Below are 55,981 nucleotides of genomic sequence, written 5' to 3' on the forward strand. Positions count from 1 at the left end.
ATCCCCGAACGCGTCCAGGAGCTTGGCCGCCGTCTTCTCGCCGATGCCGGGGACGCCGGGCAGGCCGTCGCTCGGGTCGCCGCGCAGCAGGGCCAGGTCGACATAGCCCGAGCCGTCCACGCCGTACTTCTCGCGGAGCCAGGCCTCGTCGGTGAGCTGGAGGGAGCCGACGCCCTTGAGGGGGTAGAGGACGCGGATGCCCCGCTCGTCGTCGACCAGCTGATAGAGGTCGCGGTCGCCGGTGACGATGTCGACCGGGCCCGTGGCGCGGCCGGCGTAGGTGCCGATCACGTCGTCCGCCTCGTACGACGGCACGCCCACGCGGGCGATGCCGAGCGCGTCCAGGACGTCCTCGATGATCGGGACCTGCGGCGCGAGCGTGTCCGGGGTCTCCTCGGCGTCCGGTCCCTGCTCGACCTCCTCGGCGACGCGATGCGCCTTGTACGAGGGGATCAGCTCGACCCGCCAGTGCGGACGCCAGTCCGCGTCCATGCAGGCGACCAGGTCGTCCGGGCGGTGGTCCTGCACGAGCCGGGCGATGAAGTCGAGCAGACCGCGCACCGCGTTCACCGGTGTGCCGTCCGGGGCCTTCACGGAATCGGGGACCCCGAAATAGGCCCGGTAGTACAGGGACGCCGTGTCGAGCAGCATGAGCCGTCGCGTTCGCTGAGTCACCTTCGCATCATGCCGCACGGCACTGACACCGCACCGTCTGCCGAGGAGTGCTTCTCGGCCACCTGAAGTGAATGGAATGTGAACTGGAACACTCTTGCGTTTGTTCTGTGTAAGTCGGGGCAGGCGCCGGGCCGGAGCGCCTCCGGTCGAGATTTCAACTATTTCACCGGGCAAGCAGCGGGCAGAACCCGCGTCGCTCCACGGCCCGCCGGCGGGGGAGGCGGGCCGTCTTGGTTCAACCCGAGAGGTGTATGTGTCCAGGCTGCAAGCCGAACACCTGTACAAGGTATTCGGCAGACGACCCGCTGACGCGGTGGAGAAACTCCGCCAAGGAACCGACCGAGAGGAGCTGCGCGCCGAAGGCACCACTGCCGCGGTGATCGACGCCTCCTTCACGGTCGAGCCGGGCCAGATCTTCGTCGTCATGGGTCTCTCCGGATCCGGCAAGTCCACGTTGTTGCGCATGCTCAACGGGCTGTCGGAGCCAACGGCCGGACAGGTGCTGTTCGACGGTCAGGACCTGACGGGTCTGAGCGCCCGTGAGCTGCGCGAGGTGCGCTCCAAGAAGATCAGCATGGTCTTCCAGCACTTCGCGCTCTTCCCGCACCGCAGTGTCCTCGAGAACGCCGGTTACGGCCTCGAGGTGCAGGGCGTGCCGCGCGCCGAGCGCGAGGAACGCGCCACGGTCGCGCTCGAACTCGCCGGGCTCAAGGGCTGGGAGAAGTCCTGGCCCGACGAGCTCTCCGGCGGCATGCAGCAGCGCGTGGGCCTGGCCCGCGCGCTCGCGACCGACGCGGACCTGCTCCTCATGGACGAGTCGTTCAGCGCGCTCGACCCGCTGATCCGCCGCGACATGCAGGACCAGCTCCTGGAGCTCCAGAAGCGGCTGAAGAAGACGATCGTCTTCATCACCCACGACCTGAACGAGGCCATGCGCCTGGGCGACCAGATCGCCGTCATGCGCGACGGCGAGATCGTCCAGATCGGCACCGCCGAGGACATCCTCGTCACGCCGGCCAACGACTACGTCGCCGCGTTCACGCAGGACGTCGACCGCTCCCGTGTCCTCACGGCGGGCGCGATCATGGCCGAGCCCGAGACCGCGTTCGGCACGCGGACGGCCGAGGGCAAGGAGCTGAAGACCGCACAGGACGTGCTGTCCGCCGCCCCCGCCACGGTCAGGGCCGAGACCCCCATCATCGAGCTGTTCACGCCGTGCTCCACCAGTGATGTGGCCGTCGCCGTGACCGACGACGAGGGCGCGCTCATCGGCGTCGTGCCGCGGGCGCGACTGCTCGCGGTCCTCGGCGAGCCGATGACCCCCGAGGACGAGCCGCAGGACACCGCCGTCCCGCTCGACAAGACGCGGGACGAGACGCAGGACAACGGCGGACAGGCTGTGGGCAAGGTGGTCAGCGGTGCCTAGGATTCCCTTCGGCGAGTGGGTCAACGACGGCGTCGACTGGCTGCTCAGCCACATGGCGTGGTTGTTCGACTTCTTCCAGACCGTCTTCCAGGGCGCGTACGACGGCATATCCGACCTGCTCCAGGCGCCCGAGCCGCTGCTCCTCGCGGGCATCTTCGCGGTCATCGCGTTCTGGCTGCGCGGCGTGGTCGCCGGTGTCCTGACCTTCGCGGGCTTCGCCTTCATCGTCTCGATGGAGCTGTGGGACCACGCGATGATGACGCTGTCCCTGGTGCTCGTCTCCACGATCATCGCGCTGATCATCTCGGTGCCCGTGGGCATCTGGGCGGCGCGCTCCAGCACCGTCAGCGGCATCGTCCGCCCGGTGCTCGACTTCATGCAGACGCTGCCGGCGATGATCTACCTCATCCCCGCCATCCTCTTCTTCGGGATGGGTGCCCCCGCGGGCATCGTCGCCACCCTGATCTTCGCCCTGGCCCCCGGTGTCCGCATGACGGAGCTGGGCATTCGCCAGGTCGACAAGGAACTGGTCGAGGCCGCGGACGCGTTCGGCACCACGCCGCGCAACATCCTGCTGCGCGTCCAGCTCCCCCTCGCGCTTCCCACGATCATGGCCGGTGTCAACCAGGTCATCATGCTGGGCCTGTCCATGGCCGCCATCGCGGGCATGGTCGGCACCGAGGGCCTGGGCGCCGACGTCAACGAGGCCATCGGCCAGCTGAACGTCGGCCTCGGCTCCGAGGCGGGCGTCGCCATCGTCATCCTGGCGATCTACCTGGACCGCATGACCAGCTCGCTCGGCACCCAGGTCTCGCCGCTCGGCCGCCGCGCCATGGCGAAGGTGCGTGCCGCGCAGGGCCTGAACATCTGGACCTACCGCCCGCAGGCCGCCGTCGCGGTCGTCGGCGTGGTCGTGCTCGCGCTCGTCGCGGGCGGCATGGGCGCCTTCGGCGGCTCGAAGACCGAGGACGTCGCGACCGACGGCAAGAACGTCGGTCAGGGCAAGGAAATCAACATCGGCTACATCCCCTGGGACGAGGGCGTGGCCTCCACCTTCCTCTGGAAGGAGATCCTGGAGCAGCGCGGCTTCAAGCCGCAGACCAAGCAGCTCGAGGCGGGCCCGCTGTACACCTCGCTCTCGCAGGGCAGCATCGACTTCCAGACCGACTCCTGGCTGCCGACGACGCACGCCTCGTACTGGAAGAAGTACGGCAAGGAGCTCGAGGACATGGGCTCGTGGTTCGGCCCGACCTCGCTCGAGCTCTCCGTGCCCTCGTACGTCAAGGGCGTGAAGTCGCTCGAGGACCTCAAGGGCAAGAGCGGCAAGTTCAAGGGCAAGATCGTCGGCATCGAGCCGAGCGCCGGAATGATGGGCCTGCTCAAGGACAAGGTCCTCAAGGAGTACGGCCTCGACAAGGAGTACAAGGTCGTCGACGGCTCCACCCCGGCGATGCTGGCCGAGCTGAAGCGCGCGTACGCCAAGAAGGAACCGATCGTCACCACGCTCTGGTCGCCGCACTGGGCCTACAGCGACTTCAAGCTGAAGAAGCTCGACGACCCGAAGGGCGCCTGGGGCAAGGGCGACGGCGTGCACACGCTCGCTCGCAAGGGCTTCTCGCAGGAGAACCCGCAGGTCGCCAAGTGGCTCAAGGACTTCAAGATGAGCGAGAAGCAGCTCACGAGTCTTGAGGCGGAGATCAACAAGGCGGGCAAGGGCAAGCAGCAGGAAGCCGTCCGTGTCTGGCTGAAGAAGAACCCCGGTGTCGTCAACAAGCTGGCGCCGCTGCCGAAGAACACCACCCCCGCCGAGGCGAAGCGTCCGCTGAACGCCGCGTACTTCGCGTGGGACGAGAACATCGCCGTCACCAATCTCTGGAAGCGTGTCCTGGAGAAGCGCGGCTACAAGATGAAGCTGACGCCCTCGGACGTCGGCCCGGTCTACACCGCTCTCGCACAGGGTGACCTCGACCTGGACCTCGACGCCTGGCTGCCGACGGCCCAGAAGCAGTACTGGGACAAGAACAAGGCGAACCTCAAGGACCTGGGCTCCTGGTACAGCCCGACGTCCCTGGAGATCGCCGTCCCGTCCTACGTCAAGGGCGTGAAGTCGCTCGAGGACCTCAAGGGCAAGGGCGACAAGTTCAAGGGCAAGATCATCGGCATCGAGCCCGGCACGGGCGTGATGACGGCGCTCAAGAACAAGGTCCTGCCCGGCTACGGCCTGGACAAGGAGTACAAGATCGTCTCCGGTTCGACGCCCGCGATGCTCTCCGAGCTGAAGTCGGCGTACGCCAAGAAGGAGCCGGTCGCGGTGCTGCTCTGGTCGCCGCACTGGGCGTACAACGAGTACAAGCTCACCAAGCTGAAGGACCCCAAGCTGGGCTTCGGCAAGGGCGACACGATCCGCACGATCTCCAGCAAGGAGTTCCCCAAGCAGTACCCGCAGCTCACGAAGTGGCTCAAGAACTTCAAGATGAGCGAGCCGGAACTGGCCAGCCTGGAGAACGAGATCAACAAGGCGGGCAAGGGCAACGAGCCCAAGGCCGTCGACGAGTGGCTGAAGAAGAACCCGGGCTTCGAGCAGAAGATGACTCCGCAGTCGTAACTCTGCGCAGTCCTGGGTCCGCGCGCTGACGCACCCCCGAGGGGTGGGCCTCGTCCTTGTGGCGAAGCCCACCCCTCTCGGCGTTCCCGGGGGCACCCCCGCTCCCTAGGCTGGGCAGCCTCCCCGCCGCTCGAACGTAAGTGCCCCTACGTGACCGTCCGCATCTCCCGCACCGTCCTCGGCCTCGCCATGGCCCTGGCCCTCGCCGCCGCCCTGCTGCTCGCGCATGTGGCGGGGGCGAGCTCCGCACCCGCCTCCGCGGGCACCGCGCGCCTGGCCGCCCTCGCCGAGGACGTCACCGCCGCCGACGGCCACCGCTACGACGCGCGTGACCACACCGGCCGCACCATGGACGCCGCGCAGATCACGCAGGGCACCGAGGGCACCTATCTCGCCGTCTACCACTCCCTCCTGGACGACGGCCGCTTCCATGCCGCCGTCGCCACCTCCACCGATCTGCGGCACTGGCAACGCCGCCACGACTTCGGTGCAGGCACCCATCAGGCAGCGCTCGCCGCCGATGGACGCGGCGGCTACGTCCTCGCCTACGAGAAGGACCCCAGGAACCACATCGCCGTACGCGCCTACGCCGACGAGGAGGCGCTGCTCGACGGGCGCGCGGCACGGGCCTTCGACGCCCCGCGCACCCTCTCCCGGTGCGCCGAGGGCACGCCCGCCATCACCGCCGTACGCGGCGACACCATCGAACTCACCGGCCACTACCGCGCCGACTGCGACACCGACCGCCAGCTGCGCGCCACCCTCACCGGGTTCCGCGACTGGCACGCGACGCCCGACCGGCGGCTCGACCGGGCGCTGCAGACGTGGGGCAACGGCGGGAACCTCGGGGACCGGGCGCCCGTCGAGCTCGGCGGCCGGCGCGTCCTCCTCGTGGAGGGGCAGCGGTGGCGGGGCGACTTCGGGAGCTGGCGGACCTACGCCTACGACCCCGCGAGCGGCCGCGCCGACCGCCTCGCCATCTCCACCCATGGCGGAAGCCGCGCCTTCGCAAATCCCTCGGCTACCCTCCTCACGGACCCGCAGGGCAGACCTGCGTTGCTGGTCAGCCTGTTCATACCGGCAGAAGGGGCGGCTCCCGGCGAGGCGGGTCAGCTTGTCTACTGGCACAAGCTGTAGAAGGCGGTCCTCGCAACGGGGCAAAACCGTTTGGCGAACATGCGTAGGGTGCAGAAAACCCAACAGGGTTGAGAGTGGACCGATGCGCAGAAGGGAGCCGAGGCGATGGACGAGCAGAAGGAAACCCTCCGGGTGGGCTCGGCCGTGCGGCGCCGCCGCCGGCAGCTGGAGCTCACCCTCGCCGTGGTGGCCGAGCGCAGCGGTCTCTCGGTGCCCTTCCTGAGCCAGGTCGAGAACGAGCGGGCGCGGCCCAGCAGGCGCTCCCTGCAGCGTGTCGCCGACGCGCTCCTGACGACCGACGTCGAACTGCTGGCCGCCGCGGATCCCGCGTGCACGGTCGACCTGATGCGCGCCGATGAGGGCGACGGCGAGGCTTCGTCACCCGACGTCCGTGTCCGCAATCTGGTGCGCGGCCACCATCAGCTGCACGCCGTCGAGTTCACCGGCGACCACGACGAGGGCCGCGAGTTCCAGCACCGCAACGACGAGTTGATGTACGTGGTGGGCGGCGCCGTCGAGGTCGAGGCGGAGGGCAGGGCCTACCGCCTCGGGCGCGGCGACAGCCTTTATCTGACCGGCGGGGTGCGCCACCGGTGGCGGGCGACCGTGCCGGACAGCCAGGTGCTCGTCGTGGCCGTCGCCGACCACATCGAGGCCGTGGACGGCTCGCGGCGCTGAGGGCGGGATCTCGCTGTGGCTGGAGTACGGGTCGTCTCGCTGGTGCCCTCGCTGACCGAGGCGGTCGCGGTGAGCGTGCCGGGCGTGCTGGTGGGGGCCACGGAGTGGTGCAGCCATCCGGAGGACCTGGACGACCTCGGTGTCGTCCGCGTCGGCGGCACCAAGAATCCCGACGTGCGCCGGATCATCGCCCTCGCCCCGGACCTGGTGATCGCCAACGAGGAGGAGAACCGCGCACCCGACCTCGCGGCGCTGCGGGCGGCGGGGCTCCAGGTGCTCGTGACGGAGGTACGCGATCTGCCGGGCGCCTTCCGTGAGCTGACCCGGGTGCTGGCCGCCTGCGGGGCGGGCCGGCCCGGGTGGCTGGCCGAAGCCGAGCGCGCATGGGCCCAACTCCCGGACCCCGCCGCCCGGTTGAAGGCGGTGATCCCCATCTGGCGGCGTCCCTGGATGGTCCTGGGGCGCGACACGTTCGCCGGGGACCTGCTGCGGCGCCTCGGTGTCGACAACGCGTACGCGACGCACGCCGAGCGCTATCCACGCGTCCCGATCGAGGAGCTGCGGGCCGTGGACCCGGACGTGGTGATCCTGCCCGACGAGCCCTACCGCTTCAGCCCCGAGGACGGCCCCGAGTCGTTCACCGCGCCAACGGCCCTGACCAGCGGCCGCCACCTCACGTGGTACGGCCCGTCGCTGGCCGAGGCCCCGGCGGTGCTCAGCGCGGCGCTGCGAGAAGCCTGCCGGTGAGGAGCCCGCGGAGGGTCTGGGTGAGGGCCACTGCCCAGGCGGTGAGCAGCAGGGCGTACAGGGCGAGCGCCAGCCAGTCGTAGAACGCGAGGCCCGTGTGCTTGCCCAGGCCCTCGGCGCCCGTGACGCACGTGCCGACGGGGAACGTGAACGCCCACCAGGTCATCGCGAAGCGCATGCCCTTGCGCCGCGCCCGCACCACCATCGCGCCCGCGAGCGCCAGCCACAGCAGGGCGAAGCCCATCACCGGGACGCCGTAGAGCACGGCGAAGACGGTGAAGCCCTGGTCGTACGGGGCCGGGACGACGCCTGTCGCGGCGGTGTCGGCGAACTTGTTCACGGCGGTCGTCGACTGGCCGAGCGGGCCGAGGACCAGGAACAGCGCGGGGGTGAGCGCGAGGGGGTACGGGCCGCCGGTCAGCAGGCGGGCGAAGATCATCGGGAGCATCACCAGGGTGGCGAGCAGGCTCAGGCCGAACATCGCGAAGCAGGCGTAGAGAAGCGTCTGTTGGGCCTGCCCCGCCGGGAGGTGCGGTACGAGGAGCGGGCCGAGGGCGGCCGACACCATGGGTGCCACCAGGGGCAGCAGCCAGACGGGCGATGCCTGGCCCGGCTCGATGCGGTGCTTCATCACCATCAGGTACGGGATCGCGACGGCCGCAGCGAGGCCGATGACCGTGCCCAGGGTGAAGAGGACGGCGTCCAGCGCGACCGCCGCGCTCGTCCCGATCCAGTCCTCGCCCACGAGGAGGGCGCCGCCGCCGACGGCGAGCAGGGCCATGGAGAGGCACCCGTAGAACGGGGCGACGGCCGGGTCCAGGAGGTGGGCGCGGGCCTGGTCGCGGTGGTGGATCCAGTGCAGGGTCCGGGCGGCGAGCAGCGCGGCCAGCATCAGCAGGGAGAGCGCCCAGACCGCGGTGCAGACGGTCCGCAGGCCGGGGATGTGGACGGGCAGGGTCGCGCCGGCGCCGGCGATGATCGCCGTGCCCATGACGGCGGCGTACCAGTTCGGGCCGAGGTGACGGGTGGCGCGGGTGATGCCGGTGGTTGCGGCGGCGTTCGTGGGTGCCTGCGGGTGGGCGACGGTGACCATGCGTCCACGGTCGCCGTTCGGCGGGCCCCCCACCAGGAGGCATCTTCGTATGAGGGCATAACCTGGGCTTATGGGTACGTCTTCTGGTTCCTCCGGTGTGTCCGATGGTGGGTTCGGTACGCCGCAGGGGGCGCCACAGCTCGCGCATCGAGTGCCGGACCTCGGGGCGCTCGAACTGCTGCTCGCCGTGGCGCGGCTCGGCAGCCTGGGGCGGGCCGCGAAGGAGCTCGGCATCACGCAGCCCGCCGCGAGCAGCCGCGTCCGGTCGATGGAGCGGCAGCTCGGGGTCGCGCTCGTCGACAGGTCGCCGCGGGGTTCACGGCTCACGGACGCGGGGGCGCTGGTCACCGACTGGGCGCGGCGGATCGTGGAGGCGGCCGAGGCGTTCGACGCGGGTGCGCAGGCCCTGCGGGACCGGCGGGACTCGCGGCTGCGGGTCGCGGCCAGCATGACGATCGCCGAGTATCTGCTGCCGGGCTGGCTGATCGCGCTGCGGACGCAGCGGCCGGACACGGCGGTGTCCTTGACGGCGGGCAACTCGACCGCGGTCGCGGAGCGGCTGCTGGCGGGAGAGGCGGACCTCGGCTTCGTCGAGGGGCTCGCGGTGCCGACCGGCCTGGACTCGGCGGTCATCGCCCACGACAGCCTGGTCGTCGTCACGGCGCCAGGCCACGCCTGGGCGCGGCGCCGAAAGCCGCTGGGGGCCGCGGAGTTGGCGGCCACGCCGTTGATTCTCCGGGAGGAGGGTTCGGGGACGCGGCAGGTCCTCGACGCGGCACTGGGGGGTCTCGCGCGGCCACTGATCGAGCTGTCGTCCACCACGGCGGTGAAGGCGTCCGCGGTGAGCGGGGCGGGGCCCGCGGTACTGAGCGAGCTCGCGGTGGGCGAGGAGTTGTCGGCTCGGCGCCTGGTGGCCGTCCCCTTGGAGGGGGTCCAGCTGCGCCGCGCCCTCCGAGCGGTGTGGCCGACGGGCCACCGTCCCACGGGACCGGCAAGGGACCTGCTGTCGCTCACCCGGGCGGGGAGCCCGGCTTCGCCTGGGGGGTGAGTTCCGCTTCGCCGCCAACCGATTACTCCGGGGCAACGGGTGGGCGGGAACGTTCTGCCGGTGGCGCTCGCCATGCCAACCGGGTGATCGGGCTGGTGGGCGGGAGAGGTCCTGCCGAGGGGCAGCCCGACGGTGCAGGTCCAGGCGGGTGCAAGCGTGCCCTGCCGGAGGGCGTATCCCGCCCGCCGGAGGGCGTGCCCCCGGAACCGTGCCTCCGAGGCTCCACGCACCTACCTTCCCGCCGCTCCCACCAACGCCGACATCACCCGGAGATCCGCGCCCATCTCCGGGTGCCACTGCACCCCCAGTACCCAGTCCGCGGACGGCAGTTCCACCGCCTCCACCGTGCCGTCCTCCGCGTGGGCCGACGCGATCAGATCGCGGCCCAGGCGGTCCACCGCCTGGTGGTGGTACGTGGGGACGTCCGTCGCGGCCGGCGCGATGGACGCGTAGAGCGTGCCCGGCACCGGCTTGACCTCATGCGTGCCGAAGACGCCCACCCTCTCCACGTGACCGTCCAGATGCTGCACCAGCGTCCCGCCAAGGGCCACGTTCAGGAGCTGCATCCCCCGGCAGATGCCCAGCAGCGGCGTCCCGGACGCCAACGCCGCCCCGATCAGCGCGAGTTCCCACGCGTCCCGCTCCGGCGCGGGCGGGCCCGTACGCTCCTCACGCTCCGAGCCGTAACACGACGGGTCGACATCGGGGCCACCCGCGATGACCACGCCGTCCAGCCTGGCGACCACAGCATCGGCGTACGAAGGATCATCCGGCGGAAGCATGGCGATGAGTCCGCCCGTCGCCTGCACCAGCCCCTGGTAGCCGGCGGGGAGCAGGGCCGCGGGCAGCTCCCACACGCCCCACCTCGCCTTCGCCTCCAGGTACGTGCTGACACCGATCAGCGGCCTGCCGGCGGTCTCGCTCACCCTCGTCTCCCTCATGCTCAGTCGCGCTCGCGTTCATGCTCAGTCGCGTTGCAGTTCCGCCTCCGCGGCGGCCAGCGCCGCGAACTCCTCCTCGGGCGCCCGCGCCACGAGCCGCTTGCGGCTGTAGAGGCCGAAGTAGGCGATCGCCACCACGTATACCGCGAGCGCGATCAGCGCCGCCGTCACGTCCACCAGGAACGTCGCGACCAGCGCCGAGCAGGCGAGGACCAGCGCCACCGACGACGTCAGCATGCCGCCCGGCGTGCGGTACGGCCGCTCAAGACCCGGCTCCCTGCGGCGCAGCACGATGTGCGAGAGCGACATCAGGGCGTACGAGATGGTCGCGCCGAACACCGCCACGTTCAGCATCCGCGCGCCGTCCCCGGTCGCCGCGGCCAGGCCGAAGCCGATCGCCCCGGGGACCAGGAGGCCCAGGTAGGGGGCCTTGCGGCTGCTCGTGAGCGACAGGAACCTCGGCAGGTAGCCCGCCCTGGACAGGGCGAACAGCTGGCGCGAGCCCGCGTAGATCAGCGAGAAGAAGGATGCCACCAGGCCCGCCAGACCCGCGTAGTTCACGATCCGGCTCAGTACCGTCGCGTCGCCGCCCGGCTGCAACGCCTCCACCAGCGGATTGCCCGCCTCCTGGATCGCGTTCGCGCCGCGCGCGCCCGCCGAAGCGAAGAACGTGAGGAGTGCGAGCACGATGAGGATGGCCATCGACCAGCGGATCGCGCGCGGCAACGTACGCGCGGGGTCCTTCGTCTCCTCCGCCGCCAGCGGGACGCCTTCCACTCCGAGGAAGAACCACATGCCGAAGGGGAACGCCGCCCAGATGCCCAGCAATCCCATCGGCAGCCAGGAGTTGGAGCCGAACGCGTCCGCCTCCACGGGGATGTCGTTCAGCTTCGACGCGTCGAAGTCCATGAACGCGCCGACCGCGAAGACGAGCAGCGCCGCCACCGCGATGCCCGTGACGACGAAACTGAACCGCAGCGCCTCGCCGACCCCCCACAGGTGGATGCCGATGAAGATCACGAAGCAGGCCAGGTACACCGGCCAGCCGGAGGTGAGTCCGAAGAGGCCGAGCGACTCGACGTAGTCGCCGATGAAGATGGAGATCGCGGCGGGCGCCAGGATGTACTCGATGAGGATCGCCGTGCCGGTGAGGAAGCCTCCCCACGGGCCGAGCGCCCGGCGCGCGAAGCCGTAGCCGCCGCCCGCCGTCGGCAGGACCGACGACAGTTCCGCCAGTGAGAACACCATGCAGGCGTACATGACGCCCATCAGCGCCATGGCGATCCCGAGGCCGCCGAATCCGCCCTCCGCCAGGCCGAAGTTCCAGCCCGAGTAGTCGCCGGACACCACGTACGCGACACCGAGGCCGGTGAGCAGCAGCCAGCCCGCGCTGCCCCGGCGCAGCGTTCTCCGTTCCAGATAGTCGTCCGCCGGTTCGGCGGTGCTGTTCGTCCTGGGGGACTCCACGGTCATGGCACGGCTCCTATGCGACTGCGCGGCGGCGGCGCTGCAACGAGGTGGCACTGCAACGGGGTGACTCAATGGAACGGATCCATACCTTTGCCGTGCGACCCGCGAGAAATCAAGACCCCTGCGTTACGTCGCCGTTAATCGCCCCCCACCCCGCCCCTTATGTCAGGAAGCCCCGCAGCAAGGCGGCCGTACCGGCGCAGTGCTCGCGCATCATCTCCCGCGCCCCGTCCGCGTCCCCGTCGAGCACGGCCTCCACCAGGGCGGTGTGCTGGCGCTGCGAATGCTCCAGGTTCCGGACCAGGAGCGGGATGCAGTCCAGGAGGTCGTTGACGGTCGCGCGGACCGCCGCGTACTGCGCGGTGAGCGAGGGGGAGCCGCACAGCTCGGCGAGCGTCAGGTGCAGCAGCGTGTCCAGGCGGCGGTACTCGGAGAGGGGTGCCTCGTGCGTCTGTGCGAGCGCCGCGCGCAGCCGCTCCCGCTGCTCCTCGCTCAGCCCGTGCGCCGCGCAGAGCCCTGCCGCGCCGACCTCGAGGACCTCGCGGAACCGCAGCGCGTCCTCGACGTCGACATCCGCCACCCGCCGCCGCAGCTCGTCCTCGCCGGCCGCCTCGGGGCGCGGACGCACGAAGGTGCCGCCGTACCTGCCCCGCCGCGACTCGACGAGGCCCTGGTCCTGGAGCACCTTGAGGACCTCGCGCAACGTGACCCGGCTGATGCCGAGGCGGTCGGCCAACTCCCGCTCGGACGGCAGGCGTTCGCCGCCGGGCACCAGGCCGAGGCGTACGACCTGGAGGATCTGTTCCAGGGCCTCCTCGAAGCCGTTGCCTGCCCGTACGGGGCGAAGGACCGGTGTGAGCCGGTCGTCGGCGGGCGCGGCGGAGCCGTCGGGGCCCGCATCGGCGGCCGCGCCCGCATCCGTGTGCGACATCTGGCCGTACCCCCTTCCCAATCAATGGTTCTCGGCAATACCTTATGGCTCTCGGCTGACCCAAGGAGGCTTTTCCCGTGGCAGACCGCACACCCCCGCTCGGGATCGAGGAGCTGCGTGCTCTCGTCACGAGCGGCGAGATCGACACTGTCGTCCTGGCCTTCCCCGATATGCAAGGGCGGCTCCAGGGCAAGCGGTTCGCCGCCCGCTTCTTCCTCGACGACGTCCTGGAGCACGGCACGGAGGGCTGCAACTACCTCCTGGCCGTCGACGCGGAGATGAACACCGTCGAGGGCTACGCGATGTCCTCCTGGGACCGCGGCTACGGCGACTTCGCCATGCACCCCGACCTCAGCACCCTGCGCCGCGTCCCCTGGAACGAAGGCACCGCGATGCTCGTCGCGGACCTCGCCTGGAACGACTCCTCGCCCGTCGTGGCCGCGCCGCGCCAGATCCTGCGCCGCCAGCTCGACCGGCTCGCCGAGCTCGGCTACTCCGCCAACGTCGGCACCGAGCTCGAGTTCATCGTCTTCAAGGACACCTACGAGCAGGCCTGGGACGCGGGTTACAAGGCCCTGACCCCGGCCAACCAGTACAACATCGACTACTCGGTGCTGGGCACGGGCCGCATCGAGCCGCTCCTGCGCCGCATCCGCAACGAGATGGCGGCCGCCGGGCTCGTCGTCGAGTCGGCCAAGGGCGAGTGCAACCCCGGCCAGCACGAGATCGTGTTCCGCTACGACGACGCCCTCGTCACCTGCGACCAGCACGCCATCTACAAGACCGGCGCCAAGGAGATCGCGTCCCAGGAAGGTGTCTCGCTCACCTTCATGGCCAAGTACAACGAGGCCGAGGGCAACTCCTGTCACATCCACCTCTCGCTCGCCGACGCGGACGGCACCAACGCCATGGCCGGCGACGGACCCGGCGGCATGTCGCCCGTCATGCGGCACTTCCTGGCCGGGCAGCTCGCGGCGCTCAGGGAGTTCTCCCTGCTCTACGCGCCGAACATCAACTCGTACAAGCGGTTCAGGCCGGGATCGTTCGCGCCGACCGCCGCCGCCTGGGGATACGACAACCGCACCTGCGCCCTGCGCGTCGTCGGCCACGGCCGCTCGATGCGCTTCGAGAACCGCCTGCCGGGCGGGGACGTCAACCCGCACCTCGCGGTCGCCGGACTCGTGGCCGCCGGTCTGCACGGCATGGAGCAGAAGCTCGAACTGCCCGAGGAGTGCACGGGCAACGCCTACACCGGTGACTACGCGCACGTTCCCACCACCCTGCGCGAGGCCGCCGAGCTCTGGGAGAACAGTGCCATCGCCAAGGCCGCCTTCGGCGACGAGGTGGTCGCGCACTACAGCAACATGGCCCGGGTCGAGCTGGACGCCTTCGACTCCGCGGTGACCGACTGGGAGCTCCGCCGCTCCTTCGAACGCATGTGAGGCACCCTTGCTCAAGGTATTGAATCCGGCGACGGAGGAATTGGTCGCGACCGTCCCCGCCGCCACCGCGCAGGATGTCGACGCCGCTGTAGTGCGTGCGGCCGCCGCGCAGGTCAAGTGGGCCACCACCGCCCCCGCCGACCGTGCCCGCCTGCTCCGCCGCTTCGCGGTCGTCGTCGACGAACACCTCGAAGAGCTGGCCCAGTTGGAGGTACGCGAAGCCGGTCACGTCATCGGCAACGCCCGCTGGGAAGCGGGCAACGTCCGCGACCTCCTGGACTTCGCGGCAGGGGGAGTCGAGCGGCTGAGCGGCCGTCAGATCCCGGTGTCCGGCGGCCTGAACGTCACGCTCCTCGAACCCCTCGGGGTCGTCGGCGTCATCGCGCCCTGGAACTTCCCGATGCCGATCGCCGCCTGGGGCACCGCCCCGGCGCTCGCGGCCGGCAACGCGGTCATCCTGAAGCCCGCCGAGACGACCCCGCTCACCGCCCTGCGCCTCGCCGAACTCGCCCTGGAGGCCGGTCTCCCCGAAGGCCTCTTCCAGGTGCTGCCCGGCGTCGGCGGCGTCGCGGGCAACGCCCTGGTCGAACACCCCGGCGTCGCCAAGATCGTGTTCACCGGCTCCACCGGTGTCGGCAAGCAGATCATGGCAAAGTGCGCCGATCGCGTGAAGCGCGTGACGCTCGAACTCGGCGGCAAGAGCCCGAACATCGTGTTCGCCGACGCGGACGTGGAGGCCGCCGCCCTCGCCACCCCCATGTCGTACCTCGACAACTCCGGCCAGGACTGCTGCGCCCGCACCCGCATCCTCGTCCAGCGCTCGGTCTACGACCGCTTTCTGGAGATCGTGCGCCCCGCAATCGAGTCGGTCGTCGTCGGTGACCCGGTGGACGAGAAGACCGAGATGGGCCCGCTGATCTCCAGGTCCCAGCTGGAACGCGTGCGCTCGTACGTCCCCTCCGGCGCCGGAATCCACGGCACGGCCCCCGAAGGCCCCGGCTTCTGGTTCCCGCCGACGCTCCTCACCGACGTCGACCCCACCTCGCCGGTGGCGACGGAGGAGGTCTTCGGCCCGGTCGCCGTGGTCATCCCCTTCGACGACGAGGCCGACGCGATCCGCCTCGCCAACGCCACCGAGTACGGCCTTTCCGGCTCCATCTGGACGCGTGACGTGGGCCGTGCGCTGCGGGTATCGGCAGCCGTCCAGGCCGGGAACCTGTCCGTCAACTCGCACTCCAGCGTGCGCTATTGGACCCCGTTCGGGGGTTACAAGCAGTCCGGGCTCGGCCGTGAGCTCGGCCCGGACGCGCTCGCCGCCTTCACGGAAACCAAGAACGTCTTCATCAGCACGGAAAGCACGGAGGCCTGAGCCCTATGTCAGACCAGATGTCAGACCAGAACATCTGCCGCCGCCTGGTGGGCCGCACCGCCGTCATCACCGGCGCCGGCAGCGGCATCGGCCTCGCCACCGCGCGCCGCCTCGCGTCCGAGGGTGCGCATGTCGTCTGCGGCGACATCGACGAGAGGGCGGGCAAGGCCGCGGCCGACGAGGTGGGCGGGACCTTCGTCAAGGTCGACGTGACCGATGCCGAGCAGGTCGAGGCGCTCTTCAAGACCGCGTACGACACCTATGGCTCCGTCGACATCGCCTTCAACAACGCGGGCATCTCGCCGCCCGACGACGACTCCATCCTGGACACCGGCCTGGAGGCATGGAAGCGCGTCCAGGAGGTCAACCTCACCTCCGTCTACCTGTGCTGCAAGGCCGCCATCCCCTACATGCGGCGCCAGGGCAAGGGCTCGATCATCAACACCGCCTCCTTCGTGGCGAAGATGGGCGCCGCGACGTCGCAGATCTCGTACACGGCCTCCAAGGGCGGCGTCCTCGCCATGTCCCGCGAGCTCGGCGTTCAGTTCGCCCGCGAAGGCATCCGCGTGAACGCGCTGTGCCCGGGCCCGGTCAACACCCCGCTCCTCCAGGAGCTCTTCGCCAAGGACCCCGAGCGGGCCGCGCGCCGCCTCGTCCACATCCCCGTGGGCCGCTTCGCCGAGGCCGACGAGCTCGCCGCCGCCGTGGCGTTCCTGGCCAGCGACGACTCCTCCTTCGTGAACGCCACCGACTTCCTGGTCGACGGCGGCATCTCGGGCGCGTACGTCACGCCCATGTAGTGCGCGTAGTTCATCCTCCAGCAACCACCCCGTCAGCCGGGCGTCGCACGACGCCCGGCTGACCTGCGTAAACACGGGAGTGTGTTCGTGAACTTCAAGCGCCGCGCCGCCGCGGCAGCAGCAGTGATCGCCGTCGCCGGAGCCGGTCTCGTCACCGTCCAGGCCACCGCGGAAGCCACTCAGCCGGTGCGGTCCCAGCCGAAGAAATGCCCCTCGCTCACGGTCTCCAAGGGGTGGTACGGCGAGAACAAGGCGCGGCTCCAGCGGATGATCGACGCGTACGGCCGCTGCGGCGACGGCGGGAACAAGGGCCACCAGGGCCACAACAGCCACCAGGGCCATAAGGGCGCAGCCAAGCCCGTCGCCACCTTCGACTGGGACAACACGGTCATCAAGAACGACGTCGGCGACGCCACCATGTTCTGGCTCCTGCGCAACAGCAAGATACGTACGCCGAGGAACGCCGACTGGCACACCACCAGCCGCTACCTCACCGACCCCGCCGCCAAGGCCCTCGCCAAGGCCTGCCCCGCCACCGGCGCCACCCTCCCCACGCGCCGCGACACGGACTGCGCCGACGAGATCGCCGCCGTCTACAGCGAGGGCACCACCACCGCCGGCGACGCGGCCTTCGCCGGCTTCGACCACCGCCGCATGGAACCCCAGTACGCCTGGCTCGCCCAGCTCACCCGCGGCTGGTCCACCCAGCAGGTCAAGGACTTCGCCGCCGCTGCCCGGAAGGAGAACCTCGCCGCGCCCGTCGGCACCGAACAGCGCGTGGGCACGGGCAAGTTCACCGGCTGGGTCCGCTACTACGACCAGCAGCGCGACCTGATCCGTACGCTCAAGAAGGCCGGATTCGACGTCTACGTGGTCTCCGCTTCGCCCGAGCCGGTCGCCGAGGTCTGGGCCAAGGGCGTCGGCGTCGACGCCCGGCACACCATCGGCATCCGCAACGTCGCCGCACACGGGAAGCTGACGGCCCATCTGAAAGGGTGCGGCACCGTCAAGGACGGCGACGACTCGATGATCACGTACATCGACGGCAAGCGCTGCTGGATCAACCAGGAGATCTACGGGGTCCGGGGAGCGGCCGCCGAGAAGGTGCAACCGGCCTCCCGGCGCCAGGTGTTCGCGGCCGGAGACTCCGACACCGACATCTCCTTCCTGCGTGATGCCACGGCCCTGCGCCTCGTCCTGAACCGCAACAAGAACGAGGTGATGTGCCGCGCCTACGACAACGGCGACGGCCGCTGGCTGGTGAACCCCATGTTCATCCAGCCCAAGGGCAAGTCGGCGCAGCCGTACCCGTGCGCCAGCACCGGCTACACCGAACGGAACGGCGATCAGGGCCCCGTGCGCCGCTCCGACGGGTCCGTCATCCCCGACCAGAAGGACACGGTGCACGGGGCCTGACCTGGCCCGGGAGATTGATGTACGGTCCATGCGCATGCGCAACAGACATGCCTTGGCGTTGACGTTGGCCACGGCCGCCACTCTGGCCGCCGTGCCCGCGTCGCTCCCCGCGGCCGCCGCCACGCCCGCGAACTCCCCTGCTGCGAAGGCCCATTGCCCGCAGCTGTCCAAGAAGCTGACCTGGTTCGGCGACAACCGCGACCGGCTCCAGCAGATGATCGACGAGCGCGGACGCTGCGGCTCCCACCGGGGCCACGACGAGAAGCGTCCCGTCGCCGCCTTCGACTGGGACAACACCGTCGTCAAGAACGACATCACCGACGCGACGATCGCCTGGTCCCTCCACCACGACAAGATCCTGCGCCCCGCCTCCTGGAAGTCCACCAGCAAGTGGATGACGGACGAGGCCGACCAGGCGCTCACCAAGGCCTGCGGCACCAAGGTGCCGGTCGGCAAGCCGCTGCCCACCTCCACCGACACCGACTGCGCCGACGAGATCTTCGAGGTCCGCGAGGACGGCAGGACGATGAGCGGCGCCGCCGCCTTCGCGGGGGAGTGGGACCACCGGCACACCGTCCCGCAGTACGCCTGGGTGCCCCAGCTCTTCGCGGGACACACCGTCCCCGAACTCGAGTCGTACGCCGCGAAGGCCCGCAAGCAGGTGCTCGCCGCCCCCGTGGGCGCCACCCAGACAGTCGGCACGCACGAGATCCCCGGCTACGCCCGCTACTACGACCAGCAGCGTGACCTCATTCGCACGCTCAAGCAGGCCGGGTTCGACGTCTATATCGTCTCCGCCGGTTCGGAACCGGTGACCGAGGTCTGGTCCAAGGGCGTCGGGATCGACCGGAAGCACACCATCGCCATCCGTTCCGTCCTCGACCGCAAGGGGCGCATCACCACCTGGAACCAGGGCTGCGGCGACGTACCGGTGAACAAGGGCGCGGCCATCCCCTACATCGACGGCAAGCGCTGCTGGATCAACCAGGAGATCTTCGGCGTCAAGGGCAAGTCGGCCTGGGACCGGCAGGATCCGTCCCACCGCATCGCGCTCGGCGGCGGTGACGCCGACACGGACGTCACCTTCGTCGGCGACGCCACGGGCGCCCACCTCGTCCTGAACCGCAACAAGAACGAGTTCATGTGCCGTGCGTACGACAACGCCGACGGCCGCTGGGTCGTGAACCCCATGTTCATCGAGCCCATGAAACAGAAGCCCGACCCCTACCCGTGCTCGACGGCCGCGTACAACGTGCCCGACGGAAGCAAGGGTCCGGTCCTGCGCGAGGACGGCTCGGTGGTGCCCGATCAGGCGGACGCGGTGTACTGACTGTCCTGATCTTCACGGCACGTCCTAGAGTGCCGGGATGAGCATGTCGCCCCCTCCCGGCTGGTACTCCGACCCGTCGGCGCCGCCGACGCAGCACGTCGAGCGCTGGTGGGACGGGTCGGCGTGGACCGAGCACCGGCGTGCGTCCGAGACGCCCCCCATGGGCCCGGCGCAGCCGGGGTTCGGCCCGCCGCAGCCACAGACCCAGGTCCAGCCGCTCGCGGGCACCAGTGCCGGAGGCGGCCGGGCCAAGGTGGTGGCGCTGACCACCGCCGGGGTCGTCCTTGTCGCGTCGATCGTCACCGGCGTGGTGCTCCTGGGCGAGGACGACGGAGGCGACCCGCAGGCCGAAGGGCCCCTACCGGGCGCGTCGGAGCCGGCGGACCCGCCGTCGCCGACCTCGCCCTCGCCGACCACCTCGGCGCCGGACCCCGACCCCTCCACCCTCGTCGACCAGCTCAACGGCATCACGATCCCCGTCCCCGACGGCTGGGAGAAGGCCGACAGCACCGTCGGGGGCGACCCGACCGTCCGCACCCCGGACGTCTACGACTGCCCGGGCGAGGGCAGCCTCTGCCGCCACGGCACGGTGTACTCGCGCACGTCGACGGCGACCGACGAACGCTCGCCCAAGGCGCTCGCGCTCGGGGACGTCAAGGACGCGGCCGACCGGGCGTACGACGAGGACAAGGTCGGCATGGAGCCGTTCGGCGGGATCGTCCGGCATCAGAAGGTCAAGGAGGGGACCGTGGCGGTCGCGGGCCGCTCCGGCTACCTCGTGCGCTGGCGCGTCCACACGGAGAAGGGCTCCGGCGGATACGTCCAGTCGCTCGCCTTCCCCTCCAGCGTCGGATCCGAGGCGATGGTGATCGTCCGCTTCGCGATCGATGCCGGCACCGGGGCGCCGCCCCTCTCCGACATGGACGAGATCACCAAGGGCATCCGGGCGGTCGGCGATTCGGCGACGAGCGGCGGCGTGGGCAACAGTGTGGGCGCGACGCCCTGAGGGGTCCCGCGCGCTACAGGAACGTGTGGCCTTCCCCGCGATACGTCGGGACGGTCGCCGTCACGCGGTCGCCCTCGACCAGGTGCAGTGCGTCGAACCGCTCGCACATCTCCCCGGCCTTGGCGTGCCGGAACCACACCTTGTCGCCGAGTCGCAGATCGTCGGCGGGCCCGCCCAGCAGCGGGGTCTGCACCTCGCCCGCGCCCTCCTGCGGGTCGTAGCGCAGCCCCTCCGGGAGATACGGCACCGGGGAGCGGTCGGCGCCCGCCGCACCCGACGCGGGGTAGCCGCCGCCGAGCACGGTCACGGTGCCCACGCCGGGACGGCGCACGACGGGCTGGGCGAAGAGCGCGGCCGGACGTCCGCTGAACGACGTGTAGTTGTCGAAGAGCCGCGGCAGGTAAAGGCCCGAGCCCGCCGCGATCTCGGTCACCGCCCGCTCGGCCGCGGTGTGCTGCACGCTGCCCGTGCCGCCGCCGTTGACGAACTCCAGGTCCGGCGCGACCGAGCGCACCGCGCGGATCGCCTCGGCGCGGCGCGCCGCCAGCTCCTTGCGGGCCGCGGCCTGCATCAGCCGGATCGCCCGCGAGCGCGCGGGACGGCCGGCGATCGCGTCACCGACCCCCGCCACATGGCCCTCGTACGCCATCACGCCCACGAGCCTGAAGCCCGGCCGGCGGACCACGGCGCGGGCCAGCGCAGCGACTTGGGCGGGCGAGTGCAGGGGCGAGCGCAGCGCACCGATCCGCACCCGCCCGCCGAGGATCTTGTAGGAGGTGTCCAACTCCAGGCAGACCCGCACCTCTTCCCGTCCGCCGTCCCTGGCCTCGTCGATGAGCCGCAGCTGCGCGGGGTCGTCGATCATCACGGTCACCGAGGAAGCGAGCTTCGGGTCGGCGGCGAGCTCGGCGAAGGCGGCCCGGTCGGCCGTCGGGTAGGCGAGCAGGACGTCGTCGAACCCGGACCGCGCGAGCCACAGCGACTCGGCGAGCGTGAAGGACATGACCCCGGCGAAGCCGTCGCGGGCCAGGACGCGTTCGAGCAGCGCCCGGCAGCGCACGGACTTGCTCGCGACCCGGATCGGCTTGCCGCCGGCCCGGCGCACGAGGTCGTCGGCATTGGCGTCGAATGCCTCCAGGTCGACGATCGCGACGGGGGCGTCGAGGTGTGCGGTGGCCCGGTCGTAGCGGGCCCGGTCTGCTGCACGGGAGGTCATGGCCGAAGCCTGCCAGACGGGATTACCCGAGGGTAGGGGGATGATCCGGGCAGATCGCCCGGGGCCCCGGACTGGTTCCCGCACGACCGGAATCTGCCCTTAGAGTTACGCGCAGAAGAGCGAGGAAACGGGGGGTGCATGAGCACGGAAGCGCGACGGGCCCCAGTCCCGCCACGTCCCACGACTCCACCCCCGCCGCCGGGCCCGCCCCCGTCGACGCCGCCGCCCGCTCCTTCGGCCCGCTTCCCCGACGCGAGCCCGCCCCCGGCGGATCCCGAGCCGTCCGACGACGACCAGGACTCCCTTCTCGGAGACCTGCTCGCGCCCTTCGACCGGGTGCGGTTGCCGCGGCCGTCGGCGGCGCCGGACGACGCGCGGACCGCGGGCGACATGGATGATCCGGACAACCTGCACGGCGCGGACAGCCCCGACGACGCTCCTGATGTGGCGCAGCGGGGCGCCGACGAGGCTGAGGCACAGCACTCCCCGCCCCCGCCGCCCGCGTCGGCACGCTTCCCCGACGCACCGCCGCCGTCGGCGACGACACGAACACCCCCGCACACCGCCGACCCTGCCCCGGACCCCGCCAAGACCCCGCCACCCCCTGCCGCCCCACCGCGCGTCAGCGCCCCAGACACGGGGGAGGCGCGGCACACCGTGGAGTACCGGCTCCGTCCACCGATGCCTCCGGTGCCCCCGCCGGACGCGGCGACGGCGGGCATACCCGGGCAACCGCCGCGACCGGCAGGCGAACCCGTGGCCGGCCCCGCGGATCCAGCCGCCGCATCACCCCCTTCGGCGCCCCCGTCCGCCCGCGAGGCAAGGAGCCCCGTGGCCCCGCCCGCCCCCACACATCCCCACACCTCAGAACCCATATCCCCACCCCCACCCCCACCCACTCCCTCCCCCCGAACGGCCGCCGCCCGCCGCGCGGTCGGTGCCGTCGATCTGACGCCCGGCCCCGGAGCGGGGCGGCCCTTCGTGTCGTTCGCCCGGCCCGCGCTGTACGACGACAGCACCACGCGGCTGCGTCCGGTCCGCACCTGGGCGCAGCCCCGCGTGACCGCCGCCGCTGCCTGCGTCGTGCTCGGCCTCGGCCTCATCGGTGGCGCGGCGACCGGGAGTTGGCTGACCGGGGGCTCCGAGGGAACGGCCACCACGCGCAACACCTACGCCGCGGCGGGCGAACTCTGGCACAGCGTCCCCGTCGACCAGCTCTTCCCGGTCACCATCAAGGGAGAGGGCGCCGGCCCCGGCGGAGCCGACCGCACCTGGACCCGCGTCGCCGTGGCCCCCGACTCGCACTGCAAGAGCGCCTTCGACCCGCTCCTGCGCAAGGCCCTGGCCCCCGCGGGCTGCCTCCGGCTGCTGCGCGCCACGTACACGGACGCGACCCGCAGCCATGTCACCACCGTGGGCCTGCTGTTCACCAAGGCGGACGCCGACGCGATGCGCTCGCTGCGCACCCGCTTCACGGAGGAGGGCCTCGACCGGCGCCCTGACCTGATGCCACGGCCGTACGCCGCCAAGGGCACCCCGGCCGCGGACTTCGGCGACGCCCAGCGCGCTTCCTGGACCGTCTCCGTGCTCCCGGACGCCCCCGTCGTCGCCTTCTCCGTCTCCGGCTTCGCCGACGGCCGCACGGTCACCGAACCCGAGCCCGCCGACGAGGCCATGAAGACCTCCGCCACCTCCGCCCCCGCCCAGTCGGGCCTCGGGCAGGAGGCGCGGGGCATCGCCGACCGCGTGGAGCGGCGCCTGCGCAAGACCATCGCGGCCACGGAGGAGTCCTCATGAGAATCCGCCGTCCGGTCGTCGCCGCCCTGGCCGCCTCGCTCGCCCTCCTGCCCACCACCGCCCACGCGGACGACGGCATACGAGCCCAGCAGTGGGCCCTCGACGCCATGCACACCAGCCAGGCCTGGCAGACGACCAAGGGCAAGGGCATCACCGTCGCGGTCCTGGACACCGGCATAGACGGCGACCACCCCGACCTGGCAGGCGCCGTCCTCGAAGGGAAGGACATGGTCGGCTTCGGGGCCAAGAAGGGCGACCGCCCCTGGGCCCGGCACGGCACCGCCATGGCCGGCATCATCGCGGGCCACGGACACGGCGCGGGCCGCGAGGACGGCGTGGTCGGCATCGCGCCGGAGGCGAAGATCCTGCCCATCCGCGTGATCCTCGAGGACGGGGACCCCGACCGCTCGAAGGCCCGCAACACCCGGGGCAACGCCCTCGCCGACGGCATCCGCTGGGCCGCCGATCACGGCGCCGACGTCATCAACCTCTCCCTGGGCGACGACTCCAAGTCCGCGCACCCGGAGCCCGCCGAGGACGCCGCCGTCCAGTACGCCCTGAAGAAAGGCATCGTCGTCGTCGCGTCGGCGGGCAACGGCGGCGAGCGCGGCGACCACATCTCGTACCCCGCGGCCTACCCCGGCGTCATCGCCGCCACCGCCGTCGACGAGAGCGGCGACCGCGCCTCCTTCTCCACCCGCCGCTGGTACGCAACGGTCAGCGCCCCCGGCAAGGACATCGTCATCGCCGACCCCGACCGGGAGTACTACGAGGGCTGGGGCACCAGCGCCGCATCGGCGTTCGTGTCCGGCGCCGTCGCCCTCATCCGCGCCGCCCACCCCGGCCTGACCCCGCCCCAGATCAAGCAGCTCCTGGAGGACACCGCCCGCGACGTGCCGAGCGGCGGCCGCGACGACTCACGCGGCTTCGGCTTCATCGACCCGGCGGCCGCGATCGCCGAGGGCGGCAAGAAGAAGCCCGAGGGGCTGAAGTCGGCGACGTACGCAAAGAAGTACTTCGGCCCCGGCCCGGACACGGACCAGGGCGACGACGGTCCCGCCGGCTGGGTCGGCCCGGTCGCGGGCGGCCTCGGCGTCGTCCTGCTGGGCGCGGCCGTGTATCTGTGGCGCGGCCGCAGGGGAGCCCGCCCCGGCACCGCCCGATAGGGCCGGGCCCGCGGTCGATAGGCTCGTGACCGTGGCGAACAAGAACATCCCGGACCCCGGCTTCTCCGACGACGACGGCTCCGCCGACCCCCGGCTCACCGCGGCCCTGACCGCGTGGGCCGAGGACCGCACGGCCCACGGCCCGGTCCTGGAGGCGCTCACCGGCGCCCGGCTGCTGGTCCCCGTGGTCGCCGTACTGGGCGAGGTCGAGGAGGACGAGAACGGCCTGCGCCGCGAGAAGACCAGCGACATGGCGGTGCCCACCCTCAAGGCGGGCGACCGCAAGGCCCTGCCGGCGTTCACGTCGACCGAGGCCCTCGCGCTGTGGGACCCGCAGGCCCGGCCCGTCGCCGTCCCCCTGCACCAGGCGCTCCAGGCCGCCGCGCACGAGCAGGCCGACACGATCATCCTCGACCTCGCGGGGCCCGTGGCCTACGAGATCAACCGGCCCGCCCTGATCGCCCTCTCCGAGGGCCGCCACACCGCGAACCCGCTCTCCGATCCCGCCGTCACGGCTGCCGTGCGGACGTCCGTCGCCGCCGAGCCCGCCGTCCTGCGCGCCTACCTCGGCGCGGGCACCGCGGACGGCACCCTCGCGCTCGTCCTGGACCCGTCGGCGGACCCCGCCGAAGCCGCCCAGCGCGTCGCCGGGCACATCGCGGCCGACGAAACACTGAGGGCCCGCCTGGTGAGCGGCCTCGACCTGGCACTGCTGCCGGCCGGGGCGACGCCACCGGGCGAGCCCTTCTACGTACGCGAAGGCTGAGGGGTCAGCCGAAGACCGGGCCCGTGTACTTCTCGCCCGGGCCCTGGCCCGGCTCGTCCGGGACCTCGGACGCCTCGCGGAAGGCCAGCTGCAGCGACTTCAGGCCGTCGCGCAGCGGGGCCGCGTGGAACGAGGAGATCTCCGTGGCGCTCGCGTCCATCAGGCCGGCGAGCGAGTGGATCAGCTTGCGGGCCTCGTCGAGGTCCTTGTGGCCCTCGCCGCCCTCGGCGAGACCGAGGTTCACGGCCGCCGCGCTCATCAGGTGGACGGCGACCGTGGTGATCACCTCGACCGCGGGGACGTCCGCGATGTCACGGGTCAGGGTGTCGAAGTCGGGGGAGTCGGAGGCCGGGCCGGTGGCCGACTCGGGGGTGGGGGTCGCGTCGCTCATGTCCCACACGATAAGCGGAGCCCCGCCCGGAGCGGTCCGCGGGAGCCCGCGGCGGCCCGTGGGCGCCGTTGGTTAGCCCCACCCTCGCGGAGCTGCTAACCTTGTGTAACGACCGGCCGGACACTCGCGTGCCACGCAGAGACCCGGCCCACAAGTGGAGGCTCCGCTTCCCACCTGGCCGCTCCCAGAGCGGCGGGTCACCGGTCAGGCGGCCGCAGTCCCCGAGACTACGGCAGGCCCGAGATGCGCCCCGCGATCATCGCGGAGGTGCTCCGGTAGTAATGGAGCCCCTTCCTGTGATCGGTTGGGGCATTTTTTGTGTACTCACTCGGTTGGTCGAGATAACAGACGTAACGCGGCTGTCCGCCAGACCGCCGCGTGGTGCTACCGAGGAGGATCCATCAGCGCCGAGCCCCGCATCAACGACCGGATTCGCGTTCCCGAGGTGCGACTTGTCGGTCCCAGCGGCGAGCAGGTCGGGATTGTTCCGCTTGCCAAGGCCCTTGAGCTGGCACAGGAGTACGACCTCGACCTGGTCGAGGTGGCGGCGACCGCCCGTCCGCCCGTGTGCAAGCTCATGGACTACGGGAAGTTCAAGTACGAGTCGGCCATGAAGGCCCGTGAGGCGCGCAAGAACCAGGCGCACACGGTCATCAAGGAGATGAAGCTCCGGCCGAAGATCGACCCGCACGACTATGACACCAAGAAGGGTCACGTCGTCCGGTTCCTCAAGCAGGGCGACAAGGTCAAGATCACGATCATGTTCCGTGGTCGCGAGCAGTCCAGGCCGGAACTCGGCTACCGACTGCTGCAGCGTCTCGCGAACGACGTCGAAGACCTCGGGTTCATCGAGTCGAACCCGAAGCAGGACGGCCGAAACATGATCATGGTCCTCGGTCCGCACAAGAAGAAGACCGAAGCCATGGCCGAGGCTCGCGAGGCCCAGGCGGTCCGCAAGGCGGACGCGAAGGCCAACCCGGGCCGCTCGCAGAACTCCGCCGAGGGGGAGGAGCCCGCAGAGGCTCCTGCCGAGGCCGCCGCCGAAGCTCCTGCCGAGGCCCCGGCCGAGGCTCCCGCCGAGGCCTGATCCCAGGACGCGAGTCCGGGGATCGCCAACTGACACATACGGTTCCCGGATGCCCGGTTTCACGACCGGGCATCCGAGTGCCACTGACGAGGAGAGAACGGCGCTATGCCGAAGAACAAGACGCACAGCGGTGCCAGCAAGCGCTTCAAGATCACCGGCTCCGGCAAGGTGCTCCGCGAGCGCGCCGGCAAGCGCCACCTGCTCGAGCACAAGTCGTCCCGTCTGACGCGTCGCCTCTCCGGCAACGCCGAGATGGCCCCGGGCGACGCCAAGAAGATCAAGAAGCTTCTCGGCAAGTGAGTCCGGGCGCACACCGCGCCTGAACTCTGACCGGGACCCAATCGATACCGGGTCGTGTGAGTCCAACCACGGCCCCGCTACAAGGAGTTAACAAGTGGCACGCGTCAAGCGGGCAGTCAACGCCCACAAGAAGCGTCGGGCGATCCTCGAAGCGGCCAGCGGCTACCGCGGCCAGCGTTCGCGCCTGTACCGCAAGGCCAAGGAGCAGGTCACCCACTCCCTGGTCTACAACTACAACGACCGCAAGAAGCGCAAGGGCGACTTCCGTCAGCTGTGGATCCAGCGCATCAACGCCGCTGCCCGCCAGAACGGCATGACGTACAACCGCCTCATCCAGGGTCTGAAGGCCGCCAACATCGAGGTGGACCGCAAGATCCTCGCGGAGCTGGCCGTCAACGACGCGAACGCGTTCGCCGCGCTCGTCGAGGTTGCGCAGAAGGCGCTGCCGAGCGACGTCAACGCCCCCAAGGCGGCCTGACGCCTGCGCCGGCCCAGCGTGACGTTCGGACCCGTGAGCCCTTCGGCTTGCGGGTCCGATTCTGTTGGGGCTCTCGTCTGCCCTCTGCTGTTCTCTGCCGTCCGCGGGTCTTTTGTGGCTGGTCGCGCAGTTCCCCGCGCCCCTTTCGGGGGCGCTGCACCCAAGGTGAGTATTGATGGTTGCCGCCCCTGAGCTGATCTCTCCCAAGTCGTCCCGTGTCAGTGCCGCGCGGCGGCTCGCCAAGCGGAACTTCCGGGGGAAGGAGCGGCTGTTTCTCGCCGAGGGACCGCAGGCCGTGCGGGAGGCCGCCGCGCACGCCGACACCCTCGTCGAGCTGTTCGCCACCGTCGAGGCCGCCGACCGCTACGCCGACATCGTCGGTGAGGCCCGGACCGCCGGTGCCCGGGTGCATCTGGCGGACGAGGACGTCATCGCCGACATCTCCACGACCGTGACGCCGCAGGGGCTCGTCGGTGTCTGCCGGTTCCTGGACACCCCCTTCGACAGCATCCTGGCCGCCAGGCCCAAGCTGGTCGCCGTCCTCGCGCACGTCCGTGACCCCGGGAACGCCGGCACCGTACTGCGGTGCGCCGACGCCGCGGGGGCCGACGCCGTCGTCCTGACGGACGCCTCCGTGGATCTCTACAACCCCAAGTGCGTGCGTGCGTCGGTCGGTTCGCTGTTCCATCTGCCCGTCGCCGTCGGCGTACCCGTCGAGCGGGCCGTGCAGGGGCTGAAGGACGCGGGCGTACGCATCCTCGCCGCCGACGGAGCGGGCCAGGACGACCTCGACGACGAGCTCGACAAGGGCACCATGGGCACGCCGTCCGCCTGGGTCTTCGGCAACGAGGCCTGGGGGCTCCCGGAGGAGACCCGCGCACTCGCCGACGCCGTGGTGCGCGTTCCGATCCACGGCAGAGCCGAAAGCCTCAACCTCGCGACGGCCGCGGCCGTGTGCCTCTATGCGTCCGCCCGTGCACAGCGTGCGGCTGGAGGGTGCCGTTCCGTCACTCCCAGCTAGTAGGGTGACGGGCTCGGAGGCCTCCTGCGCCGGTCCGAGAGGTGGGGTACGGGGAATGAGCATCGGCACGAGCAGATCACCGGGAGTACAGGACATCCTGTCCACTCGCGCGGACCATGGCGCCCTCGGTGACCTCGGCGGCCTCGGTGTCGACCCGGACGACCTTCCCGACGGCCTCGTGGTCGCGGACGAGACGGGCCACGTCATCTGCTTCAACGCCGCGGCCGTACGGATCACCGCGGTGGACGCCGACGACGCCTTGGGCGCACCGCTGGACCGAGCTCTTCCTTTAGAGGACCTCGAAGGCCGCCGCTGGTGGCAGCTGACCGACCCGTACGGCGGCCTGGCCACCCGCTTCGCCCAGCCCGAGCGCAATCTGCTGCTCCCCGGCGGGCGTGAGGTCCTCGTCTCCGCGCGCTACGTGCGCACCGCGCCCACCGGCCCCGTCCGCCGTGTCGTCGTCTGCATCCGCGACACCGAGGCCCGCCGCCGCACCGAGCGCAGCCACGCGGAGCTGATCGCCACCGTCGCCCACGAGCTCCGCTCGCCCCTCACCTCCGTGAAGGGCTTCACCGCGACGCTGCTCGCCAAATGGGAGCGCTTCACCGACGACCAGAAGAAGCTGATGCTGGAGACGGTGGACGCCGACGCCAACCGCGTCACGCGGCTCATCGCCGAGCTCCTCGACATCTCCCGCATCGACTCCGGACGGCTCGAACTGCGCCGTCAGCCCGTCGACGTCGCAGCCGCCGTGGGACGCCACATCCAGGCCCACGTCGCCTCCGGACAGGACGCGGAACGCTTCCTCGTCCGCATCCAGCAGCCGCTGCCCGACTGCTGGGCCGACCCCGACAAGATCGACCAGGTGCTCAGCAACCTGCTGGAAAATGCCGTGCGGCACGGCGAGGGAACCGTCACCATCGACGTGGCACCTTCGTCGTCCCCGCGCGAGCGGGGCGGGTCCGAGACCGCCGTGACGGTGAGCGACGAGGGAACCGGCATTCCGGAGGAATCGATGGGCCGCGTCTTCACCCGCTTCTGGCGGGGCAGCAAGCGTGGCGGGACGGGACTGGGCTTGTACATCGTGAAGGGCATCGTGGAAGCGCACGGCGGGACGATCACCGTCGGCCGCGCGCCCGGCGGCGGCGCCCAGTTCCGATTTACGTTGCCCGTGGGCACTCCGGCGTATCTCCTCTGATCCGCCCGAGCACCGCCCGCGGGCTCATTCACCCGCGTCACCCCCGTTAGACTCGATCCTTGGCACGTTTGCGTCCCTGATCTGTGGACGATTCGTCTCCGAGTCGTAGACGGGGACCATCACCAGCCAACCGGAAGCACGGGAAGAGATGTCGGCACCGAACAAGTCGTACGACCCTGTTGAGGTCGAGGCACTGAAACCTGAAGAGATCGAGCGCATGCGGGACGAGGCGCTCGCCGCCTTCGCCGCCGCCGGCGACCTCGAAAAGCTCCAGGAGGCCAAGGTCGCGCACACCGGCGGCACCTCGCCGCTGTCCCTCGCCAACCGCGAGATCGGCGCGCTGCCCCCGCAGGCCAAGGCCGAGGCCGGCAAGCGCGTCGGCATGGCGCGCGGCGCGGTCAGCAAGGCGCTCGCCGCCCGCCAGACCGAACTCGAGGCCGAGCGCGACGCCCGGGTGCTCGTCGAGGAGGCAGTGGACGTCACGCTGCCGTACGACCGCGTCCCGGCCGGTGCGAGGCACCCGCTGACCACGTTCATGGAGCGCGTCGCGGACGTCTTCGTCGCGATGGGCTACGAGATCGCGGAGGGCCCCGAGGTCGAGGCGGAGTGGTTCAACTTCGACGCCCTGAACTTCACCCCGGACCACCCGGCCCGGCAGATGCAGGACACCTTCTTCGTCCAGGGCCCCAAGGGGACGGATGGCGACGAGTCGGGTGTCGTGCTGCGCACGCACACCTCGCCCGTGCAGGCCCGCGCGCTTCTCGAGCGCCGCGAGCCGCCCGTCTACATCGTCTGCCCCGGCCGCGTGTACCGCACGGACGAGCTGGACGCGACGCACACCCCGGTCTTCCACCAGATCGAGCTGCTCGCCGTGGACGAGGGCCTGACCATGGCCGACCTCAAGGGCACTCTGGACCACATGGTCCAGTCGCTCTTCGGCGCGGACATGAAGACCCGCCTGCGCCCGAACTACTTCCCGTTCACCGAGCCGTCCGCCGAGATGGACATGGTCTGCTACGTCTGCCGTGGCGAGTCCGTGGGCAACCCCGACCGCCCCTGCCGCACCTGCGGCAGCGAGGGCTGGATCGAGCTGGGCGGCTGCGGCATGGTCAACCCGAAGGTGCTCACCGCCTGCGGCGTCGACCCCCAGAAGTACAGCGGATTCGCCTTCGGGTTCGGCATCGAACGGATGCTGATGTTCCGCCACAACGTCGAAGACATGCGAGACATGGTCGAGGGTGACGTCCGGTTCACCCGGCCCTTCGGGATGGAGATCTGATGCGGGTCCCGCTTTCCTGGCTGCGGGAGTACGTCGATCTCCCCGCCACCGAGACCGGCCGTGACGTACAGGCCAAGCTGATCGAGGTCGGCCTCGAGGTCGAGACCGTCGAGCAGACGGGCGCCGGCCTCACCGGGCCGCTCGTCGTCGGCAAGGTCCTCACCATCGAGGAGCTTGAGGGCTTCAAGAAGCCCATCCGCTTCTGCACGGTCGACGTCGGCCAGGCCAACGGCACGGGCGAGCCGCAGGAGATCGTCTGCGGCGCACGGAACTTCGCCGTCGGCGACAAGGTCGTCGTCGTGCTGCCGGGCGCCATCCTGCCCGGCGACTTCAAGATCGCCGCGCGCAAGACGTACGGCAAGACGTCGCACGGCATGATCTGCTCCGGCGACGAGCTGGGCATGGGCGACGACGGAAGCGGCGGCATCATCGTCCTTCCGCCCGAGCACGAGGCCGGAACCGACGCGATCAAGCTGCTCGAACTGGTCGACGAGGTCCTGGACATCGCCGTCACGCCCGACCGCGGCTACGCGCTCTCGATGCGCGGCGTCGCCCGCGAGGCCGCCATCGCGTACGGCCTGCCGCTGCGCGACCCGGCTCTCCTCGACGTGCCCGCGCCGAACGCCTCCGGCTACCCGGTCAAGATCTCCGACCCGATGGGCTGCGACCGCTTCACCGCGCGCACGGTCACGGGCCTGAAGCCCGAGGCCCGCTCGCCGATCTGGCTGCAGCGCCGCCTGCAGAAGGCGGGCATGCGCCCGATCTCGCTCGCCGTCGACATCACGAACTACGTGATGCTGGAGCTCGGCCAGCCGCTGCACGCGTACGACCGCTCCCGCATCCAGGGCACGATCGGTGTGCGCCGTGCCGAGCAGGGCGAGAAGTTCACGACGCTCGACGGCGCCAAGCGCGTCCTCGACGCCGAGGACCTGGTCATCACCGACGACCGTGGCCCGATCGGCCTCGCGGGCGTCATGGGCGGCGCCAACACCGAGATCGCGGATCACGAGGAGAGCGCCGGTACCACCGACGTCGTCATCGAGGCCGCGCACTTCGACGCGATCTCCATCGCCCGCACGGCCCGGCGCCACAAGCTGCCCTCGGAGGCGGCCAAGCGCTTCGAGCGCGGCGTGGACCCGCAGGCCGCGTCCGCCGCCGCGCAGCGCACGGTGGATCTCCTCGTGCTGCTCGCCGGTGGCACCGCCGAGGCCGGCGTCACCGAGGTCATCGCGCCGTCCGCGCCGCACACGATCGCGATGCCCGCCGATCACCCGGACAAGGTGGCCGGCGTGGAGTACGGCCGTGAGACCGTCGTGCGCCGCCTCCAGGAGGTCGGCTGTGACGTCTACGGCCAGGACGCCCTGACCGTCACCGTGCCCTCCTGGCGTCCCGACCTCGCCGAGCCGAACGACCTCGCCGAAGAGGTCATCCGCCTCGAGGGGTACGAGAACCTCCCCTCGACGCTGCCCAAGCCCCCCGCGGGCCGCGGCCTGACCGGACGGCAGCGGCTGCACCGCCGCGTCGGCCGCGCCCTTGCCGGCAGCGGCTTCGTCGAGGCGCCGAACTACCCCTTCATCGGCGAGCAGGTCTTCGACCAGCTGGGCCTCGAGCCCGGCGATCCCAAGCGCCGGGTCGTGAAGCTGGCCAACCCGCTCTCCGACGAGGAGCCCGCTCTTCGTACGACGCTGCTGCCGGGCCTGCTCGGCGCGCTGCGCCGCAACGAAGGCCGCGGCAGCCACGACCTGGCGCTCTTCGAGACGGGCCTGGTCTTCCAGCCCCGTGACGAAGCCCGCGTCGCGGTCCGGCTGCCCGTCGACCGCCGTCCCACGGACGAGGAGATCGCCTCCCTGACCGAGGCGCTCCCCGTACAGCCGCGGCACGCCGCCGTGGTGCTCGCGGGCGCCCGTGAGCAGGCCGGCTGGTGGGGCAAGGGCCGGCCGTCCGAGTGGGCCGACGCCATCCAGGCCGCCCGCGTCCTGGCCGCCGAGTCGGGCACCGAACTGCTGGTGCGCCAGGGCCAGTACGGGCCGTGGCACCCCGGCCGGTGCGCCGAGCTCGCCGTCGTGATCGACGGAGCGGAGCGGGTCATCGGGCACGCGGGAGAGCTGCACCCGCGCGTCGTCAAGGCGCTCGGTCTGCCCGCGCGCACCTGCGCGATGGAGCTCGACCTGGACCGTCTGGAGGAGGCGAGCACCGGCGTCCCGCAGGGCCCGAAGATCTCCACCTTCCCGGTCGCCACGCAGGACGTCGCGCTCGTCGTCGACGGGGGTGTGCCCGCCGCCGACGTGGAGAAGGTGCTGCGCGAGGGCGCGGGTGAACTCCTCGAGTCCATCCGGCTGTTCGACGTCTTCGAGGGCGAGCAGATCGGCGAGGGCAAGAAGTCCCTGGCGTACGCGCTGCGCTTCCGCGCGGCCGACCGCACGCTGACCGTCGACGAGGCCTCCGCGGCCCGGGATGCGGCCGTCGCCCTGGCGACCGAGCGGACCGGCGCCGTGCTGCGCGGAGCGTAGTCACCGCCAGTAGTCGCCGCCAGGCGCACAAGGGGCGCAAAGAAGGGCGTATCCGGGTCTCCGGATACGCCCTTCACTCGTTTGAGTGACAACTAAGCCCTCCCTGGTCCGATCGGCTCATACGGTCGACAGAATCGGTGCGGCCGCGGGGCCTTGATCTGCACGGCCTGCGCGGTCCGCACGCTGAACAGGGCCTAGGGGGGCCGTCGGCATGATCCGTATCAGGGCTGGAGATCCCCGCCGGGCGCTGCGCCGGGCGAGGAACCGGGCCGGGCCGCGGGCGAAGGCCGGGACGAAGGTGTCCCGGGTGGATCCGCCGCGCATCCGGCGCGTCCTCACGCTCGGTCTTCCCACGGTGTGGGGCGCGGCCGCCATCACGTACAAACTCGTCTGCCCGCTCGCCCAGCAGGAAGGCCTCGGGGCCCGGATCGTCACCAGCGCGGTCTTCTTCGCGGTCGGCACCGGTCTGATATTGCAGGTCCGCGGCCCACTGCTGCGGGAGCTGCGCCAGCTACGCGAGATCGCGGGTGCCGCACAGAACGTCCTGCTCCGCCCGCTGCCGTCGCGCGTCGAGGGCCTGACGGTCGCGGCCGGGCGGCTCTCCGCGTCACGCGGCGCCTCCGTCGGCGGGGATCTGTACGAGGTGATGGCCACCGAGCACGGCGTCCGGGTCGTCATGGGCGATGTGCGCGGGCATGGTCTGACCGCCATCAGTACGGCCGCCGCGGTGCTCGGCAGCTTCCGCGAGGCTGCCCACGAGGAGCCCGAACTGCCTCACGTGCTGCGGAAGTTGGAGCGTTCCCTGGCGCGGCACCTGCGGGAGCGCTCGCGGGCCGAGCACCCGGCGAACGGCTCTCCGGCGCCGGAGAGCCCGCTTGCCGAGGAGTTCGTCACCGTACTGCTGATGGAGATAGGCCCGGAGGGCGAGCTGACCGCGCTCAACTGCGGTCACCCCTGGCCGTACCGCCTGAGCGGGCACGCCGAGCCGGTGGCCGACGGGGATCCGCTGCCGCCGCTCGGACCCTTCCCGCTCCCCGCCGAACTGCCCCTGCTGCACTGCGGCCCTCTCCTTCCCGGGGAGGCGCTCGCCCTGCACACGGACGGCATGGAGGACGCGCGGGACGCGGCCGGACGGTTCTTCCCGCTCCAGGCGGCGCTCACCGAAGCGGTGCGGGTCCCGCCGGTCGCGCCCCAGACGGTGATCCGCGCGGTGTATGCCCAACTCGCGCGCCACGCGGGACGGCTACCCACCGACGACGCCGCGCTCCTGGTCCTGCGGAACGACCGACGGCGGGTGCCGGTTCAGCAGGGGGAGACGGTGCGTCGGCAAAGCACCATGACGTGACGCACCGTCAACCTCCGCCGGCCTTGCGCCGCCCGACCCCGCCTGTAGGTGTCGGGCAGACGGCGGGGCGGGCGGCGCCGGTGTGGGCCGCCGTACTTTTCGAGGGGGAGCCGACGGCCCGGCCGGCCTCCTTGTGAGGAATCTCAGTCAAGCGTGACGGGAGTGGCGACGGCAGAGCGCACACCCCCCGGATTCGGGCGTTCCGTTCACACCCCGTGTGAAGTCACCTCTACTACGCTGGCCACACCGAGCCACCGGAGGGCCTCCATGCAGCCCAATACCCTGCTCGACGCGATCCTCGACGAGGCGGGAATCTCTCACGCGGGCCTGGCTGCCCACGTCAATCAGGCAGGGAAGAGGCGAGGCCTCGCCCTGCGGTACGAACACACCGCCGTGTCACGGTGGTTGAAGGGCCAGCGCCCACGAGGCCAGGTGCCCGACCTGATCTGCGAGGTACTGGCGGGGCGACTCCAGCGCACCGTCACCCTCGACGACATCGGCCTCGGCGTGCCGGGCCTGCCGGCCGTCGGGCACAACTCCATGGCCTCGACGCTCTCGGGGTTCGTGGAGCGGGCCACGGCCTTGTGGCGCTCGGACGAACAGCAGCGCCCACACCTCCTCGGCGCACCCGCGGTCACGGGAACACCCGCGGTGATGCCGGTCTGGGAGTGGGAGAACCCGCCCGAGGACGTGGACGTCTCGCGTGGCGGCAGGCATCCGGTGAGCACGGCCGACATCGACATGATGCGCGCGGCCCGCGCCCACTACGAGCAGATGTACCGCAAGACCGGCGGCATCGCGACCCGCACCCGCATCGTCGGCTTCCTGAACGCAGAGGCCGCGCCGCTGCTGCGCGGCAGCTACACGGACGAGACCGGCCGCCAACTGCACAGATCCACCGGTGGGTTGGTGGCCATCGCGGGGATCTGCGCCTATGACTCGGACGCGCACGGCCTGGCCCAGCGCTACTTCCACCAGGCCCTGCGCCTGGCAAAGGCCAGCGGGGACCGGGGGCTTGGCGCCTATGTCATCGCGCTGCTCGTCAACCAGTCGCTGTTCATGCGCGAGTACCGTCAGGCGGTGGCCTTCGCGGAGGCCGCGCTGCGCGCCGCGGGGCGCGAACTGACCCCGGCCCTGGCCTCCGATCTCTACGCCATGCAGGCCAAGTCGTACGCACACCTGGGCGACGGCAGCAGCGCGCTGTCGTGCATCCGGCGTGCGGAGGTCGCGGCGGATCGCATCCGGCGTGGGCGCGAGCCGGACGAAACCGGCTATGTCCAGCCCGGACTCGTCAACGTACAAGTGGCGGAGGCACTGCTCAGCCTCGGCGACCTCTCGGGGGCGTACGAACACGCGGCTGCGGCGGTGGACACCCCGGCACATGACAGGGGCCGGGTCCATCGGCTCGCCATGCTCAGCCAGATCGAACTGCGCCAGGGGAACACCGACGAGGCGGTGGCCACAGCGGTGGAAATGGCAGAACAGGCACGGGGGATGGAGTCCCAACGGCTGCGCGACCGGCTGCGGGCCGTGCGGGAACATCTGGTGCGCAGCGACTGCGCGGGCACGGCCGAGGCGGCCGAACTCATCGACGGGGCGCTGCGCGTACCCCTGTGATGCGCGCCGCGCGTACGACGGCGTCGGCCGTGGCGAGCACTGACGAGCACTGAATCCGGGCGCCGTCCACACGCTGCTCTGAACACCCTCCTGCTGCGATATTGCCATCTACTCGGCGGAAGGTGGCAGAACCGTGCAGTGGACGAAACAAAGCGAACAAACTGTGTATGGAAATCGATGGTTCACGGTCAATCTGGCAGATGTTGAGCTGCCCGACGGCCGGCACCTCGATCACTTCCTGATACGGCTGCGGCCCGTCGCCGTGGCCACCGTGGTCAATGAGGCCAACGAGGTGCTGCTGCTCTGGCGGCACCGCTTCATCACCGACAGCTGGGGCTGGGAACTCGCGGCCGGCGTCGTCGAGGACGGGGAGGATCTCGCGTATGCGGCCGCCCGGGAAATGGAGGAGGAGACCGGCTGGCGGCCGGGCCCGTTACGACACCTCATGAGTGTCGAGCCGTCCAATGGGCTCACCGATGCCAGACACCACATCTACTGGTCCGACGAGTGCACCTACATCGGTCATCCCGAGGACGACTTCGAGTCCGACCGCCGTGAATGGGTCCCACTCAAACTCGTCCCTGACATGGTGGCCCGCGGAGAAGTACCCGCCGCCAACATGGCGGCGGCACTACTCCTCCTGCACCACCTGCGTCTGGGCCAGGACGCGCACTAACGGCCGATGGCCTGCCAGATCGCCACGGCGAGCGCACCGACCGCCGTCAGGGCGAGAAGGGCGGGCAGCGGCCATCGAGTGTGCTCAAGTGCGGTGATCCTTACGGTCAGTTCATCCTGGTTTTTGACGCTTTGTTCGTCGTGTTGGGTGAGCAACGCCAGCTGTCCGTCGACGCGGGTCAGACCCACGTCCAAGCTGCGGCGTAACTCGGCGAGTTCTTGCGGGACCACGCGATGCTCGGGGTCGGCGGTCACTGGTCCGCTCCTCTCTGTAGCTGTCGATCCCCCTGCTGCGCACAGAAAGTCAACTCGCCTGGTGGCCAGGACGGGAGAGTGTGCGAAGGGCATATGCGAGCCCATGGCGCACACGGTGTGTGAACGCCGCGGGCCCGGCACTCGGTCGAGTGCCCGGCCCGCGTGCGGTGCGAAGTTCCGGGTGCAGGTGTGAGCCCGCCGCGTCAGCCGTACGGGTAGAAGCCCGAGCCGGACTTACGGCCGAGCCTTCCCGCGTCCACCATCCGCTGGAGCAGCGGGGGAGCGGCGTACAGCGGCTCCTTGTACTCGGCGTACATGCTGTCGGCGACCGAGGCGACGGTGTCGAGGCCGATCAGGTCGGCGAGCTTGAGCGGACCCATCGGGTGGGCACAGCCCATCTCCATGCCGTTGTCGATGTCCTCGCGGCTCGCGATGCCCGACTCGAACATCCGGATCGCGGAGAGCAGGTACGGGATGAGCAGGGCGTTGACCACGAAGCCCGAGCGGTCCTGGGCGCGGATCGCGTGCTTGCCGAGCACCTTCTCGACCATGGCCTGCGCGCGGCTGATCGTCCCCTCGGACGTCGTGAGCGCGGGGATCAGCTCGACGAGCTGCTGCACGGGTGCCGGGTTGAAGAAGTGGATGCCGATGACCGCGTCGGGGCGCGACGTCGCGACGGCCAGCTTCACCAGCGGGATGGAGGAGGTGTTGGAGGCGAGGATCGCGTCCTGCCTAGTCACCACCTGGTCGAGCACCTGGAAGATCTCGGTCTTGACCGCCTCGTTCTCGACGACCGCCTCGATGACGAGGTCGCGGTCGGAGAACTCCCCGAGGTCGGTCGTGAAGCTGAGACGGCCGAGCGTCTCGTCGCGCTCCTCCTCCGAGATCTTGCCGCGCTCGGCGGCCTTGGAGAGGGAGTTGTAGAGCCGGGTGCGGCCGATCTCCAGGGCCTCGCCGGTGGTCTCCGCGACCATCACGTCCAGTCCGGAGCGGGCGCAGACCTCCGCGATCCCGGCGCCCATCTGGCCACAGCCCACTACTCCGACGCGTGCGATGTCGGGCATAGAGTCGGTCACCTCGTGCCTTTCGCTGATCAACGGGCGGGCAGTCCCCCGTATGGATGCGGTGTCTGCCCCAGCGGTGAACGTTACCGCCGAACCTCAGGTGCATGACGTGCCGGGTCGGGCATGCTGTCCGGTACAAGCAGCGGTTCCGGCGGATATACAGGCCAGGGGGCGAGCGGATGAGGCGTATGTCACGCCGAGGTTTCACGATTGCGGCAGCCGCGATGGTGGCGGGGCTCACAGCGGCGGGGGACGCGGCAGCCGTGCCCGGGAGGGCTCCTTCGCGCCGCGAGCTGCGGGGCATGTGGCTGGCGACCGTCGTCAACCGCGACTGGCCGTCGAAGCCCGGACTCCCGGCGGCCGAGCAGCGCGCCGAGCTGATCGGTCACCTCGACACGGCCGTACGGCGCCGCCTGAACGCCGTGGTCTTCCAAGTGCGGCCCACCGCCGACGCGTTGTGGCCCTCGCCGTACGAGCCCTGGGCGGAGTGCCTGACCGGCGTGCAGGGCAAGCACCCCGGCTGGGACCCGCTGGGCACCGCCGTGGCCGAGGCACACCGCAGGGGCCTTGAACTGCACGCGTGGTTCAACCCCTTCCGCATCGCCAACCACACGGACCCCTCGCGGCTCGTCCCGACACACCCCGCGCGCCTGCACCCCGACTGGGTCGTGCCGTACGGCGGGAAGCTCTACTACAACCCCGGTCTGCCCGAGGTGCGCCGCTTCGTCCAGGACGCGATGCTCGACGCCCTGCGCCACTACGCCATCGACGCGGTGCACTGGGACGACTACTTCTACCCGTATCCGGTCGCCGGGCAGGTCTTCGACGACGACGACGCCTTCGCGCGCTACGGCGGCGGTTTCCCGGACCGGGCCGCCTGGCGGCGCGACAACATCGACCGCCTGGTGCGGGAGATGGCGACGCGGGTGAAGAAGGTGCGGGGGCGCGCGCAGTTCGGGATCAGCCCGTTCGGGGTGTGGCGCAATGCCTCGACCGATCCGCTCGGTTCGGACACCCAGGCCGGCGTGCAGACCTACGACAACCTGCACGCCGACACGCGCGGCTGGGTCAAGAAGGGCTGGCTCGACTACATCTGCCCCCAGCTGTACTGGAACATCGGCTTCACCGTGGCGGACTACGGCAAGCTGCTGCCCTGGTGGGCCGATGTCGTCGAGGGCACGGGCGTGCGCCTGTACGTGGGGGAGGCCCTCTACAAGGCGGGCGACCCCGCACAGCCCGCCGCCTGGCAGGACCCCGCCGAGCTGTCCCGCCACCTCACGTACGCCAAGGGGTTCCCGCAGGCCCGCGGTCATGTGTACTTCTCGGCGAAGGAAGTGGGCGTGGACAAGATCGGCGCGATGGCGCGCGTGGTGGCCGACCACTACCACAAGCCGGCCAAGCCACCCCGCTGACGCCGATCGGGTCCTGCGCCGGATGTTACGAGGCCGGGTCCTGGTGCCGTACGACGGTGTCGGGGCCCGGTGACAGCAGAGTCTCGTGGCCGTCGTCGAAGCGGACGCGATACGGCGGGCCGCCGTCCGCGCCGAGCACCTCGACGACCTGTGCGATCCGGTCGTGCTGCCCGACGGTCCTGCCGTGCAGCACCAGCTCGTCGCCTACGGTTGCACGCATCTGGAGCGACCTCCTTGTCCCACCCTGCGGTTGCTTTCCGTGGCCGCAAGTCTACGTCCGGTGGCGGAACCTTGGGCCCTAGCTGCGCGCCCGTTGGGTCACCGCGATGCAGACGAGGACGGCCGCGGCGGTCAGTGGCGCGGCCGGGGTGAGGTGCTCGCCGAGCAGGAACACCGACCAGACCAGCGTGAGCAGCGGCTGCGCCAGCTGGAGCTGGCTGGCCTTGGGCACGCCGATCGCGGCCATGCCCCGGTACCAGACGACCAGGCCGAGGAACTGCGAGCCGATGGCGGCGTAGAGCAGCCCGGCGGTGCTGTGTCCGGTGAGCTGGAAGGGCTCGTGCTGGAGGGCGACCGCCGCGCCCACCACGGCGAGCGGCAGGCACAGGACCAGCGCCCAGCCGATGACCTGCCAGCCCGGCATCTCGCGGGCGAGACGACCGCCCTCGGTGTAGCCGGCCGCGCAGATGAGGAGCGAGGCGAAGAGGTAGAGGTCGGCGGTCGACAGGGCGCCACCGCTCTGCTGGACCGTGAACGCGATCACCGCAGCCGCGCCGGTGAGGGCCGCGGCCCAGAACGTGCGCGAGGGACGGGCCCCGGTGCGCAGCGCCGAGAACACGGCGGTGGTCAGCGGGAGCAGGCCGACGACCACGGCCGCGTGGGCGGTGGTGGAGGTCTGCAGGGCGAGCGTGGTGAGCAGCGGGAAGCCGACGACGACCCCGGCGGCGACGACCGCGAGCCCGGCCCAGTGGCGGCGGGCGGGCAGCGGGATGCGCAGGACGAGCAGGGCGCCGCCCGCGATGACCGCGCTCAGGACGCAGCGCAGGGCCACGAACGACCAGGGGCCGATGCCCTCGAGCCCCCACGCGGTGGCGGGGAACGTGAGCGAGAAGGCGGTGACGCCGAGCGCGGCCATGACGGTGCCCGCTCTGCGGGAGCGGTGCTGCGGGGGCCCTGCGGCTGTGGCGGGGGCCGTGGTGACCGCTATCCGGCTCGGGCGAGTAGCGCTATCCTGTGCTGTCATGCATGAGGGTAGCAGTGTCGCTGAGTTGGTCAAACGGTTGCGGGACGAGTTGGACCGCTACTCTCCTGGTGGAAAGCTGCCGTCGAGCCGGGCGCTGGTCGACCGGTTCAGGGTGAGCCCGGTGACCGTGTCGCGGGCCCTGGGGCAACTGGCCGCCGAGGGCCTGGTCGTCTCCCGGCCCGGCGCCGGTGTGTTCCGCGCCGAACCGCAGACCACCGTGGCGCCGACCGGGGACACCTCGTGGCAAGAGGTGTCGCTGAGCGCCGACGCGGCGACGGAACTCGTGCCGCGCGCGGTGGACGCCTCCGGGGTCCTGGTCACGCTCGCGGCGCCCTCGCACGGCGTCATCGAGTTCAACGGCGGCTATCTGCACCCCTCGCTGCAGCCCGAGCGCGCGATGGCGGCGGCCCTCGCCCGGGCGGGGCGGCGGCCCGGCGCGTGGGGGAGGCCGCCGATCGACGGCCTCCCCGAGCTGCGGGAGTGGTTCGCGCGGGGCATCGGCGGCGCGATCACGGCCGCCGAGGTGCTGATCACCGCGGGCGGCCAGAGCGGGCTCACCACGGCACTGCGGGCGCTCGCCCCACCCGGCGCGCCCGTCCTGGTCGAGTCACCGACCTACCCCGGCATGCTGGCCATCGCCCGCGCGGCGGGACTGCGGCCGGTTCCGGTGCCGGTGGACGTGGACGGTGTACGACCCCAGCTGCTCGCCGCGGCGTTCAAGGCCACGGGGGCGCGGGTGTTCGTCTGCCAGCCGCTGTTCCAGAACCCGACGGGGGCGGTGCTCTTGGCGGAGCGGCGCCCGGAGGTGCTCCGCATCGCCCGCGAGGCCGGGGCCTTCGTCATCGAGGACGACTTCGTGCGCCGTCTCGTCCACGAGGACGCGGGGCCGCTGCCCAGGCCCCTGCAGTCCGACGACCCCGACGGGGTCGTGGTGCACGTCTGCTCGCTCACCAAGGCGACGTCGCCGAGCTTCAGGGTGAGCGCGCTCGCCGCGCGCGGCCCGGTCCTCGAGCGGCTGCGCGCGATCCAGGTCGTCGACCACTTCTTCGTGCCGAGACCGCTTCAGGAGGCGGCGCTCGAACTGGTCGGTTCCCCGGCCTGGCCGCGTCATCTGCGCAACGTGGCAGGGGAGTTGAAGGACCGCAGGGACGCGATGGCCGCGGCCCTGCGCCTTCACCTGCCCGAACTCGCCCTGCCGCACATCCCCGCGGGCGGCTACCTCCTGTGGCTGCGCCTGCCCGACGGCACGGACGAGGCGGCCCTCGCGGGAGCGGCACTGCGCGCGGGCGTCGCGGTGGCCCCCGGCCGCCCGTACTTCGCGGCCGAACCTCCCGCGGCGCACCTGAGGATGAGCTTCGCCGCGGTCGCCGGGGTCCAGGAGATCGCCGAAGGGGTACGCAGGCTGCGAGGGGCGTGCGACGAGGTGTGGGGGAGCGCCCGCTGAGGGCTGCCCGCCCAGTTGACCGCGCCTGCCCTGGTGCCGTTGGGCGTGGCCGAGCTGCGCTACTGCTCGCCCACGCCGCGCAGCCGCGCCACCGGCGACGGCCTCGGCTTCGCGCCCCTGGCCCAACCCGCCCTGCGGGACTGCAACATGGGACGCCGGCGCGGTCTGACCCTGGCCGACGTGACGGCGTGCGAGCCGGCCGCCGTCGACGCTGGCTGCGGGATCCGCACTCGGCCCGCACGGGGGCGAGTTGCTCCTCGGGTTCATCTCGCGGATCGGCGGCCGGCTGGACACGCGGCCCGTCGGTGACGGCCCGCGGGTCTCGCGGTGGCCGAGCCCGCGGTGGTCCGCTCGGCGCTCGTCCACGCCCTGAAGGCGCCCCCGTCGACGTACTGGAACATCGACGTCCGCCCCCTGTCGACGGTCACCCCGACCGGTCGCGGGGGCCGCTGGAACCTGCGCATCGCGTGTACGCCGTCGTGAGGATCAGGTCCTTGGCCGGGCCAGCGACCCGCCACCGGGTACGCCAGCGCCGCTCGTCGTACACCTCGAACTCGCCGCGGTAGAGGTCGAGCGCGCACGGGTGGTCGGCGGTGTGCCTGCCGGTGCGCAGGTCCAGGTCGTGGAAGGGGCGGCCGTCGGCGAACAGGACGTGCGCGGTGGCGGGGTCGTCTCCCGGCACGAAGCGGAGGGTGCGTCCGGCGGGGCGGGGAGTGCCGCGCCAGGTGAAGGTGCCGGACTCGTGGTGCAGGAGGCCGCCGTCATCGGACGGGGCGAACACCGTGGTGCCCGAGAAGTGACCTTCCGCGTCGCCCGCCAGATCCCGGGCCGTCCGTTCCACCTGCCAGGCCCCGGCCAGGTACGCCAGCACGTCCGGTACGCCGTGGAAGGCCCGAGGGCCCTCCACGTGTCGCGCGCCGTCGTGCGCGGCTGCTTCATCCGGAAAGGGCATGACCGCAGGCTACGCGGCCGCCACCCCCGGCCGGTGACCCGGGATGTCTACTTGTCGACGAATCCAAGACTGTTCTCGTCGTACCGCGTCCCGGCGACCGCACCCGCCGGTGCCGCGGCGTCGATCGCCGCGAGTTCGTCGGCGGAGAGCTCGACGGCGAGCGCGCCCAGGTTCTCCGTGAGGTACTTCTCCCGGCGCGTGCCCGGGATCGGCACCACGTCATCGCCGCGGTGCTGCACCCAGGCGAGGGCGAGCTGCCCCGCGGTGACGCCCTTCTCCTCGGCGAGCGTGTTGAGGGCGGCGACGATGGGCAGGTTGCGCTCCAGGTTCCCGTCGGCGAACCGCGGCTGGTCGCGCCGCATGTCCCCTTCCTGGAGACCGGCGACCGAGGTGTAGCGCCCGGTCAGGAAACCGCGGCCGAGCGGCGAGAACGGCACGATGCCGACGCCGAGTTCGCGGCAGACCGGCGCGATCTCCGCCTCCAGGTCCCGCGTCCACAGCGACCACTCGCTCTGCAGCGCGGCGATCGGATGCACCGCGTGCGCCCGCCGGATCGTCTGCGCGCTCGCCTCGGAGAGCCCCAGATGACGTACCTTCCCGGCCTCGACGAGCTCGTCCATGGCGCCGACGGTCTCCTCGATGGGCACGCTCTGGTCGACGCGGTGCAGGTAGTACAGGTCGATGTGGTCGACCCCGAGCCGCCGCAGCGAGGCGTCACACGCCTGTCGTACGTACGCCGCGTCGCCCCTGATCCGCGTCGGCTCGCCGAGGCGGTTGGCGAAGCCGAACTTCGTGGCGAGGACGGCCTGCTCGCGGCGGCCGGCCAGCGCGCGGCCGATCAGCTCTTCGTTGTGCCCCTCGCCGTAGAAGTCGGACGTGTCGAGCAGGGTGACGCCGAGGTCGAGGGCGCGGTGGAGCGTCGCGATCGACTGCGCGTCGTCCGAGGCGCCGTACGCGTGGCTCATCCCCATGCAGCCGAGCCCTTGCGCCGAGACGGTCAGTGCACCGAGACGGCGGGTGGGAATGCTGGTCATGCCGGTACCTCCAGGTGGAGCCGTGTGCCCGTGCAGGGCGGACGGCTCCGACCCTAGGAGTTGGAGTCAGCTCCAAGTCAAACCATTTGTAAGGGCGTTGGGGTCACTTCTGGTCCGCCGCCGCGTACAGTGCCGCCACGTCGATCTTCTTCATGCCGAGCATGGCGGCCATGGCGCGCTGCGCCCGTGCCTCGTCGGGGCCGGACACGAGCTCGCCCAACGCGGCGGGGACGACCTGCCAGGAGAGACCGAACCTGTCCTTGAGCCAGCCACAGGGGCCCTCCTCGCCACCCTCGGAGAGCTTCGTCCAGTAGTGGTCGACCTCGGCCTGGTCGGCGCACTCGATCGTGAAGGAGACCGCTTCGTTGAAGGTGAACTGGGGGCCGCCGTTGAGCACCAGGTACGGCAGGCCGTCGAGCTCGAAGTCGACGGTCATCACGGTCCCGGCCGGCCGCGGCCCGGCGTCGCCGTAGTGGGCGACGTTCGTGATCTTCGAGTTCGGGAAGACCGACACATAGAACCTGGCGGCGTCCTCGCCCTGCGTGTCGAACCAGAGGGTGGGCGTGATGCGGGGCATGACTCTCTCCTGTCGTCGGCGCGACGTGTGTCCGTCGCCTGTCTGTACTGACCCTTGCTCGCGCGCGAACTCATCGCCACCCGCGTGACCGCGTACCGGAAGCCGCGGCGACGGCGGGCTCCTCTCCCTTGACCCTCGTTGCATAAAACTGCGGCCATGCGTATAGTCATGCCATCCAAGAGGAGGGTTCCATGGCGGTACGCGCAGCAGTGGCGGGAGCGAGTGGGTACGCGGGCGGCGAATTGCTGCGTCTGCTGCTCGTCCACCCCGAGGTGGAGATCGGCGCCCTGACCGGCAACTCGAACGCGGGCCAGCGTCTGGGCGCGCTGCAGCCGCACCTGATGCCGCTCGCCGACCGGGTTCTGGAGCCGACCACCGCCGAGGTGCTCGCCGGTCACGATGTCGTCTTCCTCGCCCTGCCCCACGGCCAGTCCGCCGCCGTCGCCGAGCAGCTCGGCCCGGACGTCCTCGTCGTCGACATGGGCGCCGACTTCCGGCTCAAGGACGCGGCCGACTGGGAGAAGTTCTACGGCAGCGAGCACGCCGGAACCTGGCCCTACGGCCTGCCCGAGCTGCCCGGCGCCCGCGCGGCCCTCGAAGGCTCCAAGCGCATCGCGGTGCCCGGCTGCTATCCCACCGCCGTATCGCTCGCGCTCTTTCCCGCGTACGCCGCCGGGCTCGCCGAGGCCGAGGCGGTCGTCGTCGCCGCTTCCGGGACCTCGGGCGCGGGCAAGGCCGCCAAGCCGCATCTGCTCGGCTCCGAGGTCATGGGCTCCATGTCGCCGTACGGCGTCGGCGGGGTCCACCGGCACACCCCCGAGATGACCCAGAACCTTTCCGTGGCCGCGGGCACCCCCGTCACCGTCTCCTTCACGCCCACCCTGGCCCCGATGCCCCGCGGCATCCTCGCCACGTGCAGCGCGAAGGCGAAGGAGGGGGTCACCGCCGAGAGCGTGCGGGCCGCGTACGAGAAGGCCTACGCGGACGAGCCCTTCGTCCGGCTGCTCCCCGAGGGGCAGTGGCCCGCGACCGCCGCCGTGTACGGCTCGAACGCCGTACAGATCCAGGTCGCGTACGACGAGGCGGCGGGGCGCGTCATCGTGATCAGCGCCATCGACAACCTCACCAAGGGCACCGCGGGCGGCGCCCTGCAGAGCATGAACATCGCCCTCGGCCTCGACGAGGCCACCGGGCTCTCTACGATCGGAGTCGCGCCGTGAGTGTGACGGCAGCTAAGGGATTCACGGCGGCGGGCATCGCCGCCGGGATCAAGGAGAACGGCAACCCGGACCTGGCCCTCGTGGTCAACACCGGGCCCCGCCTGGCCGCCGCGGGCGTCTTCACCTCCAACCGCGTCAAGGCCGCTCCCGTCCTCTGGTCGGAGCAGGTCGTCAAGGGCGGACTCGTGTCGGCCGTCGTCCTCAACTCCGGTGGCGCCAACGCCTGTACGGGGCCGCAGGGCTTCCAGGACACGCACGCCACCGCCGAGAAGGTCGCCGAGACCCTCGACCTGAACGCGGGCGAGGTCGCCGTCGCGTCGACGGGCCTCATCGGTGTCACGCTCCCCATGGACAAGCTCCTGCCGGGCGTCGAGAGTGCGGCCGGTGAACTCTCCGCGCACGGCGGCGAGAAGGCCGCCATCGCCATCAAGACCACCGACAGCGTGCACAAGACGGCCGTGGTCACGAAGGACGGCTGGACCGTGGGCGGCATGGCGAAGGGCGCGGGCATGCTCGCCCCCGGACTCGCCACGATGCTCGTCGTCCTGACCACGGACGCCGACCTGGAGGCCGACGTCCTGGACAAGGCCCTGCGGGACGCCACGAAGGTCACCTTCGACCGGGTCGACTCCGACGGCTGCATGTCGACGAACGACACGGTGCTGCTTCTCGCCTCCGGCGCTTCTCAAGTGGCCCCGGAATACGCCGAGTTCGCCGAGGCCGTCCGTACCGTCTGTGACGATCTCGCCCGCCAGCTCATCGGCGACGCCGAGGGCGCGAGCAAGGACATCCGGATCGAGGTCATCAACGCGGCGAGTGAGGACGACGCCGTCGAGGTGGGCCGCTCCATCGCCCGCAACAACCTCCTCAAGTGCGCCCTGCACGGCGAGGACCCCAACTGGGGCCGGGTCCTCTCCGCCATCGGCACCACGAAGGCCGCCTTCGAGCCCGACCAGCTGAACGTCGCCATCAACGACGTCTGGGTCTGCAAGAACGGCAGCGTGGGCGAGGACCGCGACCTCGTCGACATGCGCTACCGGGAAATCAAGATCACCGCGGACCTGGCTGCGGGCACCGCCGAGTCCGTCGTGATCTGGGCCAACGACCTCACCGCCGACTACGTCCACGAGAACAGCGCGTACTCCTCATGAGCGGCAACACGAGCGGCAATCCGACCGCGCGGAAGCACACCGCGCTCCCCAAGGCGCAGATCCTCATCGAGGCGCTGCCCTGGCTGACCAGGCACCGCGGCAAGACCGTCGTCATCAAGTTCGGCGGCAACGCCATGGTCGACGAGGCGCTGAAGGCGGCCTTCGCGCAGGACGTCGTCTTCCTGCACCACGCGGGCCTCAGGCCCGTCGTCGTGCACGGCGGCGGACCGCAGATCAGCAAGGCCCTCGACCGCCACGGCATCGTCAGCGAGTTCAAGGCGGGCCTGCGCGTCACCACCGAGGACGCCATGGACGTCGTACGGATGGTGCTCGCCGGACAGGTGCAGCGTGAGCTCGTCGGGCTGCTCAACCAGCACGGCCCGCTGGCCGTCGGTCTCACCGGCGAGGACGCGCACACCATCACCGCCACCAAGCACCAGCCCCGCATCGAGGGCGAGTTGGTCGACATCGGCCGCGTCGGCGAGATCACCGAGATCGACACCGGCGCCATCGAGGCACTGCTCGCGGACGGCCGCATCCCGGTCGTCTCCTCGATCGCCCGCTCCCAGGACGACCACCATGTCTACAACGTCAATGCTGATACGGCGGCTGCGGCACTTGCGGCTGCGCTGGACGCCGAGACCCTCATGGTCCTCACGGACGTCGAGGGCCTCTATGAGGACTGGCCCAACAGCGACGAGGTGATCAGCCGCCTGACCGCGAAGGAGCTGGAGAAGCTCCTGCCCGAGCTGGCCAGCGGCATGGTCCCGAAGATGGAGGGCTGCCTGCACGCCGTGCGCAACGGCGTCGAGACGGCCCGTGTGATCGACGGCCGGGTCCAGCACTCGATCCTGCTGGAGATCTTCACCGACGAGGGCATCGGCACGATGGTCGTGCCGGACGCGCCCGACGACCTGACCGAGGGGGAAGCGGCATGACCGGCAACGAGGAGCTGACCAAGCGCTGGCAGGACGCGCTGATGGACAACTACGGCACCCCCAGGCTGCCCCTCGTCCGCGGCGCGGGAGCCAAGCTCTGGGACGCCGACGGCAAGGAGTACGTCGACTTCGTCGGCGGCATCGCGGTCAACGCGCTCGGCCACGCCCACCCGGCGGTCGTCGAGGCGGTCAGCACCCAGATCGCCTCCCTGGGCCACGTATCGAACCTGTTCGTCGCCGAGCCGCCGGTCGCCCTGGCCGAGCGGCTGCTCCAGCTCTTCGGGCGCGAGGGCCGGGTGTACTTCTGCAACTCCGGCGCCGAGGCCAACGAAGGCGCCTTCAAGATCGGCCGCCTGACCGGGCGTTCGCACATGGTCGCCACGGACGGCGGCTTCCACGGCCGGACCATGGGGGCGCTCGCGCTCACCGGCCAGCCCGGCAAGCGGGAGCCGTTCCTGCCGCTGCCCGGCGACGTCACCCACGTCCCGTACGGCGACGTCGAGGCCCTGCGGGCCGCGGTCACCGAAGAGACGGCCCTCGTCGTCATCGAGCCCATCCAGGGCGAGAACGGCGTGGTCGTGCCGCCCGCGGGCTATCTCAAGGCGGCCCGCGACATCACCAAGGTCACCGGAACCCTCCTCGTCCTCGACGAGGTGCAGACCGGAATCGGCCGTACCGGCCACTGGTTCGAGTACCTCGCGCACGAGGGCGTGCAGCCCGACGTCGTCACGCTCGCGAAGGGTCTCGGCGGCGGCCTGCCGCTCGGCGCGACGGTCGCGTTCGGTGCGGCGGCCGAGCTCCTGAAGCCCGGTCACCACGGAACGACGTTCGGCGGGAACCCCGTGGCATGCGCCGCGGGACTCGCGGTGCTCGACACGATCGAGGCCGACGGACTCCTGGACAACGTGAAGCGGGCGAGCGAGAAGCTGCGCGACGGAATCGAGTCACTCGGACACCCGCTCGTGGGCCATGTCCGGGGCGCGGGCCTGCTGCTGGGTATCGTGCTCACCGAGCCGCTCGCGCCCCAGGTGCAGCAGGCGGCTCAGGACGCCGGCTTCCTGGTGAACGCGCCCGCCCCTGATGTCGTACGGCTGATGCCGCCGCTGAACGTGCGCGACGACGAGGTGGACGCGCTCATCGGGGCCCTGCCAGGCGTGCTTGACCAGGCCACCGCGGCCGACGGGGACGGACGATCCGGAGAATGAGACGACGATGAGCCAGGCGCAAGGCAACGAGCACGCGGAACACCCGGATCACACCGGGCCCGCCGTGCCGCAGACCCGCACCGCACGCCACCGCCGGATCGTGGACATCCTCAACCGGCAGCCGGTGCGCTCCCAGAGCCAGCTGGCGAAGCTGCTCGCCGACGACGGCCTCACGGTCACCCAGGCGACGCTGTCGCGGGACCTGGACGAGCTGAACGCCGTGAAGATCCGCAACGCCGAGGGCGACCTGATCTACGCGGTGCCGAGCGAGGGCGGCTTCCGCACGCCGCGCGCGCCGCTCGGGGAGTCGGCCAAGGAGGAGCGGATGCGCCGCCTCTCCGCGGAGCTCCTGATCTCCGCGGAGGCCTCGGCCAACCTGGTGGTCCTGCGCACACCGCCGGGCGCGGCCCAGTTCCTCGCCTCGGCGATCGACCAGGCGGAACTGCACGACATCCTGGGGACGATCGCCGGAGACGACACCCTGATGCTGATCAGCCGGGAGGCCACGGGGGGTCAGGCGCTGGCGGATCACCTGCTGCGGCTGGCTTCGAACGAGCACTGACCGGGCCCCTGGCCTTGGGCACCGCCCATCACCGGCTTCGCCGAGTTCGTCCTCAAACGCCGGACGGGCTGGATTCCGTCTCCTGCTCCGTTCGGCGTGCCCGGTGCGACATCCAGGCGGCGACCAAGGCCCCCGAGATGTTGTGCCACACGGAGAACACGGCGGCGGGCAGTGCGGCGAGCGGGCTGAAGTGGGCGGTGGCGAGCGACGCCGCGAGCCCCGAGTTCTGCATGCCGACCTCGAAGGCCATGGCCCGCGACGCGGGCGGGCCGAGCCGGGCCAGCTTGCCCGCGCCGTAGCCGAGCGCGAGGCCGAGGCCGTTGTGCAGGACGACGGCGACGAACACCAGCAGGGCGGCGGACTTGATGGCCGCCGCGCTGCCCGCGACCACCACGGCCACGATGACGGCGATGGTCAGCGCGGACAGCCACGGCAGCGCGCTGAGCACCCGCCCGATGTAGCGGCCGAACAGCAGGCGTACGACGAGACCGGCGAGGACCGGCAGCAGCACGGTCTTGAGGATGTCGGTGACCATCGACCCCGCGTCCACGGGCAGGTACTCGCCCGCGAGGAGCAGGGTCAGCGGCGGCGTGATGAGCGGCGCGAGCACGGTCGAGACGGTGGCCACGGACACGGACAGGGCCACGTCGCCGCGCGCCAGGTAGGTCACGACGTTGGACGCGGTCCCGCTCGGCGCGCAGCCCACGAGGATCACACCGGCCGCCAGCTGGGGCGAGAGCCCGAGCGCGTGGGCGATCAGCCAGCCGAGCCCCGGCATGATCACGTAGTGCGCGACCAGACCGAGTGCGACGGCCCAGGGCCGCTTGACGACGCCCTGGAAGTCGAGCGGGGTCATGGTGAGCCCCATGCAGAACATCACGAGCCCCAGGAGGTACGGGACGTTCGTGCCCCAGCCCTCGAAGGTGTCCGGCGTCATCAGGCCGAGCGCGCCCGCGGCGAGCACGAGGACGGGGAAGACCGTGACGGCGAGGCGGGCCGCCCTGTCGCCGCTCTCCGTTGAACTGGGGATCGTCTGTTCGGTTTGCACCCGGCGATGCAACGCCGCCGCGTGGCACGGACGCAAACCCGTCTCGATATGTGGTCGCTACACGGAGCTGGTGCGGCCGCTCAGTACCGGGTGATGGCGGTCGCCCCTGACGCCGTCCCGATCGCCATGTGCGGCCGCCGGTCCGGCTCGGCCCAGCGCAGGATGCGGGCCATGGCCTCACCCGGCACGGACACACAACCCGCCGTCGCGCCGCGGCCGTTGACGTGCAGGAAGATCCCGGCGCCGCGGCCGCGCACCGGGCGGTCGTAGTTGAAGCCGATCACCAGGGCGTGCGTGTACTGGGGGTCGTACGTGATGAGGTGCTCGGACTCGGCGGCGCGGCAGTCGGCGGGGCGGGGCTGCGTCCAGCGGTTGTAGGAGCGGGAGTCGTTGTCCTGGCACCACCAGGAGTTCTTCGCGACCCGGCGGTAGGGGTAGGTCGTGCCCGCCGGCTCGGCCCTGATCCCGAAGGCGTACGGGAGGCGGTAGAGCCCGGTGGGGGTGGTGTTGGTCCCCTGCTTGCGGGAGCCGCCCTCCACCAGGCCTTTCGCGCCGAAGCGTGCCGCCGCGGAGCCGGTCTTCGTCCACCCTCCGCCGCGCCGGTCCCACCAGGTGACGGTGCCGGTGGTGGAACCGGTGCGTGCGGCCTCGGCGGTGATGAGCTGGCTGCCGCCGCCCGTGTCGGCCATGCGGTCCGGCAGCCGAGGGCCCGTGCCCGGCGCGGCCCCGAGGGTTCCGGTGACGGCGAGCACGAGGGCGGCTGCGGAGGCGAGAACGGCGGCACGGGGGCGCATGGCTCAGACCGTAGTGGGGGGCAGGGGCAGTGGCAGGCCCGGCAGGCCGTCGATGCTCCGTGCGATGTACTCCTTCTTGCTGAAGTAGGCGCTCAGGGACGTGTCGTCCTCGCGGGCGAAACGCTTGGCGTGCAGGTCGCGGTCCTCGTCGTACGACATGAAGGGCACCGCGTATCCGCAGGTGTCGCGGATGAGTTCGGCCCGCACGACGATGATGGCGCGCAGGCCGTGCGGGGTCGGGTCTATGTCGGGGAAGTGCCCGAGCAGCTCCGCCCAGCGCGGGTCGTCGCGGAAGACGGGTTCGCCGCGCCCGTGCACCCGGACGATGTTCGGCGGCCCCTGGAAGGCGGTCCACATCAGGGTGATGCGGCCGTTCTCCCGCAGATGCGCGACCGTTTCGGCGTTGCTGCCCGCGAAGTCCAGATAGGCGATGGTGAGATCGTCGATGACGGCGAGGGAGCCGGTCAGGCCTTTGGGGGAGAGGTTGATCGTGCCGTCGTCGGCCAGGGGCGCGGTGGCGGTGAAGAAGACGGGCTGAGCCTCGATGAAGGAGCGGAGTCTGCCGTCGATGCGTTCGTGAGTCTTTCCCATGGCCAGGGATTATTCGCCGAGATACTTCGCCTGTCTAATGACTTCGGGCGCCGTCTCGGCCCATGGCTGGATTGACGAAACATACGGAGTTCTGCATACTCATGCATGACGGCGAATGCAGGCTAAGGAGTACGTGAAGTGAGCAGCAACAACGGCGGTGACGTCCGGCTCTGGGGCGGCCGGTTCGCGGACGGCCCGGCCGAGGCCCTGGCCAAGCTGTCGGCGTCGGTCCACTTCGACTGGCGCCTCGCGCCGTACGACATCGCCGGGTCCCGCGCCCACGCACGCGTGCTCCACAAGGCGGGGCTGCTCACCGAGGACGAGCTGACCCGCATGCTGGGTGGCCTCGACCAGCTCGAGGCCGACGTGGCCGACGGCTCCTTCGTGGGCACCATCGCCGACGAGGACGTTCACACCGCTTTGGAGCGGGGCCTCCTTGAGCGCCTCGGGGCGGACCTCGGCGGCAAGCTGCGCGCGGGACGTTCGCGCAACGACCAGGTGGCGACGCTCTTCCGGATGTATCTGCGGGACCACGCCCGCGTCATCGGCGGCCTGATCGCCGACCTCCAGGGCGCGCTGGTCGGCCTCGCCGAGGCGCACCCGGACGTCGCCATGCCGGGCCGTACGCACCTCCAGCACGCCCAGCCCGTGCTCTTCGCGCACCACGTCCTCGCGCACGTCCAGTCGCTCTCCCGGGACGCGGGACGCCTGCGGCAGTGGGACGAGCGGACGGCCGTGTCGCCGTACGGCTCGGGCGCGCTCGCGGGATCCTCGCTCGGTCTCGACCCGGAGGCCGTCGCCGCGGACCTCGGCTTCGAGCACGGCTCGGCCGCCAACTCCATCGACGGGACGGCGTCCCGTGACTTCGCGGCGGAGTTCGCCTTCATCACCGCGATGATCGGCGTGAACCTCTCCCGGATCGCCGAGGAGATCATCCTGTGGAACACGAAGGAGTTCTCCTTCGTCACGCTCCACGACGCCTTCTCCACCGGCTCGTCGATCATGCCGCAGAAGAAGAATCCGGACATCGCCGAGCTGGCGCGGGGCAAGTCCGGGCGGCTCATCGGCAACCTGACCGGCCTGATGGCCACGCTCAAGGCGCTTCCCCTCGCGTACAACCGCGACCTCCAGGAGGACAAGGAGCCGGTCTTCGACTCCTGCGACCAGCTCGAGGTCCTGCTCCCCGCCTTCACCGGCATGATGGCGACGCTCACCGTGCACCGCGAGCGCATGGAGGAGCTGGCCCCGGCCGGCTTCTCGCTCGCCACGGACATCGCCGAGTGGCTGGTCAAGCAGGGTGTGCCGTTCCGGGTGGCGCACGAGGTCGCCGGCGAGTGCGTCAAGGAGTGCGAGGCGCACGGCATCGAGCTCGACCAGCTCACGGACGAGCAGTTCGCCAAGATCTCCGAGCACCTGACCCCCGAGGTCCGCACCGTCCTGAACGTCCCCGGCGCCCTGGCGTCCCGCAACGGCCGCGGCGGCACCGCTCCCTCGGCCGTCGCCGCCCAGCTCACCGAGGTCAAGGCCGACCTGACGGTCCAGCGGGAGTGGGCCGCGGCGCGTAAGTGACGCCGGGGCAGCGCGTGCCGCGTTGACGTGGGCATCGCGGGTTACGTTGGTCGTCTTCCGCAGGAAGCCGGAGGAGCCGACCGAACGGAGCCCGCGATGCCCTTTTCTCGCCTGGCCGCAGCCACCACCCCCACCGCCCACATCGGTTTCGGCCTCGCCGCCGTCGGCAGGCCCGGCTACATCACGCTCGGCCGCGACGCCGACCTGCCGCCCTCGCGCAGCGTCGAGGCCCTGCGCGAACGCACCCTCGAACTCCTGGACGCCGCCTACGCGTTGGGCGTGCGGTACATCGACGTGGCGCGCTCCTACGGCCGCTCCGAGGAGTTCCTCGCCGACTGGCTGCACGCCAGGCCCGACATCCATGACGTCGTGATCGGCAGCAAGTGGGGCTATACCTACACGGCCGCATGGAACGCCGACGCCGCGGGCCCGCACGAGGTCAAGGACCACAGCCTCGCCGCGTACGTCCGCCAGCGCGAGGAGAGCGCCCAACTGCTCGGCGAACGGCTCGACCTCTATCAGATCCACTCCGTGACTCCGGAGAGCCCCGCCCTCGCCGACAAGGAACTCCAGGCCAAGCTGGCCGAGTTGGCGTCCACGGGCGTGACGGTCGGGCTCTCCGTCAGCGGCCCTCAGCAGGCGGCCGCGATCCGCGCCGCCCTCGAGGTGACCGTCGACGGCGAGCCCCTCTTCCGTACGGTCCAGGCCACGTACAACGCCCTGGAGACATCGGCGGGCCCCGCGCTCGCCGAGGCCCACGACGCGGGCCTCACCGTCCTGGTCAAGGAGGCCATGGCCAACGGCCGCCTCGCCGACCCGCAGGCTCCCGCCGCCCTGTGCGAGATCGCCGAAGCCACCGGGCTCGGCTGTGACGCCGTCGCCCTGGCCCTGGTCCTCCGGCAGCCGTGGGCAGGCGTCGTCCTCTCCGGCGCCGCCACCTCGGTCCAGCTCGTATCGAACCTGCACGCGGCGGCCGTGGACCTCGACGCCGGGCAGCTGGAGCGGCTCGCGGGTCTGGTGGAGGAGCCCGCCGCGTACTGGGAGCGCCGCGGGCAGCTGCCCTGGCACTGAGAAACCCCCGGCGTCACCCCTCCGCTGAGAGGCGCGCGTATCTCGTGAGACAAAAATGTCTCATATGGATTATGGTTGTCTCATGTCAGTCGATCGCGATCAGGTGCTGCGCAGTGCCGCGGCGCTCCTCACCCGCAAAGGCTCGGCCACGATGGACGAAGTGGCGCGCGCGGCGGGGATCAGCCGTGCCACCCTGCACCGCCACTTCGCCGGGCGCGACGCCCTCGTGCGCGCCCTGGAGGAGCTCGGCATCCAGGAGTGCGAGGCCGCCCTGGAGGCGGCCAGGCTCGGCGAGGACACCGCCCAGGAGGCACTGCGCCGCCTGGTGAAGGAGATCCAGCCGGCCGCGGGCCTTCTCGCGTTCCTCGTCACCGAGAACCAGCTGTTCGAGGACGACGCCCAGCACGAGGGCTGGTCCCGGCTCGACGACAGCATCGGCGCGCTCTTCCGGCGCGGCCAGGAGAGCGGGGAGTTCCGCATCGACCTGAGCCCCGCCTGGCTCACGGAGGCGCTGTACGGCCTCGTCGGCGCAGGCGCCTGGGCCGTACTGGACGGCCGCGTGGCCGCCAAGGACTTCACACACATGATCGCCGAGCTGCTGATCGGCGGCGCACAACGGAGAGTGGAACCATGACCAGCATCGAACAGCGGACCGCGTCGGCGGAGGTCGAGCGCAGCCCCGGCCGCTGGCTCGCGCTCGCCGTGCTGGTCCTGGCCGTGCTGCTCGTCGCCGTGGACGCGACGGTGCTCGGCCTCGCCACCCCCTACATCAGCGAGGACCTCAAGCCGACCGGCACGCAACTGCTGTGGATCGGCGACATCTACTCGTTCGTCATCGCGGGTCTGCTGGTCTCGATGGGCAGCCTCGGTGACCGCATCGGCCGCAAGAAG

53 protein-coding genes and 1 pseudogene (2 of these 54 running past the window's edge) are annotated in these 55,981 nt (G+C 71.1%); 37 read left to right on the forward strand and 17 right to left on the reverse strand.

The window, feature by feature from the left end; translation table 11 throughout:
- A protein-coding gene (locus ACWD02_RS23350) for a 5'-3' exonuclease (protein WP_451214583.1) crosses the window boundary here: on the reverse strand, positions 1-651 show its 5' portion. The gene continues 255 nt to the left of window position 1, outside the view; 651 of the gene's 906 nt are visible here — the first part of the coding sequence; the start codon lies at positions 649-651; the stop codon falls past the left edge of the window.
- 277 nt (positions 652-928) lie between these two features.
- Here ACWD02_RS23350 and ACWD02_RS23355 point away from each other — a divergent pair, with 277 nt between their 5' ends.
- The 5 genes from ACWD02_RS23355 to ACWD02_RS23375 all read left to right on the forward strand — a co-directional run bounded on the left by ACWD02_RS23355 (position 929) and on the right by ACWD02_RS23375 (position 7,268).
- A complete protein-coding gene (locus ACWD02_RS23355; RefSeq protein WP_451214035.1) occupies positions 929-2,101 on the forward strand; it encodes a quaternary amine ABC transporter ATP-binding protein in 1,173 nt (390 codons plus the stop codon).
- Positions 2,094-4,706 (forward strand): ABC transporter permease/substrate binding protein, encoded by a 2,613-nt coding sequence (locus ACWD02_RS23360; protein WP_451214038.1) that lies wholly within the window; start codon positions 2,094-2,096, stop codon positions 4,704-4,706. The genes ACWD02_RS23355 and ACWD02_RS23360 overlap by 8 nt, the downstream gene beginning before the upstream one ends.
- A 150-nt stretch (positions 4,707-4,856) precedes the next feature.
- The gene (locus tag ACWD02_RS23365) at positions 4,857-5,843 is read left to right on the forward strand and encodes a hypothetical protein (RefSeq protein ID WP_451214040.1); all 987 of its coding nucleotides are present in this window, start codon (positions 4,857-4,859) and stop codon (positions 5,841-5,843) included.
- A gap of 105 nt (positions 5,844-5,948) precedes the next feature.
- Positions 5,949-6,521, forward strand: a complete 573-nt coding sequence (locus tag ACWD02_RS23370) for a helix-turn-helix domain-containing protein (RefSeq protein WP_451214043.1) — start codon at positions 5,949-5,951, stop codon at positions 6,519-6,521.
- A gap of 15 nt (positions 6,522-6,536) precedes the next feature.
- Complete coding sequence (locus ACWD02_RS23375; RefSeq protein WP_451214046.1) at positions 6,537-7,268, forward strand: helical backbone metal receptor; 732 nt, start codon at positions 6,537-6,539, stop codon at positions 7,266-7,268.
- Here the strand turns inward: ACWD02_RS23375 and ACWD02_RS23380 are convergent.
- Positions 7,237-8,361: a TDT family transporter gene (locus ACWD02_RS23380; RefSeq protein ID WP_451214049.1), complete on the reverse strand. Its 1,125-nt coding sequence runs from the start codon at positions 8,359-8,361 to the stop codon at positions 7,237-7,239. The two genes, ACWD02_RS23375 and ACWD02_RS23380, sit on opposite strands and share 32 nt — an antisense overlap.
- A 70-nt stretch (positions 8,362-8,431) precedes the next feature.
- On the opposite strand from ACWD02_RS23380, the gene ACWD02_RS23385 reads away from it, so the two are divergent.
- Positions 8,432-9,409, forward strand: a complete 978-nt coding sequence (locus ACWD02_RS23385) for a LysR family transcriptional regulator (RefSeq protein ID WP_451214052.1) — start codon at positions 8,432-8,434, stop codon at positions 9,407-9,409.
- A gap of 230 nt (positions 9,410-9,639) precedes the next feature.
- Here the strand turns inward: ACWD02_RS23385 and ACWD02_RS23390 are convergent, their stop codons facing one another.
- The 3 genes from ACWD02_RS23390 to ACWD02_RS23400 all read right to left on the reverse strand — a co-directional run bounded on the left by ACWD02_RS23390 (position 9,640) and on the right by ACWD02_RS23400 (position 12,751).
- The gene (locus tag ACWD02_RS23390; protein ID WP_451214055.1) at positions 9,640-10,335 is read right to left on the reverse strand and encodes a gamma-glutamyl-gamma-aminobutyrate hydrolase family protein; all 696 of its coding nucleotides are present in this window, start codon (positions 10,333-10,335) and stop codon (positions 9,640-9,642) included.
- 39 nt (positions 10,336-10,374) lie between these two features.
- Positions 10,375-11,823: an ethanolamine permease gene (gene eat, locus ACWD02_RS23395; RefSeq protein ID WP_451214058.1), complete on the reverse strand. Its 1,449-nt coding sequence runs from the start codon at positions 11,821-11,823 to the stop codon at positions 10,375-10,377.
- Between the two features lie 157 nt (positions 11,824-11,980).
- Entirely contained in the window at positions 11,981-12,751 is a 771-nt protein-coding gene (locus tag ACWD02_RS23400; RefSeq protein WP_451214061.1) for a FadR/GntR family transcriptional regulator, read from the reverse strand.
- 77 nt (positions 12,752-12,828) lie between these two features.
- On the opposite strand from ACWD02_RS23400, the gene ACWD02_RS23405 reads away from it, so the two are divergent.
- From ACWD02_RS23405 to ACWD02_RS23430, 6 genes are all read left to right on the forward strand, one after another.
- Positions 12,829-14,193 (forward strand): glutamine synthetase family protein, encoded by a 1,365-nt coding sequence (locus ACWD02_RS23405; protein ID WP_451214064.1) that lies wholly within the window; start codon positions 12,829-12,831, stop codon positions 14,191-14,193.
- Between the two features lie 7 nt (positions 14,194-14,200).
- A complete protein-coding gene (locus tag ACWD02_RS23410; protein WP_451214067.1) occupies positions 14,201-15,562 on the forward strand; it encodes an aldehyde dehydrogenase family protein in 1,362 nt (453 codons plus the stop codon).
- 17 nt (positions 15,563-15,579) lie between these two features.
- Positions 15,580-16,362, forward strand: a complete 783-nt coding sequence (locus tag ACWD02_RS23415) for a 3-oxoacyl-ACP reductase (protein ID WP_451214070.1) — start codon at positions 15,580-15,582, stop codon at positions 16,360-16,362.
- Positions 16,363-16,449: 87 nt separating this feature from the next.
- On the forward strand, positions 16,450-17,778 hold the full coding sequence (locus tag ACWD02_RS23420; RefSeq protein ID WP_451214073.1) for a haloacid dehalogenase-like hydrolase: 1,329 nt from the start codon (positions 16,450-16,452) through the stop codon (positions 17,776-17,778).
- A 34-nt stretch (positions 17,779-17,812) separates the two neighbouring features.
- Positions 17,813-19,108, forward strand: coding sequence for a haloacid dehalogenase-like hydrolase (locus ACWD02_RS23425; RefSeq protein WP_451214076.1), 1,296 nt, complete (start codon positions 17,813-17,815; stop codon positions 19,106-19,108).
- Between the two features lie 37 nt (positions 19,109-19,145).
- On the forward strand, positions 19,146-20,114 hold the full coding sequence (locus tag ACWD02_RS23430) for a DUF2510 domain-containing protein (RefSeq protein ID WP_451214079.1): 969 nt from the start codon (positions 19,146-19,148) through the stop codon (positions 20,112-20,114).
- Between the two features lie 13 nt (positions 20,115-20,127).
- Here the strand turns inward: ACWD02_RS23430 and ACWD02_RS23435 are convergent, their stop codons facing one another.
- Positions 20,128-21,330 carry an amino acid deaminase/aldolase gene (locus ACWD02_RS23435; protein WP_451214082.1) on the reverse strand — a complete coding sequence of 401 codons (1,203 nt, stop codon included), beginning with the start codon at positions 21,328-21,330 and terminating at the stop codon, positions 20,128-20,130.
- Between the two features lie 138 nt (positions 21,331-21,468).
- Here ACWD02_RS23435 and ACWD02_RS23440 point away from each other — a divergent pair, with 138 nt between their 5' ends.
- Genes ACWD02_RS23440 through ACWD02_RS23450 form a run of 3 tightly spaced genes read left to right on the forward strand, consistent with a single transcriptional unit; the run spans position 21,469 to position 25,059 of the window.
- Positions 21,469-23,127 carry a hypothetical protein gene (locus tag ACWD02_RS23440; protein WP_451214085.1) on the forward strand — a complete coding sequence of 553 codons (1,659 nt, stop codon included), beginning with the start codon at positions 21,469-21,471 and terminating at the stop codon, positions 23,125-23,127.
- Positions 23,124-24,293 (forward strand): type VII secretion-associated serine protease mycosin, encoded by a 1,170-nt coding sequence (gene mycP / locus ACWD02_RS23445; RefSeq protein WP_451214088.1) that lies wholly within the window; start codon positions 23,124-23,126, stop codon positions 24,291-24,293. Before ACWD02_RS23440 ends, mycP begins: the two co-directional genes overlap by 4 nt.
- Positions 24,294-24,324: 31 nt before the next feature.
- On the forward strand, positions 24,325-25,059 hold the full coding sequence (locus tag ACWD02_RS23450; protein ID WP_451214090.1) for an SseB family protein: 735 nt from the start codon (positions 24,325-24,327) through the stop codon (positions 25,057-25,059).
- A 4-nt stretch (positions 25,060-25,063) separates the two neighbouring features.
- Here ACWD02_RS23450 and ACWD02_RS23455 read toward each other — a convergent pair whose 3' ends face one another.
- A complete protein-coding gene (locus ACWD02_RS23455) occupies positions 25,064-25,450 on the reverse strand; it encodes a DUF1844 domain-containing protein (protein WP_451214093.1) in 387 nt (128 codons plus the stop codon).
- 400 nt (positions 25,451-25,850) lie between these two features.
- On the opposite strand from ACWD02_RS23455, the gene infC reads away from it, so the two are divergent.
- The 10 genes from infC to ACWD02_RS23505 all read left to right on the forward strand — a co-directional run bounded on the left by infC (position 25,851) and on the right by ACWD02_RS23505 (position 36,961).
- Entirely contained in the window at positions 25,851-26,537 is a 687-nt protein-coding gene (gene infC / locus ACWD02_RS23460; protein ID WP_365821141.1) for a translation initiation factor IF-3, read from the forward strand.
- A 105-nt stretch (positions 26,538-26,642) separates the two neighbouring features.
- Entirely contained in the window at positions 26,643-26,837 is a 195-nt protein-coding gene (gene rpmI / locus ACWD02_RS23465) for a 50S ribosomal protein L35 (RefSeq protein WP_135330421.1), read from the forward strand.
- Positions 26,838-26,931: 94 nt separating this feature from the next.
- Positions 26,932-27,315 carry a 50S ribosomal protein L20 gene (gene rplT, locus ACWD02_RS23470; RefSeq protein ID WP_003970214.1) on the forward strand — a complete coding sequence of 128 codons (384 nt, stop codon included), beginning with the start codon at positions 26,932-26,934 and terminating at the stop codon, positions 27,313-27,315.
- Between the two features lie 175 nt (positions 27,316-27,490).
- Positions 27,491-28,336, forward strand: a complete 846-nt coding sequence (locus tag ACWD02_RS23475; protein ID WP_451214096.1) for a TrmH family RNA methyltransferase — start codon at positions 27,491-27,493, stop codon at positions 28,334-28,336.
- 55 nt (positions 28,337-28,391) lie between these two features.
- The gene (locus tag ACWD02_RS23480; protein WP_451214099.1) at positions 28,392-29,534 is read left to right on the forward strand and encodes an ATP-binding protein; all 1,143 of its coding nucleotides are present in this window, start codon (positions 28,392-28,394) and stop codon (positions 29,532-29,534) included.
- Positions 29,535-29,682: 148 nt separating this feature from the next.
- On the forward strand, positions 29,683-30,813 hold the full coding sequence (gene pheS, locus ACWD02_RS23485; protein WP_451214102.1) for a phenylalanine--tRNA ligase subunit alpha: 1,131 nt from the start codon (positions 29,683-29,685) through the stop codon (positions 30,811-30,813).
- Positions 30,813-33,323, forward strand: coding sequence for a phenylalanine--tRNA ligase subunit beta (pheT, locus tag ACWD02_RS23490; protein ID WP_451214105.1), 2,511 nt, complete (start codon positions 30,813-30,815; stop codon positions 33,321-33,323). Before pheS ends, pheT begins: the two co-directional genes overlap by 1 nt.
- Positions 33,324-33,534: 211 nt before the next feature.
- Complete coding sequence (locus tag ACWD02_RS23495; protein ID WP_451214108.1) at positions 33,535-34,668, forward strand: PP2C family protein-serine/threonine phosphatase; 1,134 nt, start codon at positions 33,535-33,537, stop codon at positions 34,666-34,668.
- Positions 34,669-34,935: 267 nt separating this feature from the next.
- Positions 34,936-36,285 carry a transcriptional regulator gene (locus ACWD02_RS23500; protein WP_451214111.1) on the forward strand — a complete coding sequence of 450 codons (1,350 nt, stop codon included), beginning with the start codon at positions 34,936-34,938 and terminating at the stop codon, positions 36,283-36,285.
- 133 nt (positions 36,286-36,418) lie between these two features.
- Positions 36,419-36,961, forward strand: a complete 543-nt coding sequence (locus tag ACWD02_RS23505) for an NUDIX domain-containing protein (protein WP_160503895.1) — start codon at positions 36,419-36,421, stop codon at positions 36,959-36,961.
- Here ACWD02_RS23505 and ACWD02_RS23510 read toward each other — a convergent pair.
- On the reverse strand, positions 36,958-37,215 hold the full coding sequence (locus tag ACWD02_RS23510; RefSeq protein WP_451214115.1) for a hypothetical protein: 258 nt from the start codon (positions 37,213-37,215) through the stop codon (positions 36,958-36,960). The genes ACWD02_RS23505 and ACWD02_RS23510 overlap by 4 nt on opposite strands.
- A 203-nt stretch (positions 37,216-37,418) precedes the next feature.
- Positions 37,419-38,279, reverse strand: a complete 861-nt coding sequence (locus ACWD02_RS23515; RefSeq protein ID WP_451214117.1) for a 3-hydroxybutyryl-CoA dehydrogenase — start codon at positions 38,277-38,279, stop codon at positions 37,419-37,421.
- Between the two features lie 179 nt (positions 38,280-38,458).
- On the opposite strand from ACWD02_RS23515, the gene ACWD02_RS23520 reads away from it, so the two are divergent.
- The gene (locus tag ACWD02_RS23520; RefSeq protein WP_451214120.1) at positions 38,459-39,691 is read left to right on the forward strand and encodes a glycoside hydrolase family 10 protein; all 1,233 of its coding nucleotides are present in this window, start codon (positions 38,459-38,461) and stop codon (positions 39,689-39,691) included.
- A 25-nt stretch (positions 39,692-39,716) separates the two neighbouring features.
- Here ACWD02_RS23520 and ACWD02_RS23525 read toward each other — a convergent pair whose 3' ends face one another.
- Positions 39,717-39,911 (reverse strand): DUF1918 domain-containing protein, encoded by a 195-nt coding sequence (locus ACWD02_RS23525; RefSeq protein WP_363210929.1) that lies wholly within the window; start codon positions 39,909-39,911, stop codon positions 39,717-39,719.
- 78 nt (positions 39,912-39,989) lie between these two features.
- Positions 39,990-40,934, reverse strand: a complete 945-nt coding sequence (locus tag ACWD02_RS23530) for a DMT family transporter (RefSeq protein WP_451214123.1) — start codon at positions 40,932-40,934, stop codon at positions 39,990-39,992.
- Here ACWD02_RS23530 and ACWD02_RS23535 point away from each other — a divergent pair.
- Positions 40,933-42,378 carry an aminotransferase-like domain-containing protein gene (locus ACWD02_RS23535; RefSeq protein ID WP_451214126.1) on the forward strand — a complete coding sequence of 482 codons (1,446 nt, stop codon included), beginning with the start codon at positions 40,933-40,935 and terminating at the stop codon, positions 42,376-42,378. The two genes, ACWD02_RS23530 and ACWD02_RS23535, sit on opposite strands and share 2 nt — an antisense overlap.
- A gap of 3 nt (positions 42,379-42,381) precedes the next feature.
- Positions 42,382-42,861: pseudogene (locus ACWD02_RS23540) on the forward strand (histidine phosphatase family protein).
- Here the strand turns inward: ACWD02_RS23540 and ACWD02_RS23545 are convergent.
- From ACWD02_RS23545 to ACWD02_RS23555, 3 genes are all read right to left on the reverse strand, one after another.
- Positions 42,803-43,330 carry a DUF6314 family protein gene (locus tag ACWD02_RS23545; RefSeq protein WP_451214129.1) on the reverse strand — a complete coding sequence of 176 codons (528 nt, stop codon included), beginning with the start codon at positions 43,328-43,330 and terminating at the stop codon, positions 42,803-42,805. The pseudogene ACWD02_RS23540 and the gene ACWD02_RS23545 sit on opposite strands and share 59 nt — an antisense overlap.
- A 47-nt stretch (positions 43,331-43,377) precedes the next feature.
- Positions 43,378-44,364 (reverse strand): aldo/keto reductase, encoded by a 987-nt coding sequence (locus ACWD02_RS23550; RefSeq protein WP_451214132.1) that lies wholly within the window; start codon positions 44,362-44,364, stop codon positions 43,378-43,380.
- Between the two features lie 103 nt (positions 44,365-44,467).
- Complete coding sequence (locus tag ACWD02_RS23555) at positions 44,468-44,941, reverse strand: VOC family protein (RefSeq protein WP_451214135.1); 474 nt, start codon at positions 44,939-44,941, stop codon at positions 44,468-44,470.
- A gap of 191 nt (positions 44,942-45,132) precedes the next feature.
- Here ACWD02_RS23555 and argC point away from each other — a divergent pair, with 191 nt between their 5' ends.
- From argC to ACWD02_RS23580, 5 genes are read left to right on the forward strand one after another with little or no spacing between them, the layout of a single operon-like run.
- Entirely contained in the window at positions 45,133-46,161 is a 1,029-nt protein-coding gene (gene argC / locus ACWD02_RS23560; RefSeq protein WP_451214138.1) for an N-acetyl-gamma-glutamyl-phosphate reductase, read from the forward strand.
- Positions 46,158-47,312 carry a bifunctional glutamate N-acetyltransferase/amino-acid acetyltransferase ArgJ gene (gene argJ / locus ACWD02_RS23565; protein WP_451214141.1) on the forward strand — a complete coding sequence of 385 codons (1,155 nt, stop codon included), beginning with the start codon at positions 46,158-46,160 and terminating at the stop codon, positions 47,310-47,312. Before argC ends, argJ begins: the two co-directional genes overlap by 4 nt.
- Positions 47,309-48,250: an acetylglutamate kinase gene (gene argB, locus ACWD02_RS23570; RefSeq protein WP_451214145.1), complete on the forward strand. Its 942-nt coding sequence runs from the start codon at positions 47,309-47,311 to the stop codon at positions 48,248-48,250. The genes argJ and argB overlap by 4 nt, the downstream gene beginning before the upstream one ends.
- Positions 48,247-49,455, forward strand: coding sequence for an acetylornithine transaminase (locus ACWD02_RS23575; RefSeq protein ID WP_451214148.1), 1,209 nt, complete (start codon positions 48,247-48,249; stop codon positions 49,453-49,455). The genes argB and ACWD02_RS23575 overlap by 4 nt, the downstream gene beginning before the upstream one ends.
- Positions 49,456-49,462: 7 nt before the next feature.
- The gene (locus tag ACWD02_RS23580; RefSeq protein ID WP_451214151.1) at positions 49,463-50,017 is read left to right on the forward strand and encodes an arginine repressor; all 555 of its coding nucleotides are present in this window, start codon (positions 49,463-49,465) and stop codon (positions 50,015-50,017) included.
- 52 nt (positions 50,018-50,069) lie between these two features.
- On the opposite strand, the gene ACWD02_RS23585 is transcribed toward ACWD02_RS23580, so the two are convergent.
- The 3 genes from ACWD02_RS23585 to ACWD02_RS23595 all read right to left on the reverse strand — a co-directional run bounded on the left by ACWD02_RS23585 (position 50,070) and on the right by ACWD02_RS23595 (position 52,450).
- The gene (locus ACWD02_RS23585) at positions 50,070-51,065 is read right to left on the reverse strand and encodes a bile acid:sodium symporter family protein (protein WP_451214154.1); all 996 of its coding nucleotides are present in this window, start codon (positions 51,063-51,065) and stop codon (positions 50,070-50,072) included.
- A gap of 80 nt (positions 51,066-51,145) precedes the next feature.
- On the reverse strand, positions 51,146-51,859 hold the full coding sequence (locus tag ACWD02_RS23590) for a L,D-transpeptidase family protein (protein WP_451214156.1): 714 nt from the start codon (positions 51,857-51,859) through the stop codon (positions 51,146-51,148).
- Positions 51,860-51,862: 3 nt separating this feature from the next.
- Positions 51,863-52,450, reverse strand: a complete 588-nt coding sequence (locus tag ACWD02_RS23595; RefSeq protein WP_451214159.1) for a pyridoxamine 5'-phosphate oxidase family protein — start codon at positions 52,448-52,450, stop codon at positions 51,863-51,865.
- Positions 52,451-52,588: 138 nt separating this feature from the next.
- Between ACWD02_RS23595 and argH the strand changes: the two genes are divergently transcribed.
- The 4 genes from argH to ACWD02_RS23615 form a co-directional block, all read left to right on the forward strand.
- Complete coding sequence (argH, locus tag ACWD02_RS23600; RefSeq protein ID WP_451214162.1) at positions 52,589-54,019, forward strand: argininosuccinate lyase; 1,431 nt, start codon at positions 52,589-52,591, stop codon at positions 54,017-54,019.
- Between the two features lie 96 nt (positions 54,020-54,115).
- Entirely contained in the window at positions 54,116-55,090 is a 975-nt protein-coding gene (locus ACWD02_RS23605; RefSeq protein ID WP_451214165.1) for an aldo/keto reductase, read from the forward strand.
- Positions 55,091-55,172: 82 nt separating this feature from the next.
- The gene (locus ACWD02_RS23610; protein WP_451214168.1) at positions 55,173-55,724 is read left to right on the forward strand and encodes a TetR/AcrR family transcriptional regulator; all 552 of its coding nucleotides are present in this window, start codon (positions 55,173-55,175) and stop codon (positions 55,722-55,724) included.
- Positions 55,721-55,981: the beginning of an MFS transporter gene (locus ACWD02_RS23615; protein ID WP_451214171.1), read on the forward strand. The gene runs 1,281 nt beyond the window's last position; 261 of the gene's 1,542 nt are visible here — the first part of the coding sequence; its start codon is at positions 55,721-55,723; its stop codon lies beyond the right edge, outside the window. The genes ACWD02_RS23610 and ACWD02_RS23615 overlap by 4 nt, the downstream gene beginning before the upstream one ends.

Source organism: Streptomyces sp. NPDC002853 (assembly GCF_053591915.1).

What these genes read in the sequence shown, in the direction of transcription:
- pheT (WP_451214105.1), top strand. Translation starts at nt 30,813, where the DNA reads ATGCGGGTCCCGCTTTCCTGGCTGCGGGAGTACGTCGATCTCCCCGCC.
- ACWD02_RS23480 (WP_451214099.1), top strand. Translation starts at nt 28,392, where the DNA reads ATGAGCATCGGCACGAGCAGATCACCGGGAGTACAGGACATCCTGTCC.
- ACWD02_RS23415 (WP_451214070.1), top strand. Translation starts at nt 15,580, where the DNA reads ATGTCAGACCAGAACATCTGCCGCCGCCTGGTGGGCCGCACCGCCGTC.
- ACWD02_RS23590 (WP_451214156.1), bottom strand. Translation starts at nt 51,859, where the DNA reads ATGCGCCCCCGTGCCGCCGTTCTCGCCTCCGCAGCCGCCCTCGTGCTC.
- ACWD02_RS23425 (WP_451214076.1), top strand. Translation starts at nt 17,813, where the DNA reads ATGCGCAACAGACATGCCTTGGCGTTGACGTTGGCCACGGCCGCCACT.
- ACWD02_RS23580 (WP_451214151.1), top strand. Translation starts at nt 49,463, where the DNA reads ATGAGCCAGGCGCAAGGCAACGAGCACGCGGAACACCCGGATCACACC.
- ACWD02_RS23550 (WP_451214132.1), bottom strand. Translation starts at nt 44,364, where the DNA reads ATGACCAGCATTCCCACCCGCCGTCTCGGTGCACTGACCGTCTCGGCG.
- ACWD02_RS23380 (WP_451214049.1), bottom strand. Translation starts at nt 8,361, where the DNA reads ATGGTCACCGTCGCCCACCCGCAGGCACCCACGAACGCCGCCGCAACC.
- pheS (WP_451214102.1), top strand. Translation starts at nt 29,683, where the DNA reads ATGTCGGCACCGAACAAGTCGTACGACCCTGTTGAGGTCGAGGCACTG.
- ACWD02_RS23435 (WP_451214082.1), bottom strand. Translation starts at nt 21,330, where the DNA reads ATGACCTCCCGTGCAGCAGACCGGGCCCGCTACGACCGGGCCACCGCA.
- ACWD02_RS23400 (WP_451214061.1), bottom strand. Translation starts at nt 12,751, where the DNA reads ATGTCGCACACGGATGCGGGCGCGGCCGCCGATGCGGGCCCCGACGGC.
- ACWD02_RS23545 (WP_451214129.1), bottom strand. Translation starts at nt 43,330, where the DNA reads ATGCCCTTTCCGGATGAAGCAGCCGCGCACGACGGCGCGCGACACGTG.
- mycP (WP_451214088.1), top strand. Translation starts at nt 23,124, where the DNA reads ATGAGAATCCGCCGTCCGGTCGTCGCCGCCCTGGCCGCCTCGCTCGCC.
- ACWD02_RS23535 (WP_451214126.1), top strand. Translation starts at nt 40,933, where the DNA reads ATGCATGAGGGTAGCAGTGTCGCTGAGTTGGTCAAACGGTTGCGGGAC.
- rpmI (WP_135330421.1), top strand. Translation starts at nt 26,643, where the DNA reads ATGCCGAAGAACAAGACGCACAGCGGTGCCAGCAAGCGCTTCAAGATC.
- eat (WP_451214058.1), bottom strand. Translation starts at nt 11,823, where the DNA reads ATGACCGTGGAGTCCCCCAGGACGAACAGCACCGCCGAACCGGCGGAC.
- ACWD02_RS23440 (WP_451214085.1), top strand. Translation starts at nt 21,469, where the DNA reads ATGAGCACGGAAGCGCGACGGGCCCCAGTCCCGCCACGTCCCACGACT.
- ACWD02_RS23525 (WP_363210929.1), bottom strand. Translation starts at nt 39,911, where the DNA reads ATGCGTGCAACCGTAGGCGACGAGCTGGTGCTGCACGGCAGGACCGTC.
- ACWD02_RS23500 (WP_451214111.1), top strand. Translation starts at nt 34,936, where the DNA reads ATGCAGCCCAATACCCTGCTCGACGCGATCCTCGACGAGGCGGGAATC.
- ACWD02_RS23605 (WP_451214165.1), top strand. Translation starts at nt 54,116, where the DNA reads ATGCCCTTTTCTCGCCTGGCCGCAGCCACCACCCCCACCGCCCACATC.
- ACWD02_RS23515 (WP_451214117.1), bottom strand. Translation starts at nt 38,279, where the DNA reads ATGCCCGACATCGCACGCGTCGGAGTAGTGGGCTGTGGCCAGATGGGC.
- ACWD02_RS23555 (WP_451214135.1), bottom strand. Translation starts at nt 44,941, where the DNA reads ATGCCCCGCATCACGCCCACCCTCTGGTTCGACACGCAGGGCGAGGAC.
- ACWD02_RS23430 (WP_451214079.1), top strand. Translation starts at nt 19,146, where the DNA reads ATGAGCATGTCGCCCCCTCCCGGCTGGTACTCCGACCCGTCGGCGCCG.
- ACWD02_RS23595 (WP_451214159.1), bottom strand. Translation starts at nt 52,450, where the DNA reads ATGGGAAAGACTCACGAACGCATCGACGGCAGACTCCGCTCCTTCATC.
- ACWD02_RS23520 (WP_451214120.1), top strand. Translation starts at nt 38,459, where the DNA reads ATGAGGCGTATGTCACGCCGAGGTTTCACGATTGCGGCAGCCGCGATG.
- ACWD02_RS23385 (WP_451214052.1), top strand. Translation starts at nt 8,432, where the DNA reads ATGGGTACGTCTTCTGGTTCCTCCGGTGTGTCCGATGGTGGGTTCGGT.
- ACWD02_RS23530 (WP_451214123.1), bottom strand. Translation starts at nt 40,934, where the DNA reads ATGACAGCACAGGATAGCGCTACTCGCCCGAGCCGGATAGCGGTCACC.
- argB (WP_451214145.1), top strand. Translation starts at nt 47,309, where the DNA reads ATGAGCGGCAACACGAGCGGCAATCCGACCGCGCGGAAGCACACCGCG.
- ACWD02_RS23495 (WP_451214108.1), top strand. Translation starts at nt 33,535, where the DNA reads ATGATCCGTATCAGGGCTGGAGATCCCCGCCGGGCGCTGCGCCGGGCG.
- argC (WP_451214138.1), top strand. Translation starts at nt 45,133, where the DNA reads ATGGCGGTACGCGCAGCAGTGGCGGGAGCGAGTGGGTACGCGGGCGGC.
- ACWD02_RS23455 (WP_451214093.1), bottom strand. Translation starts at nt 25,450, where the DNA reads ATGAGCGACGCGACCCCCACCCCCGAGTCGGCCACCGGCCCGGCCTCC.
- ACWD02_RS23370 (WP_451214043.1), top strand. Translation starts at nt 5,949, where the DNA reads ATGGACGAGCAGAAGGAAACCCTCCGGGTGGGCTCGGCCGTGCGGCGC.
- ACWD02_RS23575 (WP_451214148.1), top strand. Translation starts at nt 48,247, where the DNA reads ATGACCGGCAACGAGGAGCTGACCAAGCGCTGGCAGGACGCGCTGATG.
- ACWD02_RS23610 (WP_451214168.1), top strand. Translation starts at nt 55,173, where the DNA reads ATGTCAGTCGATCGCGATCAGGTGCTGCGCAGTGCCGCGGCGCTCCTC.
- ACWD02_RS23475 (WP_451214096.1), top strand. Translation starts at nt 27,491, where the DNA reads ATGGTTGCCGCCCCTGAGCTGATCTCTCCCAAGTCGTCCCGTGTCAGT.